Annotated in this window: 33 protein-coding genes and 1 pseudogene; 10 read left to right on the top strand and 24 right to left on the bottom strand. The window is 37.2% G+C overall.

The annotated features are described in order from the left end of the window. From LS74_RS08925 to LS74_RS08950, 6 genes and pseudogenes are all read left to right on the top strand, one after another. Positions 1-493: pseudogene (locus tag LS74_RS08925) on the top strand (bacteriophage T4 gp5 trimerisation domain-containing protein); the annotation flags it as partial. 8 nt (positions 494-501) lie between these two features. Further along, positions 502-1,152, top strand: coding sequence for a hypothetical protein (locus tag LS74_RS08930; protein WP_004087673.1), 651 nt, complete (start codon positions 502-504; stop codon positions 1,150-1,152). Positions 1,153-1,165: 13 nt separating this feature from the next. Further along, positions 1,166-2,962 carry a M23 family metallopeptidase gene (locus LS74_RS08935; protein ID WP_034588573.1) on the top strand — a complete coding sequence of 599 codons (1,797 nt, stop codon included), beginning with the start codon at positions 1,166-1,168 and terminating at the stop codon, positions 2,960-2,962. Between the two features lie 55 nt (positions 2,963-3,017). Further along, on the top strand, positions 3,018-3,224 hold the full coding sequence (locus LS74_RS08940) for a hypothetical protein (RefSeq protein WP_004087666.1): 207 nt from the start codon (positions 3,018-3,020) through the stop codon (positions 3,222-3,224). A 4-nt stretch (positions 3,225-3,228) separates the two neighbouring features. Then, positions 3,229-3,597, top strand: a complete 369-nt coding sequence (locus tag LS74_RS08945; protein WP_034588570.1) for a hypothetical protein — start codon at positions 3,229-3,231, stop codon at positions 3,595-3,597. 282 nt (positions 3,598-3,879) lie between these two features. Continuing rightward, complete coding sequence (locus LS74_RS08950) at positions 3,880-5,313, top strand: contractile injection system protein, VgrG/Pvc8 family (RefSeq protein ID WP_084584320.1); 1,434 nt, start codon at positions 3,880-3,882, stop codon at positions 5,311-5,313. 124 nt (positions 5,314-5,437) lie between these two features. Here the strand turns inward: LS74_RS08950 and LS74_RS08955 are convergent, their stop codons facing one another. Further along, positions 5,438-6,037: an outer membrane beta-barrel protein gene (locus LS74_RS08955; protein ID WP_004087660.1), complete on the bottom strand. Its 600-nt coding sequence runs from the start codon at positions 6,035-6,037 to the stop codon at positions 5,438-5,440. Between the two features lie 199 nt (positions 6,038-6,236). On the opposite strand from LS74_RS08955, the gene LS74_RS08960 reads away from it, so the two are divergent. Continuing rightward, positions 6,237-6,455, top strand: a complete 219-nt coding sequence (locus tag LS74_RS08960; RefSeq protein ID WP_034588580.1) for a hypothetical protein — start codon at positions 6,237-6,239, stop codon at positions 6,453-6,455. 307 nt (positions 6,456-6,762) lie between these two features. Here LS74_RS08960 and LS74_RS08965 read toward each other — a convergent pair whose 3' ends face one another. From LS74_RS08965 to LS74_RS11470, 23 genes are all read right to left on the bottom strand, one after another. Next, positions 6,763-8,013, bottom strand: coding sequence for a tyrosine-type recombinase/integrase (locus tag LS74_RS08965; protein WP_084584322.1), 1,251 nt, complete (start codon positions 8,011-8,013; stop codon positions 6,763-6,765). Positions 8,014-8,024: 11 nt separating this feature from the next. After that, positions 8,025-11,132: a hypothetical protein gene (locus LS74_RS11465; protein ID WP_236096895.1), complete on the bottom strand. Its 3,108-nt coding sequence runs from the start codon at positions 11,130-11,132 to the stop codon at positions 8,025-8,027. Then, positions 11,111-16,327, bottom strand: coding sequence for a hypothetical protein (locus tag LS74_RS08985; RefSeq protein WP_138129057.1), 5,217 nt, complete (start codon positions 16,325-16,327; stop codon positions 11,111-11,113). Before LS74_RS08985 ends, LS74_RS11465 begins: the two co-directional genes overlap by 22 nt. Before the next feature lie 10 nt (positions 16,328-16,337). After that, the gene (locus LS74_RS08990; RefSeq protein WP_034588210.1) at positions 16,338-16,901 is read right to left on the bottom strand and encodes a TrbC family F-type conjugative pilus assembly protein; all 564 of its coding nucleotides are present in this window, start codon (positions 16,899-16,901) and stop codon (positions 16,338-16,340) included. Further along, positions 16,895-17,932, bottom strand: coding sequence for a TraU family protein (locus LS74_RS08995; protein WP_034588207.1), 1,038 nt, complete (start codon positions 17,930-17,932; stop codon positions 16,895-16,897). The genes LS74_RS08990 and LS74_RS08995 overlap by 7 nt, the downstream gene beginning before the upstream one ends. Next, positions 17,929-18,537 carry a hypothetical protein gene (locus tag LS74_RS09000; RefSeq protein ID WP_034588205.1) on the bottom strand — a complete coding sequence of 203 codons (609 nt, stop codon included), beginning with the start codon at positions 18,535-18,537 and terminating at the stop codon, positions 17,929-17,931. The genes LS74_RS08995 and LS74_RS09000 overlap by 4 nt, the downstream gene beginning before the upstream one ends. Then, entirely contained in the window at positions 18,537-19,064 is a 528-nt protein-coding gene (locus tag LS74_RS09005; protein ID WP_034588203.1) for a hypothetical protein, read from the bottom strand. Before LS74_RS09005 ends, LS74_RS09000 begins: the two co-directional genes overlap by 1 nt. Then, the gene (locus LS74_RS09010; RefSeq protein WP_034588202.1) at positions 19,061-19,708 is read right to left on the bottom strand and encodes a hypothetical protein; all 648 of its coding nucleotides are present in this window, start codon (positions 19,706-19,708) and stop codon (positions 19,061-19,063) included. Before LS74_RS09010 ends, LS74_RS09005 begins: the two co-directional genes overlap by 4 nt. Then, complete coding sequence (locus tag LS74_RS09015) at positions 19,708-20,340, bottom strand: lysozyme family protein (RefSeq protein ID WP_034588200.1); 633 nt, start codon at positions 20,338-20,340, stop codon at positions 19,708-19,710. Before LS74_RS09015 ends, LS74_RS09010 begins: the two co-directional genes overlap by 1 nt. Further along, positions 20,341-21,012 (bottom strand): hypothetical protein, encoded by a 672-nt coding sequence (locus tag LS74_RS09020; RefSeq protein ID WP_034588197.1) that lies wholly within the window; start codon positions 21,010-21,012, stop codon positions 20,341-20,343. It lies immediately after the preceding gene. Continuing rightward, positions 21,012-22,781, bottom strand: a complete 1,770-nt coding sequence (locus LS74_RS09025; RefSeq protein ID WP_034588195.1) for a conjugal transfer protein TraH — start codon at positions 22,779-22,781, stop codon at positions 21,012-21,014. The genes LS74_RS09020 and LS74_RS09025 overlap by 1 nt, the downstream gene beginning before the upstream one ends. Next, entirely contained in the window at positions 22,778-23,950 is a 1,173-nt protein-coding gene (locus tag LS74_RS09030) for a hypothetical protein (RefSeq protein WP_138129059.1), read from the bottom strand. Before LS74_RS09030 ends, LS74_RS09025 begins: the two co-directional genes overlap by 4 nt. A gap of 2 nt (positions 23,951-23,952) precedes the next feature. Next, the gene (locus tag LS74_RS09035) at positions 23,953-25,245 is read right to left on the bottom strand and encodes an AAA family ATPase (RefSeq protein ID WP_034586281.1); all 1,293 of its coding nucleotides are present in this window, start codon (positions 25,243-25,245) and stop codon (positions 23,953-23,955) included. Then, entirely contained in the window at positions 25,246-27,036 is a 1,791-nt protein-coding gene (locus LS74_RS09040) for a type IV secretory system conjugative DNA transfer family protein (RefSeq protein WP_034586278.1), read from the bottom strand. Then, positions 27,036-30,629: a TraG/VirB4 family ATPase gene (locus LS74_RS09045; RefSeq protein WP_034586276.1), complete on the bottom strand. Its 3,594-nt coding sequence runs from the start codon at positions 30,627-30,629 to the stop codon at positions 27,036-27,038. Before LS74_RS09045 ends, LS74_RS09040 begins: the two co-directional genes overlap by 1 nt. Before the next feature lie 14 nt (positions 30,630-30,643). Beyond that, entirely contained in the window at positions 30,644-31,216 is a 573-nt protein-coding gene (locus LS74_RS09050) for a hypothetical protein (RefSeq protein WP_034586272.1), read from the bottom strand. Positions 31,217-31,226: 10 nt separating this feature from the next. Then, the gene (locus LS74_RS09055) at positions 31,227-31,727 is read right to left on the bottom strand and encodes a hypothetical protein (RefSeq protein ID WP_034586270.1); all 501 of its coding nucleotides are present in this window, start codon (positions 31,725-31,727) and stop codon (positions 31,227-31,229) included. Next, the gene (locus tag LS74_RS09060) at positions 31,712-31,966 is read right to left on the bottom strand and encodes a hypothetical protein (protein ID WP_138129061.1); all 255 of its coding nucleotides are present in this window, start codon (positions 31,964-31,966) and stop codon (positions 31,712-31,714) included. Before LS74_RS09060 ends, LS74_RS09055 begins: the two co-directional genes overlap by 16 nt. Then, positions 31,914-33,584 (bottom strand): TraB/VirB10 family protein, encoded by a 1,671-nt coding sequence (locus LS74_RS09065; protein ID WP_034586264.1) that lies wholly within the window; start codon positions 33,582-33,584, stop codon positions 31,914-31,916. Before LS74_RS09065 ends, LS74_RS09060 begins: the two co-directional genes overlap by 53 nt. Continuing rightward, positions 33,584-33,757 (bottom strand): hypothetical protein, encoded by a 174-nt coding sequence (locus LS74_RS10945; RefSeq protein ID WP_157979039.1) that lies wholly within the window; start codon positions 33,755-33,757, stop codon positions 33,584-33,586. The genes LS74_RS09065 and LS74_RS10945 overlap by 1 nt, the downstream gene beginning before the upstream one ends. 23 nt (positions 33,758-33,780) lie before the next feature. Continuing rightward, positions 33,781-35,235: a UvrD-helicase domain-containing protein gene (locus LS74_RS09070; RefSeq protein ID WP_034586262.1), complete on the bottom strand. Its 1,455-nt coding sequence runs from the start codon at positions 35,233-35,235 to the stop codon at positions 33,781-33,783. A gap of 176 nt (positions 35,236-35,411) precedes the next feature. Continuing rightward, entirely contained in the window at positions 35,412-36,407 is a 996-nt protein-coding gene (locus tag LS74_RS09075) for a hypothetical protein (RefSeq protein ID WP_034586259.1), read from the bottom strand. Further along, on the bottom strand, positions 36,401-37,060 hold the full coding sequence (locus tag LS74_RS11470) for a hypothetical protein (RefSeq protein ID WP_236096896.1): 660 nt from the start codon (positions 37,058-37,060) through the stop codon (positions 36,401-36,403). Before LS74_RS11470 ends, LS74_RS09075 begins: the two co-directional genes overlap by 7 nt. Positions 37,061-37,431: 371 nt before the next feature. Between LS74_RS11470 and LS74_RS09090 the strand changes: the two genes are divergently transcribed. The 3 genes from LS74_RS09090 to LS74_RS11475 all read left to right on the top strand — a co-directional run. Further along, positions 37,432-37,713, top strand: coding sequence for a hypothetical protein (locus tag LS74_RS09090; RefSeq protein ID WP_034586256.1), 282 nt, complete (start codon positions 37,432-37,434; stop codon positions 37,711-37,713). Further along, positions 37,710-37,985 (top strand): type II toxin-antitoxin system RelE/ParE family toxin, encoded by a 276-nt coding sequence (locus tag LS74_RS09095; protein WP_034586253.1) that lies wholly within the window; start codon positions 37,710-37,712, stop codon positions 37,983-37,985. The genes LS74_RS09090 and LS74_RS09095 overlap by 4 nt, the downstream gene beginning before the upstream one ends. Before the next feature lie 264 nt (positions 37,986-38,249). Continuing rightward, positions 38,250-40,530: conjugal transfer protein TraG N-terminal domain-containing protein (locus LS74_RS11475; protein WP_236096897.1), on the top strand; the 2,281-nt coding region annotated here is incomplete at its 3' end.

Here is a 40,530-nt window from a genome sequence, read left to right on the forward strand (position 1 = left end):
AAGCCATACTTTAAATGTAGGAGTAGATAACAAAGTAAGGATTGCAAAGAAGAGTAGCGAATATATAGGAGAGGATAAGGAGGTGGAGATAGGGGGGAAACTCAATATAAGTATAGAACAAGATGAGAGTAGGAATGTAGGGGGGAATAAGAGGGAGGTGGTGGAGGGAGATGTTGAGTTGGATTCTATAAAAGGCTTAAATTACAGAAGTCAAGAACATATTAATCTACAAGCTATCAATTATATAGATGTATTTGCAAAAGAGAGCTTCTCTACCCAAACAGATAAGCAACACACAGAAACTGCAGATTCTAAATATAGTGAGATTCAAACCAATTATAACGTTAATGCTGGTAACACTATAATTCACCAAGTAGGAGACACTTCTATTACTGCTAAGGGAGATTGTGTTATTATTAAAGCTGGTGGAGTAGAAGTAGTGATAGATTCTAAAGGATTAGTCGTTAAAGGTGGGGAGGTAAAGGCGGAGTGAGGGGTAAAATGGAGCAAAAAATAATCATATTGTTACTATGCAGCCTTATGGGTTATGCTTGGAGTATGCCAATAAAAGAAAATACAAAATCTACAACGCAAACTATTGTATCACTAGATTCTGTATTGGAAAATCTTATCAATAAAGCCACATTAGATTCTGTAAACAACTTGACACAAGAGGAATGCGAAAAGTTGCAATATACCTATAATGCAAATTCGCAAGATTCGCAGAATGATAAGGATTATAGTGAGGAGCAAAGCTGCTACTACGTCGCAATACAGAATCTTAAAACCACTACTGCGGAACTTATAGCTAAAAAACACATAGCCACTGATACAAATTCGCTAAATTCTATTCTGCATTACAAAATCATTGCTTTTTTAAGTACCACAAATTTACAAACTTTGCGTGATACACTAGGCTTTGAAGTAACTTATCATTTACAAAATGTGATAAATATTTGCCATCGTCTTGATGGTTTGGAGTTTGAAGCAAGCTGTAATTTGTATATGCAGATTTTTGATGATTTAGCACGATATGTAGCACAAAAACAGAATCTACCACAAAAAGCAATGCAAGACTATCAAAATAATTTTGAGCAAATCACACAAGACGCACTTGATAGCATAGAGCAAGAACTACCTGATATGCCGTAGTATAAGGAATACAATGCTCCTAGCAGATAATTTTAGAAATATTATTACAATGATGTTATTTGGCAACAAAAATAAGAATCAAGAAATATCCATACCAAAAGATTCGCAAGGTAAAGTATTAGGGAATGGCTATCTCTATACAGATATATTAGAATCTAAGAGAGATAATCCAACAATCAAACCATTTCAAAAAGACACTCAATATAGAATTACAAGCACTTTTGGCAGGAGAACTGATTTAAAAAATAGAGAGCCACATTCTGGTATAGATATATGCTTTTCACAAAGCTTTTCAATGGGAGAATTTACTTACAAAAAACCCCCATTATTTTCACCAATAGATGGGCAAATTATTTTTAATGAAAAATCTTCTTTAAACTCTGTGTATATCATTGATAAAGATAAAAATAAGCACGGATTGTTGCATATGGATGTTGTATTCGTGCAAAATGGACAAACAATCAAGCAAGGAGATTTGGTCGGTATTATTGGCGGAATTGGTAAATCTTTATTAAGCATAGATAATCAACAAGTTAATACTATTTATGATAATGTATTAAAACTTCAAGAAGTGAATTATTTTCAAGCATTTATTGATTTTTTAAAAAATGATTTTACGATATTAGAAAATATCACGGATAATATGCAAATGCAAAAAGCCCAAGAGTTTATTAATAAAAAGTGGCACGAAAGCATTGCAAAACAACATAAAGCATATATAGATATATTGGATAAAAATGGTATTCAAGCTATACATCTTAATACATTATTAAAGCTTATGGAACGCAAAGATTTAGAAAAAGAAAAAGAGCGAATAATAAAAAATGAAATTATTAGGCATCTAAGAAATAAATTTGCCATACATTTGCATTATCAAATACAAGATTCTAAGGATAAGTTACTCAATCCAGCAGTATTTTGGAATACTGCTTATAAGATAAAAGAAACGCATTATGACGAGCAAGATACTATTATTCAAGTAAATGATTTGCATAAAATCTATGAATATAGTTATGATAAAAACTCTAATTTATTAGAGATAAAAACACCAAAAGGCAGACGCTTTTTTCCATATTACACCTCTGAAAAATATTATACGCTCCATAATCCAAGCACAATAAAAGAAAATTTGGGCTTATATTATAATGCTAGAGATGTCGATTCTAAAGAATTTAGAATCTGTGAATATTTTTTACAAGAAAAAGAGAGGCTCAAACAACAAATTTTGTTATATAGGAGATATAAAAATGGCAAAATAGATTCTCAAAATAAAGATAAACAAGATTCACATAATAATTGGTTTCGGGTCATTTCAGGAACTTCAAATTTTAGCAAAACAGAAATAGAACTAGAACCATTTTACTATCAATGGTATAAAAGAGATGGTATATTAGGCACAGCACCAGAACAAAAAATAGAGAATCCAAATGGCACAGTAACCATTAATCTCACTCTTAGTAATCAACAAGGATTTTTGCAAAACACTCCTATTTATATTTATTCATATTTTCATCATAGACTTTATGAAAGTAAAACTGATGAATATGGGTTATTGCGTTTTTGTCTATCATTTGAAGAAAGCAATAAAAGTTTTACTCTTGCCTTGCACTGCCATAAAGAGTTTTTTAATATGGATACTTCCGATATGGTAGGAAATATAACCAAAATAACCCTTGCACCCAGCCATATACAAAATAAAGAATATATTGGATATAAAACAATACAATATATGCCCAAACAAGAATCTAAATCAAACATTAAGGTAGAAGTTATACATAATATGCCTTATCAATATTATTTTGAAAATTAAGACAAATGGTAAAAACTAAAGATTCCACATTTTTAAAGGCTTATTGGGAGAGACAATGAAATTTGTAAGAATATACAGAAAAAGCAGTAAGGACGATATAAACCTAGAGAATGTTACATCAGTATCTTATAATGACGATAAGCTTGAGATACGCATTTATTACATAGGTGGTGGCTATGAGCGTTACAAACTTGAATCTGAGGACAAGCATAACGAAATGTCTGCCACTATATCAGAGGCAATATACAAAGAAAGGGAGTAACACAATGAAAACAATAGTATTTATAACAACTCTCTTAGTTGCTATATCAATAGGAGCACTTATTGGTGGTTGTATGGAGACTAAATCTAAAATCTATTTAACAGAGGAGGAGTACATTTCATCACTAGCTGCAGAAGTACTGATAAAAGAGATGTGTGAGAGAGTAGAGTTACAACAGAAGTTGCTAGAGAGAGCTCTTAAAAAAATTGAAGCAGATGAGAAGTTTTCATACCATAGAGATATATACCTGTTAGACGTAGTCACAAATGATGCTATTTGTCAAGCGTGGAAACGAAATATAACAGAATATACTTGGAGATATAAGATTGAAAAATCTAAAATGGAAGCTTACATAAAAGGAGCTAAACAATGAAAACTAAAATTTTGACAGGATTAGCCATTATGGCTTTAGGAGCAGGACTAGCATTCGGAGATGTAATGTGTAAAGGGGATGAGCAAAGATAGACTAGAAAGTCTTTTTAACCTTAGAGAACTCAACGACATAAAAACTGACTACTATAATAGGGGGACACTCCCCTTATGTTTGTAAATATAGCGATTATGGTTACTCTGATACCCAAGCTTTCAATCAAGGGAACTTTCTATAAATGCTAGACCACTCCCCCACCCCTCCCACTTAACATAAAGGATACCAATGTCTTATCTACAACTGAGTATAGATTCCCTCTCCTTTACTATCACCAAAGCCCATATTAAAGAAAGTTTAGAATCCTTATGGAGAATTGAGTGTGAAGGATATATAGAAAGCTTAGAAGAGAATCCTTTTACTTTAGACTTTTTCAACTCTTCAAGGAAAGACCAAGGGAACACTTTTAACTCTTTCCCACATAAGGAGAGCACTTTAAACTTTCACCCCAATGCTTTAATTAACAAGCAAGCAACCTTTAGAATCAGTAATCCCTACCCTCAAACACATAATACTTCTAAGACTTTAGATTTTACAAACAATCCTGCTTTAAAGTCTTTAAAGGATAATATAAAGAGTAAAAATAAGCATAAAGAAAATAAAGATTCTATCACCTCTTTAAGTTCTTTAGAGAAAGTAAAAGAATATCAAGGGGTTCTCTCCTTTGTAGAGTATCTAGGATTAAATCCTCAAAGTAGTGCAAATGTTTTTCATAGAGGCAATCTTACTCCCTCTTTAAATCATAAGCATTTCTTTAAGCTTACTCTTTGCTCTTCTCTTTATAGAATGTCTTTAAATAAAGCAAATAGAATCTATACCGATAAAAGTGTTATAGAAGTCATACATTCTACACTCAACTTTTACACACACGATTTAATTAAACCTTTGGATTTCTCTGCTATTGCTTTAACTTATCCAAAGTTAGAACTCATTAGCCAATATCAAGAGAGTGATTTAGACTTTATAACGAGATTAGCCCATAATAATGGCATATACTTTTGTGATGTTGCAGGAAGTATTTGCTTTTATGACACAGCACAAAGACACTCTAGTAGAGAACTTACTTTTAATCCTAATGTGAATAACACTTTAAATGAACCTTGCATTTCTAGTGTCAAAAAGCTTCAATCGTTAAGAGTTCATCACTTTAGCCAAAGCAGTGAAAATGCTTTAAATCCTTTTGCACTGCAAAGTTTAAGTCTAAAGAGTGATTCCTTACAACAAGAAGTAGAGCAAGATTCTTTAATGCACTCTTTTAATGAGCATCACTATGTTGGTGAATTCTCTTTTACTCAAAAGAGTGATTTAAAAACTCCCCTTACTTTAAAAGAAAAGAGATTAAGAGTGCTAGAGCAAAGTCTTAGCGCACAGAGTAATATCTATGATTTAACTTTAAATGAATGGGTGCGTTTAAACTTCTCCTCAAATCTTAAGGAGAATAAAGAGAATTTAAAAGATTTTATTATTATAGAAATGGAGCAAGAACTTATTAATGAAGCTTTATTAGAGAATAACTTTAATTCTAATGATAATGCCATTAAAAAAGAGAATGCAAAGCATTTAAAAGAAAGTGTTACTTCTTTAATGAATACAGAGCAGATAAACAAAGGGAATGAAAGCTTTAATCCCCTCACTCAAAATACTTCTAATGCGCTTTTGTGAAGGCTTTGGCACGAATTTTGGCAAAAAGCTTGAAGAAAAATATGGCATTAGCACCACAGAAGTATGATAGGAGTGATTTAAGGGTGGAGGTAAGCCCCCCCCCCACCTAAAACTCTTTAGATTCTTAAAAGCTTAAAATATAGCGCGCTCCGACATTATAAGTATGTGAGCCTGTTTGTTTTTCGCCTGTTACCCTATGATTTTCCAATGTCGTAGAGATAAAAGGCACACGAGCTACAACTTCTATGCCGTGATGTTTGCCAAATTGACTTCTTAACCCAGCATTAAGTGCGACATTAAAGCCTGTTTTGACTTTAAAATCTACATTATCTTTGGCTGCCCAAGTATTTGCACCAACGCCAACACCCACAAATGCGCCGAGATTCACACTTTGGCTTGCCACTACATTATAAAGCATATCTGCATTTACCCCATAATTCATTATAACCTTTGGCTTTGGATCTTTCTTTGCTTCCGCATTTGAATAAGCAAAGTTGATATAATAGCGCATACCAAAAGCGGGAGTGAAAAATGATTTGTATCCAGCAATGCTTTCAAAGCTTAGTCCATCAAGCTTTGTTTTTGTGCTATCAGTTTTTATTTCGCTTTGTCCATACCCTGTGCCGATACCGATAAACAACCCACTCTCTTCAGCCACTCCCACAGAAACTACAAGAGCTAAAACCAAAGCTAAACTTGCTACGCATTTTCCTATTGTTTTCATTGAAACCACCTTTATTGTATATTTGCGTCAAACGCAACCTTAATTTTAGCCCCCCCCCCCCCGATTTTGCTTAAAAGCAAAAGATTTTTTGGGGAAAAGTTAAGTTCTATTTAAAATCGTAACATTATTAAGATGTTGCATTTTTTATATAAATGCCATTTGTGCTGCTCGTTCAAGAAGCTCTTTTGCGCCTTTATCAATGAATTTTTGTGCGAATGCTATTGTAGGATTAAGTCATACTCTTAACATAGGAGCAAGCAATAAACTAAGAGTAGCAAAGGATAGTAGTGAGTATGTAGGAGAGGATAAGGAGGTGGAGATAGGGGGGAATCTCAATACAAGTATCAAACAAGATGAGAGTAGGAATGTATGGTGGAATGTAGGACTACCACATAAACTTGGGTATTATAGCATATAAAATAGAATAAGAGAATGGCACATTTAAATTTGTTCCAAATTTGTTACCATTTATTTTTGTTCCCATTTTTTTGCTGGATTTTTTATATCACTTTGTGATGTTGGTTTTATTGTCTATGAAATTATGGAGCATATAATTAGGAGGAGATGAAAGAAAACTGGTTTTGCTGGAATCTTTTGGGCTTGAGATGGTTTCTTGTATTGCCTCTCAAATATGAGAACAAAATATACTAAAAAAAGATTATAGCAAAAATAGTGAATGATTTTTTAAGTAGAGTTTGCTGTCAAAGGAGAAAATATTCTCTCGCCTACCGCTCTTTGAGCTCATCTAAGTAATCAGCCCACCATTGCAAAAGTGGTCTCATCTGCTCTACATAATCAGCTTTATGTAGATAGGCTTGTGTAACATTATTCCCTACCCTATGATCCAACACAGCCTCTTTAATCTCAAATGGCATGTTGTGCTTGTCTTGGTGCGTATCACAAAGGCTTCTAAAAGTTCCCCTAAAAGAGTGAAGTGTTTGCTTCCTGCCTCTTTTGGCATCTGCAAACCCCATAGAACGCAAAGCTTTATTAGCACTCTCTGACACCATCGGTTTATGTATTTTATTGTGTCCGTGGAATATCCAAACACCCCAACCTGTATTTTTTTTAATTTCCTTTAGAATCTCAATAGCTTGCGTAGGTAAAGGAAGAGAAAAATCCGGGAATGATTTCTTTTTGACTTTCATCTCGCTTCTTGGAATGGTGAGTATCTTTTTCTCAAAATCAATATAACTCCATTTAAGCGTAGCAAGGTTTTCAGCTCTTAAGGGAATAATGCTAACAAACTTTAATGCCGATCGTATAATAGGAGAATGAATATATCCATCAATAGCTCTCAAAAGCTCTCCTAGCGTTGCTTCATCTGTAATTTTCTCATAGTGATTTGTTACTTTAGGTAAAAGAAGTTGTTTTGTGTCAATTTTGAATAGGCAATTTGTTTCTATATATCCGCGACCAAGGGCGAATTGCCATATATTGATACAATGGGTAAAAAGCCTTCTAGCAAGCTCTACCCTATAGTCTTGAATCTTTGCGATAATATGCGTAATATCTGAATGTGCAATATCCTCAATGTGCGTGGAACTTACAATTTTTCTATCAGAATCATATTCTGAAAAATGCGGTAAAAGGTGTAGATCCATCATTTGCCTATTTTTTTTGAGTGTGGAATAGGTAACCTGCTTTTCTTTGAATTTAAGCCATGCTTCTACCACTAGGTGAAGTTGCCCCTCTTTCATTTTTATTTTGGCTGCTTTGTCTAGCTTTTTATTTTCTTGCGGATCAGCTTCTGCTAGAATAAGTTTTTTGTATCCAATAACTTTCTCTCTTGCCTGCTCCAAGGAAACAGATGGATATTGCCCAATAGTAATAAGTTTTCTTTTATCCCCAAAAGAATATCGCATTTGAAATGTTTTTGAGCCCGCAGGAGATACCCTTAAGCGCAATCCATCCCTATCATTTAAGAAGTAGTCTTTCTCTTTTGGTTTAGCCTTTTTAATTTCCGTTTCCGTCATAAAAATCCTTTCTATTGTGATTCATCAAGCTGGAATACGCTATTAACAATACCGCTTACAGCCTCATCTATACCTATGTGAGCTCCGGACATATAGGCGTTAGTGAGTTCTTGGAACTTGTCAGCTGGGAAGCAGTTATCCTTCTCCGGTTTTTGTCCTGCCTTGCAAGATTTGAACGACACTTTGTTAAGATCATCTATACCTAGTGGGGCACAATTATCCTTTGTGGCTCTTTTGCCAAGTTGAGCCATCATACCTTCAGCAAAAATACGAGTTGTTATTTGATCGTAGCAACAATGATGTTTGCGCTTTCTCAAAACTATCTTGCCCACCTTTTCCATATCTTCACTAGAAACATGTGTGCAAAGTCCAAGCGAAATTCGTTTGTTTGTCCTGATATATTCTTGCCCTTCTGTAGGTGTTTTTTGCGCCCTTCTCTCTGCAAATTTCATATCGGTGCAAGTATCCCCATTTTCTTGAAGCTGTTTTAGAGTGTCAATAATGGCATTTGCAATAAAATTATATGGTGTAGGAAGAGCGGAAGCTATCATTTCAGCAGCCTGAACAGCAACATCTACAGGATCAATTTTGTTAGATGGGTCATTGCTATCTTCAGTTAAGCCGGGTAACTCTTCTTTAAGCTCCTCTTCTTTTGGGGATTCGCTCTCTATTGTTGGGTTTGCAAGCTTTGGATCTAAGAATCTCTTGCCATATTTATCCCTAATAATATTAACTGTCTCTGGACCACCACAAATTGTTTCTGCAGCTATCAGTGCATCCTCGCCTTTTAGAGCGTATAGGGCATAAGTCGTTTTTTGATTTGCACTGCCATATTCCTCAACATTGTATCTTGCATAAAAATACTTGTCTATATCAGCAGCAGCCCCATCTTTGTTTTCCATAACTAGTCTTAGTATGCCCAGCTCATTACCATCAATTATCATTGGCACTTTAAATGAGTAGTGAAGCTCATTTACTTCTCTTGTTCCCATTTGCCAAGCCAAAACAGCCTCATAGGTTAATCCAAAACGACCACTCATACAATTTGCATAATCCATAGCAACCTTGTCTTCCTCATCTGTTGCGCCATCAAGCTGTTCATTGGTTAAGATTCCATCAGTAGTTCCTGTTGTCCAAGCTGATTGCCTTTGTTTTTCTTTTTTATCACATATTCCCTTTATCCCCTTGGCATCACAATATTCTTGCAATGCTTTTGCTGCAACCTTGGCAACTACTTGCCAAGCAACCTGATTCATTGCCTGTTTGATAGCGCTTTCAGTAGTTTTTTTGGCTATATTGCTAGCAAATTTCTTGAACCCTGCTTTAAAGGCTGCCGCAGCTGCTTGTGTAGCTTTTGAAGCAATATTCCCAGTTCCATTTGCAAAAGCTTTCCCTCCAGCACTCATTGCATCATCCATTACCCCAGTAGAACCTGCAGAATAACCCATACTCGCATATTTTATAGCCATAGCAATCAATTCCGTTGCAGTTGGCAAAAATTGTCCCTTGTCGCAATAGCTAGCTTCTGCCCCAAAGATGTGTGTTGATGCCTCCATAAGCCCCATTTGCCCCAAAGCTTCTGTAGCCTTTGAGAAGTCGTGGTTTTGCTTATTTGTTTGGACTTTTGGGATTCCACCTAAAAGCTTTTCTAAATCTGGTGTCTCTGAAGTTTGCGTTGAATATTGCCTACAGCCTATTTGCTTATCAACAATAAGGGTGCATTTCTCAGTTACTTTTTTACTTAAATAAATAGTCTTGCCATTTACATCAGTAATAGGATTAAGTAGCTGAGAACTTAGCACTTGACATCCATTGTTGCTACTTCCGCCTTGATTTATAGTAACACAAGCATTTGTAAGTTTGCATTGAGTAGAGCAAGCCTTTTCATCACTGAAGGCATTTTTGCCAAGATCTCCCGTAATTTTATCATTGCCTTGGCACATATATCTATTACCTGTGGATTCGCTCATTATCTCAACTTCAAATTCTCCACTTACCCTGTTACCACTTATGTTCCCTGCAATCTTTTCAACGCTATATGTGACTTTGCTTAAATCTTTAGGATCTTTAACGCTACTATTAAAAACAAGAGAATCTTGTCCTACCTGAATAGTATTTTTTGTTGTTCCTTCCACGGTGAATAAATGCTCACCCTGTCCGCTTCCATTAAGTGGGATAGTGATAGTTTCTTTTTTTGTTGTTCCATCAACATTCATTGCCTCTGTCTCTAGGCTTACTTGAGAAGCATTGTAATTTACACTTGCGAGTGGCGCTAACGGAATCCAGCCTGCTTGTTCGCTTAGTTTTCCATTCTCTGCGGTAATGAGTGTGTATTGCTCATCTCCATCATCCTTTACAAATGCGCCTATTGGCTTGTATGTGCTTTGTCCAGAATTGTAAGCCTCTAGAGCTTTTTGATAAGCTTCTTCATATTGAGCTATTTGTTTTGGTGTAAGCTTTTTAATTTCATCTTGTGTCATAGGCACTTTTTTCTTGCGAGTAAGATGTTCTGCTGTATATGTGCCATTTTCAGTGTTTTTGGTAAGCTTTGAGCTTGTAATCTCAATCAACTTGCTACCATCTCCAAGATCAGTGAGTGTTAAATTGCTCCCCGACACATTAGCTTTTATGCCCTCCTTTTTTATATCGCTTTGCTTCACAGGAACAAATAGCTCTTTTACGCTTATACCATTCAAGTCACTTACTGACAGGGCTTCTACATTAGAGACAATAATTTTAATGCCTGTTACCTTCTTGATACCAGCTAGATCCTTATTTATTTTTGCTAAATCAAGCTTCTTGCCATCTGCAACTTTGGCAATAACAATGCCGTTGCTTTGAGCCCCAACAAACATACATTGCCCCTGCGAAAGGCATTGAGATTCACAAGTTTTTTCGTTTGTGAATGAAGGAATGGCTTCTAATTTGCCATTTCCATTTTTATACTCCTTATATTCCTTGCTTACAGGGCAATAATATTTCGTTGGCTGTTGTTGCTGTCCTTGCCCTTGCCCCTGTTGGTTTTGATTTGTATTTTGTGGGGACGAGTTGGTGTTTGCAGCAATAAGCCAAATAGGCAATAAGACTGATGTAATGATTAGTTGAAGTCTTGACAGCATGAGTATCTCCTTGATTCTACTGATTGCGCATATCCATAGTAAATTCTATTTATGTATGGAAGCGGATATGTTAATTTTTTAGTTGTTGTGATTTTGGTGTCCAAATCAATAATAGTTACGCTACCTATTGAATTTTTCAAGATAAAGTCTCTGTCTCTTGCAACAGGACAAACTGCCCCTGTTGTTGAATGAATACCATACATTGTGCCTCCACCAGCAGGTGAGAGATCATCTTCTGAACAACTTAACCTTTGATTTGTTTCTTGCCCATTTTCATAAAGCTTTGCCTTATCTCCAAGTCTAATGGGTGTCATTTGCCCGGGAAGATTTGTTGTCATTTTAGCAGCAGCAATAACTTCCTTGTGCATTAATCCACCCTCTGTATTAAAGAAATACACCTCATAGTTTGAAGGTGTGGGGAATAAAATAGAAAGTCCTGCTCCAGAGTTAAGGAATAGATTTACCTTGCTTATATTATGATGTCCCCAGTGAGCATTAAAATTGGACCTGTGTCCGTCACAATCGTCATAGGCATATATTTTCCACCTATATGAATGATAGTGCCATTTCCACCAGTTAGACTCAAAATATCCATCAGATGGAAAGTATCCTTCTGATAAAACATCATTAAAACTAGGCTCTTTAATATTTGGAGCACCACAAGATCGCCATCTAAGCTGGAAGTTTGGCGTTCTTAAATCTGGCAACATTTCTATTCTATTGCTTCCAACACTCGCAGATACAGCTGTGGAGCTATACTCATTTGATGAACCTAGAAGTTTGCCCGGCACTATGTCTCCAACAGCATTCCAAGTGGCGTTTGGATTGTCCTTTTGTGCCTTGTCAAAATCAGCCGTTCCTTTTTGGTATATGCCCTGTATAGTGAAACAATTATTTCCTCCAGTGGCTCCGACACCATTGCATATCTGCCCCTGCATTGCATCATTCTTTCCACCTGTTCCATACTCATAAGTCGCATCAATCCCTAGATTTTTGCTCCAGCCCCCTAAATCTTCTCCGCCATCTGTTCTTGTAATCTGCTCTGCGAATAAAATCTCTTGTGAATCTTTAAGCGTAGAGATAAAATTGAGTGTCTTTTGTCCTGAGTTGCTCGTGCAGTTTCCTTGCATCTTGCCTTGAGTCCCGTTATAAGTGCAGAACTCTACACTCTGTTGGCTTTCTTTGTTTTTGCTGATAAGTAAGCCTGTAACATTTACATCCTGTCTAAAATTAACGCTAATTGTGCCTTTTTTAGAATCTGCAGCTGTATTTGAGCGATAACAAGAAGGATCATCTTTGTAAATATCAGTCTCGCCCTTTGCCACATTAACAAATACATCCTTACACACTCTTTCTTGTTCTATATTGTTAATTTTTTCTTCCTTTACTTTTTGGATAATAGGATCGGTGCAAGTCTTAGTTGTAGTTTGCAATGAATCAAACTTACAAGTCACTTCTTGTCTTGTTCCCGGACAAGTTCCTCTAAATCCTTTTAGAGCTCCGTTTGCATCAATAACAGGATTACCTGTATTGCAATACACAACATTGCTTTTTCCAGAGAGAATTTCATCCATTGTGGCGTGTTCTGTTGGTGCATCACCTACATCAAGTCCGGGTAAAGAAGGTGTTTGCCCGCTTCCGCTATTTCCACCTGCGTTATTATTGCCTCCGCCAGCATTGCCATTGCCACCAGTGTTGCCCCCTCCAGTGCCACCGCTTCCTCCACCTGTTCCTCCTGTATTTCCTGCACTTTGACATACAGCAGGTTGCATCATCACGGTTTCCTCTTTAAGACACACTTGATTTAAGTCTATGTTCATTGTTTTAGGGCATTTATAGCCATAGGTTTTGACTTCAAGCTTGGTTTCTTTGAGCTGATTAATATCGCCTCCAGCTGCAGTTACATCATCCACTTGGACTTTTGTTTTTAAATCCCCAAACCCTATAGTATTTGTTAGGGTGCAGTTTTCTTTGACTTTTACAGGGCAGTTATCATAAAAACATTTCTTTTGGAATGGGTTTTGGAAGCAATCTTCGCCTGCGAGCATGTTATAGTAGCTAGTGCAAGTAATAGTCTGCCTTTCTTTATTGTAGATAGCATTTGCCATATGATCTACTTTAGTGCAAACACTCACGACTTTTCCTTGCATTGGCAATTTCATTTTACCCATTAACGCTCTAAAATCTGCGTTTGCAATGCTTTTATCTTTTTTCTCATCATATTCACGCTCAATTCTCCACCAAGGCAAACAAATACGCTCTGACTTCCCACTTGTAGTGTTCATTACTTTACAATCTGCTTTTGCATCGTAATCCCCAGCCCCATAACCAAACTTGAGCGATTGAGTTTTGTTTTTACTGAAATCTTTGTCTGCAAAAATTTCATAATCTGTCAGCGTAGCAGGCATAAATTGCTTAAATTCTCTTATTTCTTGAGAATCAGGCTTAAGGTTGGTGATTGAGCCTTTTGCTGGATCTGCTTTTGCATCATGCCACCAATAAAAGAGATAGCCATTTTCCCCTACATCAGGTTCTCTTGAAGATACATTTGCATAGGCAGAAAGCTGTTTTGAATTACCCACAAGATAGATTTGAATCATTTCCTCACCCATTGTGCCATCACTTTTTAAGTCAATAAGGAGATTCTTGTTGTCAATCTCTAAAAGGTTATAAATAGCGTGAGTTGGAGCAGTTGTCTTTTCTTTTGCGATAAGCTCTTCTGCAATTTCTCTATGAGTAAGCTCTTTGTCGCTTAAAAGAGCATATACAACATAGTTATTTGGTGTTTCATAGCCTTTGAGTTTTGGCTCCTTTCCATTGTTTTGAGCAATAATTTCAGCAGGAATATCCGCTTTTGTTTTTACTTGGACATATATCTCTCCAAGCATCGCCCTAAATGGATCTCTCAAAATAGGCTTACCAGTATTAGGATCTATAATAAACTCACCGCTACCAGCAGCATTCCAATATGCTCTTACTTTTGGCAAACCTTTGATTTGCTCTAAAAGGGCATAGCTGTTGTTTGTGATTTCTTCTTCTAGGAAGTATTTATTTTTCTTTACAGAACCAAGCAAATCATTGTATCGCTTAAACACTGGAGCACTATTGCCTTCTCCGCCTTCAACCCATTTCTTACCATTGAATACTTGGTATCTATTTCCATTATTTATATATTCCGCAAGATTGAAACCTTGGTGTCTATAAAAACCTTTTGCTTGCTTATTTTCATCAAGCAAGAAGTAGTGGTAGCTTCTAAAAGCGTTATCTCTTTTTTTACACTCTTCGGTTCTTTTATCATACTCAGGTGTATTTGGGACAAGATTGTCATAATTACAAGGTGGAAGCGTAATCAAGTCCTTTGAAACGCTCTCAACCCTTACCATTACATACAAGTATGCAGGCTTATCATAAAGTGTATCACTTGGTTTTACCCTTACAAAGAGTTTTTTATCTATCGCTGGTTTGCCATCAGCTGTTTTATTTGCCTCCGTTCTTATTGCATAAGAAGTTTCTCTTTTTTGATTGAGCGGTAAAGAGGCGTTATAGCTTTGGTTTTTAATCATATTGGCAAAGGCTAGAGATTTAGTTTCTTGTTGAATTTTATTATTGTAATCTCCACTTGCATCCGCCATAACTCTTGGGCGAACCGTTCCGGGAACAGCAATACCATTTTTGATGGTTTCTGTAACATTCCCTTCGCCATCATAAACCTTTTCGTTTAAAATGGGGGCATCTTGCTCTCTTGAAGTTCTGCAGCCTGTATTCGTGCAGCCCTTAGAATCTGTAAGACAGCCTTCTTGGAATCCAAAGAATTGAGCCGCATCAATGCTTGGATTTTTAAAGAGGCATTCCCCATTTGTTCTACAAGTTGCTCTACAGCCTTCTTCTGTGGAGAATGTGCCATCATCATTATCCCCAGAGCCAAATGCCTTACAAATCTCTATTGGACCTTCTGGGCTTTGGAGTAATACTCTATCAGATTTAGCACAATTCTTTCTCTTTTCATCTTTGAAGTAGAGATTTTGTGAGCTACATGCAAATCGTTTAGTTTGAGGAATGACAAGCTCTATATCTTGGATTTCTATGAGCAAGTCTTCTTGCTTTTTATATTTTTCCTCAACTTGGAAGCCTAGTTTTAAATCTTTTACCTTTTGAGTGAGAGTATAGCTTTTAGTTATTTGCTGGAGTGGCTTTTTATTGTTTTGGTTAGGCTTGCCATTTGTATTGCCTCCACTATTGCTGCCGGTGTTAGGTTTTTGGTTATTTTGATTAGGTTTGCCTGTATTGCCATTGTTGCTGTTGCCATTTTGATTTTTGTCTTCTTCCTCTCCAGTGGCTGTAATTTGTGCGCCATTTGCCATAACTCTTTTGTATCCGCTTTCATCAGTATATTCAAAGAAAAACAAAACAGGAGCATTGCTTTTTATCTTAAATGTAATGCCTTTTGCCTTTCTCAAGTCTGTAATGGTGCGTGTTACCTCAAAAGGCTTAGTATTGTCTTTATTGAATGTTACCTTACCAAGCTTTTCTATGGTGTCTTTTGAGTTAGTATCTTTAGCACTTTTTACTTCATAACATCTTCCAGCTGTATAACAATTTTTCTCACACGCTTGCTTTGCTTTTGTTGGAGAATTGCCATTATCTGGGCTCCCATAGCTTACGCCATTAAGACTGCATTGATAGTTATAAAAAGATTGCCCTCTTGCAATATAGCAGTAAGCTCTACCTGTTGTAACAGCGGTGTTTCCTATGGATTGTGTTGCTGCCTTTACAGCCTTGTCTATTACGCCACTTCTTTTGACATCTACAAATGATTGAATGCCCGGGTGCTTAATATTAGTGATTTTACCATCAACCATATTGCTAATATCCCCGGAGCTTGCTCTGTCAGCGGCTTGTCCGCCAAACATATTTTGCATAATCTCTTGCGTTTGAAATTCTCCGGGATTTTTTTGTTGCCCATAGATTTTAGATAAATCTTTTCCTGTTGAAATATTGCTTTGTGATGAATTATTGCTGTTGTTGTTTCCACTGCTTCCATTATTACCTGTGTTTGGTTTTCCATTATTGTTTCCACTAGGCTTATTTGTGTTTTGTTGTTGATTTTGATTTTGTTGTTGTGCATTATTGTTTGCATTAGAGCTTGAGAACACCAAAGCTATAACACAAAGACTTGCATATAAAATCTTTTTCACATTTCCCTCCTTAGTTTGGATCTATCATTTTGAAGTAATAATCAGTATAAGACTTATCTATGTCCCCTATACGCCTAAATACATCGCTCAGTGCCATATCGCCCTTGATGAGATATTTAATTTCGCATTCTTTAAAGGCGAAGTTTTCGCCTTCATGGCAATAACCTAGTGCATAGGCAGGAACTCTTTTTAGTTTAAATTCTCTGAATATGAGTGGATGAATCTTGATGATTGCATCTGTGTTTTTAGCCTCTTTTATGGCATCTTGCAAATAGGTTTTAAAATTATCTGGAAAACCATTAAGCACAACAAAGCCTTGCACTTGAACCTTTTTGTCAATAAGCTTTTGAAGTGAATTGCTAAAGCCAGATGCCGCCTTAGCTCCCATACTTGAGGAGGTAAGATAGAAAATAGTAAATACCTTCTTCTGAGACTTAGCTAGGAGCTCTTTTTTCTCCTTATAGACTTGTAGCTGTTTTGGTGTCATTAATTGCTCTCGTATCTCCTGTATAGTTTTTCCTTGAGCAAATCCAAAACTACAAATGCAAGCTGTGAGTAATAGGTATCTTAGCATTTTGTTGCTCCTGCACAGAAGTCTCTTTGTCTCCATATCCAAAAGAAAAAGGCATCTTTGTCCGCTGGAGTGCTTTTAAAATCGTAGTGAAAACGCATCGCTCCAAAACGCTTGGCACTTCCATAGGCAAGTTGAATATAGTATTGAGATTTTAAAAGCATTGGGAACATTTTATCTCCACACATTGTGTCTGGAAGCTCATTGCCTCCTGTGAATGTCATACTCGCATTACTTGTTTTAAACAAACGCAATGTTTCATGTTGCGAAGCAATTTGTCTTAGGGCTATCATTTCGCTGTTTTCTATGGGGTCACCTAATCTAGTCCAGCCTGTATCACTTGAACCCATATTTCCCCTACAACCATCACAAAAATACAAAGAATTAAGCGGATAACCTGCTGTTGCTGAGGTGCAGTCTGCTACACAAGCCATATCAGCCACCATATTTGTGAAAAATGCCCTAGAAGTAGGTTTGGCTGAGTTGGTTGAATTTGATAGGATTTCGTTATTGTAGAGTGGATCTACATCGCTGATATAGTTTGCTGTGATTTCACTATTCCTATCAAAACATACAATATCTGGCAAGGCAGCGGCTATCAAAGCAAGAATAGGGAAAGTTACAATATTGGCTTGGCGGAATCCAGAAGTATCCCCCTCTCCAGCATTCCCTGACATATCAGATCTGCTTGTCCCTCTTTTTGAAAGCACATCACTATCTAATTCCATACCCAAGCCTACAAGGTGCATAGGCTGGTTTGATGATGAGAAACCAAGTAATGGCTCAATAAGTGTCGCTGCGAAACCTACGGGTAATGGACCATCTCCTTTAGGACAAGTGCATACTTTAAAACTGATACTGAGCTTATCTAAGAAAAAAGACCAGTCTGCACTATTCATAAAATCAATCATAGGAGCATTTGAGCCTGTGTGATCTCCAAAGTTATTTCCGTGATCGCTCCCGTCTGTTCCAGTGCTATCTTGTGCTGCTGTCAAAAAAGAAAGGCTAAGGGCTAAAGCAAGTATATATTTCATTTTTTCTCCTTTCTTTTAAGCTTAATTTCTGTGATGTTAAGAGTGTCTTTACTGACTTTAATGATGCTGGGCGTGCATCTAATTTCAAGTTGTTTGGCTAATGTGTCGCTGATAATGTATCTTTCTTTAAAATGGGAAAGCCTCTCATCTCTCATATCTCCATTGGCGACTAAAACCATTGATGGGAGACCTTTTGTTTTTGAATGCTCTATCTCTTCTTTTGCATCAAGATTAATGATATAGTATGAAATACTTGCATTTTTTAGCTTCTTTGATACCATATCACTAGCCTTGGTTCCTTTGGGGATAAAAATATCCCCTTCTGGAATGTCAATATCATATTGTGCTATAGCACTAATGTCTTTCTCTCGTATGTTGTTCTCTTTGCAATAAGGCAAGTTCAATTCGCCTTGAAGTGAGGCTTTAACAGATTCTAAAACCTTATACCGCAGTTTATTGGTATCAATTTTAGCGGCTGCCTTATTCATCTCATCAAGCAAATCTTTTTCAACAATATCATAGGTATTGCCAAATGTTCCCAAGTCCTTATAAGCGGCTTGGGCTAAAGCACAAGAGATAAAAACACAGACAAGGATTTTTTTCATTATTGTTCCTTCCCTTGCTCTTGAGTCTGCGACTCTGTGGCATTTACTTCCTGCTGTGTGTTTTGTGAGTCGCCTGCATTTGTAGTTTCAACTTTATATTCAGGGTTTTGCGCCTGAGTAGCTTTAGCCTTATTTTGTTTGGTCTTAGGTTTTATTCCCTGTTGTTGCACTTGAGCTTGCATTTGTGCTTGTGGTTGCGGTTGAGCTTGTTGTGGTGCAACATTAGCCTGAGCGCTCATTCTAGCGAGCATTTCTTTTCTTGTTTTGATGCCCTGCATAATAATAAACAAAATAGCAATACTTACCAAAGCAACAAGAAATGTTCTTGGGTCAGGTATGCCTATAAAGAGCCCACAAGCAAAATATGTAATTCGCTCTGTAATGCCAAATGTCTTGTGCATAAAGGCTTCTAGTTTTTGCTCTTTATAAGGATCTTCAGGCTGAAATGCCTTTCTTAATATCCAAAGCTGCCATTTTAAGCTAAAGTTAGCCATCTTTTCTTGAAATGTGTTTTGAAATGGTTTCATTTTTTCTCCTTTTGTTTTGCCTCATATTTTTCTTTGTAGAACCCATTTTTGTGTATCAACAACTCCTTGGCAATTCGCTTAGAATAATCAGGGTTGTTGGCACATTTTTTCTCTGCGATTCTTAAAATTTTGAGTGCTTGCTTTTCGTTATAGGAAATATCTGCAATTCCTTCAGAAAAATACTTCGCACTCTCAACATAGCCAAAGCAATTTCCATCTTTTGCTAAGGCAGCCACATTATTGAAGTATTCAAGCTGTCCCTTAAGGTTGTAAGTATCTCCATAGTTTTTATGGACATACGCAGCCATAAAACCAGCCGCCTTGTTGCCTTCCTCTATGTAACTTTTCAAAAATGTTTTTCTCACCTTTTCAAAGTCTGGAAAGGCAACTTGCTTGCTCACCCTTTTGCCATTTTCCCTGTATGTGAATTTTTCAGGCTTGTGTTTGTCTGCGTTGTAATACAGGGATAAGGCTTCTTGATAAAGTGGTGTTTGCTGTATATTTTTGCTTGCACCATCTGGCAGAGAAGCAATATAGAAGTGCTCAAATCCATAAAGCTTTTTTGGCTTTTGTTTTTGAGGCACACTCGCAAAAAGCCCGCAAACACTTACAATAATAGCTATGGGCATTAATATTTTTTTCATCAAAGCTCCTCGTTGCTTGCAACTCTAACATTCACCTTGAATCTCAAGGTTTTTTCAGCTTTGGGTGAAACCTTGTTTTCTGCGGCGACTTGCTGTTGTTGCTGTTTTGTGTTTTGCTTTTTGGCTACATATTGCTTTAGTCTATTCTGGTAAGCCTCATTATGCTTTTTTGTGCTTGAATGATAGCTAGCCAGACTTTCCCAGCTCCAACCCTTTGTGTTTTTGATTTCAGTAAGAATTTCACACGCTTTTTGTTTGCTTTCTTCTAGCGTGAAATATACGCTGGAATCATATTGAAAAAACATTGGGTTGATTTGGAAAGGACCCAAATCAATATTAGTAACCTTAAGCTGTTTTAATTCATCATAAACAGAAATGCAATTCTCTAAGCTCGTGCAGTCTATTGTTCGCTTATCAAGGGCAAACCATCGCTCGTCTTTTTTGAGCTTATTCATATCGCTGTTTTTATTAAAACTGATGATATATGGGTAGCCAACTTCACGCTTTGGGTGCCCTTCTATGGCTGCAATAGCTGTGAGCACATCAGAGTGAATTTTGCATTTATATTGCGATGAAAAACCCAATGTTACCAAAGAGGCAAGACAAATTCCAATGAGCACTACTTTATTCATTTATTGCCTTAATGCAGCTGTTCTTTTGAGAGAATCTGAGTTCTTGCAGAAATTTACAACGCTAGGTTCTGGATTCTCGTGGAAGCAGGCTTTGCTAAGGTAGAAATTCGCCATATTTATATCCTTAAGCTTCAAGTAATTGAAAGCAAGATAAAGTTGTGAAAGAGAATTGCTAGCGACACTATCACTCATATTAAGAGCCTGAATGCTTCCTTTCATATCATCGTGCAAAAAAAGATAGATGCCTAGGATTATGCTGTTGAGCTTTGTAACCTCTTGGTATCGTATTTCTTTGTTTTGTGTGCCTGCTAAAAAGTAATCTTTAGCTTGTATGCCTCCAGCGCTATTAAGTATTTTAATAAGCTCAGGAGAAATACTTTTGGGTGCTTTTTCATAATTCCAAGCAAGCATACCTAGCTTGTATGCTGCAATGGGGTTTTTGTTTTGCTGATACAAACGAGCATGAACACTCAAAGCTCTAGGCAAATCTTGTGGTATTTCTGCAGAGCCAGTTTCAAAGGTCATAGCCTCTACAAGCTCTGCATCTCCGCCAACATTCTTACGAACATCTGAGAATATCTTTTCCATTTCATCAAGCGAGACAACCTCATCTTGCGAAAATGCTCCAAGACAAAGAATAGAGGTGAAGGCGATAGCTTTTAGGATTCTCATTATTTGCCGCCTTTTGTCTTTTTCTCTTTTGCATCCAACTTGTTGCGTAATTCTTGCAAGTGTTTGTCAGCAGCCTTAAATATGTTCTTATACTCATGATTTGTTTTCATAAGCCCCATCATTGTCTTGTCAAGCTCTTGAACATAAGCTTCAAGTATGCTCCTTATTTCTCTTGCCCTTGCGCCTCCAATGCTTTTGTTTCCAACCAAAGAAGTGCCTGTAGTGACATTGGCTACAATATAATCCAAGAAATATTTGGCTGCATAATAAGCATTTAGATTGGCTAGTAAATTTGCAAGATCATCTGCCTGTTTTTTATATTGATTTCTCTCGCTTTGCGGTAATGTATGATTTTTAGACATTGCATCAAGCGCAACAATAGTGTTTCTAAACTCCATTCCACTTGGAACAACAAGAGCCAAACTTCCATTATTGCAAGATACAGAAGGGCTGGTGTTGCTAGCATCCCTAAAACATTTTACAACATTTTTAGATTCTTCTTTTAATCCCTTCCAAGGAATAGAAACTTTTTTTTCAAAAGATGCTGTTGCAAGAAATGTATAAAGCTTTTTAGAATTTTTAGCCATAGCAGCAATAACCTGCGTAGATAAAAGTTCCACATCTTTTTGTCCCTTTCCTCCATTCAGTAGTTGGTCTAAAAGCTCTTTTGGCGATGTCGGAGATTCTGTTTGTCTAGAATCTCCTCCAAAAAGTTTCTCCAACCCATCAAATTGTCCTTCTTTCCCTTGTTTATTTTCCCAAGAAGTTTTCTTGGTATATGTCAAGAAAGCCTCATCCTCTTTTTTGTCAAGCTGACCTTTCGCTAAAAGTCTTATCATGGATTGACCAAAATTTCTGCCTTGACCATATCCTGCAGTAATAAATTCAAAAAAATCATTGCTAGGACCATCTGGAAGCCCAAAAATATTGACGGCAAAGAGATAGAGTATTTCTGCATTTGATTTGCCTTCAACTTTCAGTTTGGTGTCAAAACCATATTGCCCATCCTGCATCTTAGCTTCTTTTAAGTATTCTGGCGCAAGAATGGAAGTGAAATCATATATTCTGAAAGCTTGTCCAAAATTAACAGAAGCATCTTGTTGGTTTTTCTCTTTATTTGCCCCCCAACTATCTGGATTAGTAAGAGTGCCTTGAACAGAGTTTTCGAATTCATCCGCACCCGCATTTAGCATATTGTCAAACGCATCTATACTGCTTTGCAATCCCCATCCAGTCTTACCATGAGCTTTTTCAAAGCCCCATTTACCAACACTTTGCCCAAAATTACAAGCATTTGCCAAGAAACCTTGAATAGTTTGAAGCATTCGCTTAATTCCAGAAAATACATGTTCTATGCTAGGCATAGAATTAACAAGTGCTATAAATAGACCATACACAATGGCACCAGAAGCATTGCCTAATTGCTCTCCTATATCTTCAAGCCCAAGAGCTTTAACAAATCCACCTTCTAGTGTTATGGCATTGCAACTTGCAGATGCTTTTGGCTCTTGCATTTGCAACCAAGGCTCATAGACAGCAGAAGTTGCATCAATTTTAAACTCAATGCTTCCTCCATAAACACCGCCCTGTCCATCAGAAGAGGGGGTTGTAATATTTGAAAAATTAGCACCAGCATCCCCTTTGCTTGCAAAATCATTAAGTTGCCCCAACGGAGAATTTCCCCAACCTTTTGCAAAACCATCTCCAAACCCCGCATACAATGTGTTGCCTAAAAGACACACCGATAAGACTATAGCTACCTTTTTCATTTTTGCATTTCCTCCTCTATAAGTTTCTTCAATTCTGGAGCTCTTTGTTTTGCTTCTTCATCGTTTAAAAAGTGCCTGCTATTTATTTGTTTTAAAATACCTTCAGCAGATTGTTTTTGAGCGTGTGTTCCAGCTAATTCTTCTGGTTTAATAACACCAAACAAAATCATTGAACGAGTCATCATATTGATAATATCTTTAGGTCTGTCTCTTCCTATACCTATAACTTGATTGAAAGATTTTTGGTTGCTGACATTTCTGTATCTGAATATATACATAGGTGTCATATAAGTATCAATCTTGTCGTTCTTAAAGCTATTTGGCGAAATAACTTTATCAGTATTTGGAATGTTTCTCCACAAGTCACTTGCATCTTGTCCCAAGGCTTTTTCGTGCAAGTTATTGAATCTATTAAGAGCTTCTTGGCTTTCAAACACAAATCTTGTTTTAACGCCCATAGATTTGATTTCATCATAAACTTCTCTAAGTAGCACAATATTTTCAATATCATAGCCGTAATTTTTACCCATAAGGATTGCAACTTCCATATTTGGCGAGTGCTGCTTGAGTTTTTCTTTTACCATCTTCTTTCTTTCATCTTGTCCTTGCCCGTCTTCCATTGTAAGATGAGGTGGTGTTGCTGCAAAAGGATAACGAGTATTCTTAGCTGCGGCTTCAAGTGAGTATCCAGCATTAAACACATGGTTTAGGTATTTTGATTGCCACTTGTAATATGCAAGGGCATTTTCAACGGTAGGATTCTCAAGCCATTTTCTCATAACAGGGATTCTTGCACCATCGCCGATGATTGGCATCACAAAACAATCTTCTGATGAATTAGACAGGCATTTTTTGCCATTAACCTCAACCATTCGCGGTAAATCATGCACGACTTTCATTATCTCTAACATTTCCATCTGTATTCTATTAGCTATTTTTTGTTCTTGCAATATTGCTATGAGTAAATCTTTTTCAGTTGCTTTTGGGTTTATTTGTTGAGGTTGGTTTTGTGGTTGCTTTGATTCATCATCATATTTTAACCAACCCCTTCCATATTCTTGTTGTTGTGATTTTTGCCCTTGCTGTTGCATTTGTGTAGGCACACTTGTAGGTGCTGCATACAAAATTGCACACAGGGATAAACTCACACAAAGTATTTTTTTAGGCATAGTTAATCCTTTTCCTTTGGTGTATTGTCTGACAATTTATTATAGAGGGCTTCTTGATACGCATAGGCATCGCCATAATTCTCTACAAACTGATTAATTTTCTTTAGTCCAAAATCTATCTCTGCGAACAGCTTATCCATTAAAGACAATAAGTCTGGCGTGAAAGGAATATTTTTTACATCCCATAACAGAATATTGTTTTCAACTTGCTCTAATACTTTATTAGAGTGTTCATACAGGTTTATAATAGATTGCAAGGCATCAAAAGCTTGCTGTGCTTCTTGCTGAAAAGCAAGACAATATTGTATATTATCATTGTAAATACTATGGGAGTAAGTGATTTGAAACTGAATGAATTTAAAGCATTTCGCATCCCAACGAGAAAAAGCCTCCTTGTAGAATCGTTCAATCTCTAGCAGCCTAGCCCTTATAGCATTTTCATCTCCAAAAATTACTCTTGTTACAACTCCAAACAATCTGTTTCGCTCATTATAATCCGTCCAGCTCATGTGCTTCAGCAAAAGCAAATCAGAATAGTCCAAATATTTTCTATCATTAAGCACAGCACTTACACGCAAAGCTCTTACGATAAAATCAGGTCCAAACTTTCTGTCACTTGCCTTAATGTTATTTCTGCTGATTTCTGATTTTAATCTCAAATAGCAATCCACAATCTCTTCGCCTATTTCAACTTCTTCTGCCATTTCTTGGGCTTTTTGTATGTCAGCCATTGTGAATGTTTCGCCCATAGTCTTTGTTCTATCAAAGACACCGCGCACATAGTTTTTCATATTAGATTCTTCTTGGATACGCTGAACTTCATACCACACTAAAATTCTGTCCGAAAAAGGCTCAATCTTTTCGCCAAATGGCAATTCGTTTGATGCTGAGAACAAAGAATTAAGTGGCACAGGGATACCTTTACCCCCTATAGTCCATCTTCTTTCATTTAAAAGTGCAAGCAAGGCTACAAGCAACTCGTCTGTTGCTTTAAACATTTCATCAAAGAATATAAAAGGATGCACAAGAAGCGTTTGTTCTTTGGGGGTATCCTCTGTTCCCACAAGCTGCTTTTCTTGCGTTTCTTTTGTCATAAGAATTTCCCAGTAAGAAGCATCACTTATTGTTTTGCTGATAGTTTGAATCGCATAGGTTTTTCCAACACCGGGCTTCCCTATAAGAAACATGTGATGTCTTGCAAAGATGCAGAGCATAGTGAGGCGTATAAGCTCTTCTCTTTCAATGAGCTTACCCTCTAATACTTTGATGACATTAGCTACCTTTTCTTTAAACATTTAGAAGCCTTGCACTTGGATTTTCTTGTTAAGCTCTAGCAATCGTGCAAACATCCTTTCTGTATCTATCTCATCCATAACAATCAAGCCTTCATTTGGATCTAAATCTGGCACATAGGCAAATGAGATTTGATACCTTCTGTGCAGGTTTTTCAAAAAGCCTTCTGCTGGTCTTAGATTGGATATAGACTTGCTTGAGAGAATGCTTTGTGTGTTAGAAGAGAAGTTAATACGAGCCTCTCCCCCTCCATGCACGATATTGGTGTTGGTTACTGAAGTTTCCCCAAACATATCGTGTATCTTTCTAATAGAGTCTGTTTCGTTCATCTTAAAGACAAAATATGTGTTAAGAGAATCTTGAGACACCTTAGCTAAGGTTGTGCCTAGCCTTGCTTCTAAGTCTGCAAGAGATTGCGTATAAATAAAGAGTGTCATACCCAAACCTGCCATTTTATTAAGCACAGCTTCTATCCCTTGATACAATGAGCTTTCCCCTTCATCTAAATGCACATAGAGTCTTCTTTTGTTGATTTCACGCCCCGTAACTGAAGTTGTAGCATAGACAGATTCAAGCATCTTCATAAAGATTTTATTGACATTATCAGCTACCTTTTTAAATCTTAAAGGTGAAGGGTGTATAAGAATAGCAAACCCCCTTTCAGAGTTGGCAAGCCTTGAAAGAAGTGGGTTAATACGCACCGTGCAGAACATTGAGCCTAAGAATCCATTTGCCACATCGGACAAGAAATTCACAAGCGAAACTGAGATTTTTGAGTGATGTTCTTTTGGTATCTCAAAGACCGTCTGTAAAAGCATCATAGCTTCAGTTTTCATTAGAGATAGCTCAGGTGTTCCAGCGATCGTGCTTTCAACCGTGCCTTTAAGTGCTGAAAGGTTTTCGTGCAAACAATAATGGAGCAAGTCTTTAAAAGTAACAAGTGTGCGGTTAAACATATTTTGTTTGCCAAGCTCCACATAGGACATATCTGCTGAAAATCGTTCAGCCACATCAGGGTTAGCTATGCTATTTTCAACATCAAAGCTTAAAAGCTCTTTGCCTCGCAAGTGCTTAATCTTAATATATTTTTCTTGCTCATATCTTTCTTTTTTTGCCACACCTTCCCCTGTTGGATCCATTGCTTTTTCAAGGAAGTTCAGCGAATAGAGTATGGTTTTTAGAATAGTAAAGGTATAGCCAGAATAAAAGGCATTGTCACCCTGTGTGTTTGGATAAAGGATAGTGGCAACAAGGTTGGCAATATCATCATCACCTAGTCCATAGATAGGATTAAAATATTCTGTCGCATTAGGAAACACTGGATTTATATAAATCAAATCTGTTTCTCTGCCAGCTTCTCTTAGGAAATTCACTACTTGATTTAAAATTTCTTGATCTATACCACCTTTTGGGTCGTTAATAATAACATTATCTCCATGGAGAAGGTTCTGTCGTATGATATTAAGCATAAGCTTTGTTTTACCCATACGAGTTGTCCCATAAACAATCGCGTGGTTTATAAAGTCTCTCCAAGGCAAGACAATGGTGTGTTTATCAAATGTCTCAAGATTAATGCCTATACCCAAATACAAGCCGTCCTTGATATTCTTGTTGATAAACTTTGTTTCAAGCTCATACTTCTTGTTGAATAGAGAATTGATTTTTTTGTTAATCTTGTCCTCTTGCCACCTAGAAAGATGTCCTTTATCTTTCTTTGTGATAAGCTCTTTCCTTGCACTTTTGATTTCCTTATCGTTATTGATGATTTTTTCTTTCAGTGGTGTAAAAAACATTAGAAATTCTCCTCTTCTTGCATTTGAAATTGATAACCTTGTCCTGCAAAGTTTTCTAACATATTGTTTGGCTCATTAATAAAGCGACCTTGATAGAAGTTAAACTCAAGCTTTCTCGCTAGATTTAAAAGGCTTCTATTTTCTATATGGGCTGCAAGGATATTGATATTTAAAGCTTTGGCTATAGGCGACATAGCTTTAAGCTCCATAAGCTTATCGTTGTCATTTTGAGCCGCCATAATAAGTTCTCCATCTATTTTAAGCACCGTGGGTTCAATAGCCTTAACAAGACCGGGCGTAAAGTTGTCAAAATTCAAGTGATCTATAGCTATCATAAAACCTGCTTCTCTTGCCTTATTACAAAAATGCACAGAACGCTCTTTGTCTTCCTTGCTTTCAAAAGCAGAAGCTGGAATTTCAAGAATCACATTGTCTGCGTAATCGCCTAGAATGCTGATAAGATTTTTAAGATGTTCGTGGCTAATCTCTTCAATCATCACATTTATTGAGAATACAAAATTCTTTTTAGAGTAGAAGTCTAACGCTTTTTGGATACATTTTCTAGCAAGAAGAGGCATCATATCTTGCTCTAGTGCCACTTCTCCAAAGTCTTTAAAGCCATAAAGTTCGTTTGTCCTAGCATCTCTAATGTAAAGATGCACTTCATAAAATGCTGGTGCTCCACTATCATCAATAATCATTTGAGATTGTGGCTCTACTAAGTCTTGGTTGATAGCGTTCCTAATTTTCTCCATCCAGTATTTGACCGTGGAGCTTCTATCACCTTCCTTAAGCCTTGTAAGCATTGTTGCCTTATCAAGCCCTTCTTTATGGAAACCTAGCATTTTAGTGGCTTCTTGAGGGGTTAAACCAAACTCTTTTTGGAACTCAAGCTTGAGATTTTTGTCTTTTGGATTGGTTGTAAACATTGCCGCTTCCTGTGGGGTTGCTTTCAATAAAAGCACTTCGGAAACCTTATCGTTGTAGATATACATAACCTCAGAATAGTGCGGAGCTCTGTTTTTAACTGAAGTCATTTGTTTTTTTCTAAAATCTCCATACCCAAAGAATAAGCCATTTTCAGCAAAGTTTTGCTCAACCTTAGAAGCATTAAGCTCTAAAATAAACTTATGGGTTGTATTCACCCATACAGCCTTTGAATTGACATTATGTAAAAAGTCTGCAGGGTTTTGTGTAATGACTGTGAGCGAGCCATTATACTTTCTTACACGCCTTGCAAAGTCATCGAGGTATTTTGCAAACATAAAGTTAGCTAGAACAGGAGCAGCCTCATCAATGATAACTGATTTTCTTTGCCCTTTACCATTGCTTGCAGAATCTAAGAACATTTCCTGTGCGGCTCTCTCTAGCATACTCATAAAAACAATAAAATACAATACGCCCTTTGGAGCAAGCTCTTCTAGCTCAATCACACAAAAGTCATTTTTGACATTGATGTTATAAGCCCCATTGTAATATGTGTAAAACTTACCGCCCTCTGTAATATAAGGTTCAAGGGCAAGAATCATATCTTGGATAAGATCAACAATCCTATCGTGTCTTCTTACCTCAGCCTCTTTGGCAAATCCTTTAAGGGCTTCACCAACATCACGCATACCTGCGTCTCTACCTCTACGATAAAATGCTACTTGAATGGCTCCTTCTATAAGAGCTGCCATTTGGGCTTCAGAGCTTTCTTTGGCAACATCATCTTTCATACTTAAATCTCTACCGCACATTGCACCTACAATGATAACCATAGATGAGAAAGCATCTTCTTCTATCATTTCTACATAGCCATTTACAGCAAGCTCTGCCAAAGGGAATACCTCATAAATGGCTTGAATACTTTGTCCCTCAAATCCTTCTATATGCACTTTTTCGGTAACGATGTTTGTAAAGAAATTAAGACATTTGGCATTAGCACTCCCATCAGAATTTTCTTTGGAGAAGTGGATAAATTCACCACCTATTTCATCGCACAATGGCTTATAGCTCTTACCTATATCAAAAATCATACTTCTTACGCCTGCTTGTGCGTTAGAGGCTTGGATAGAGTTTGAAAGGAATGATTTCCCAGTTCCTGAAGGACCGATAATACAAGCATTGTAGTTAGAATCTGAAGCCCATAAATCAAGCCCAACTACTTGTCCGCTTCTGCCCAAGAAACGCAAAATAGGAGAGCCTATACCCTTAAAGCTTCCTATGAGTGGAACAATGGCTGAAATATTGCTTGAGAACATAAGGTTGTATCGGTTAAGATAATTCTTTGTTTCCAAATCAAACTGAAAAGGCATACTCCACAATAAAACCTGCAAAGCAACAATGCCATAGTCTTCTTGTGCGATTTCCCAACCTCCAAAATCAATAGAGGCGAACTTTGTTTTAATACGACCTATGGCATTATCTAGCTTTTCAGGAGAATTTTCAAAGATAGTCAGTGAATACATACCTTCATAAATTGGCTCTTTATCCTCATCAATGTATTGGATAATATTGTGGGATTCCTGCATAGTCTTTTTGATTTTTGGCATAAGCGCATAAGTACCATCAGGAATCTTTTTCTCTGCCGATACATTAGCTCTTGCTCTTTTAAGTATTTTTTCTTTTAGTCTATCAGGGTCATCAATATGCACGGTAAGTGTTGTTAAAAATCTGCAAGGAAGCGGGTTTTGAAATTCCCCTTCTAAGTCAAAGAAAGCATTTTGCACATCAAGGGGTGTGGTATGCTTTGGAAACTTGTCTGTGGTAAGCACTTTAGCATAAGTCTTTTCTCCTATGTGGATAATACTATTTTCGTTATTTACCCTTACTCTAGCCCCTTTAACAAGTTGCACATTCATTCTTTGGTGCGGATCATAATCTTTAAGTTTGAAATCCTCTTTAAAAATTTCGCCATAAAGAGATACCACAAGTTTTGGGCTTAATGGTTCTGGGCTCAAATCTGTTAAAACCCCTTGTATTTGTCCATAAATGCTTCTTATTTTGGCGATTGAAGTGTCTTTAGGGAAAATCACCGTCATAAAAGAGATGAGGTTTCTTGCCCTAAAATCAGCCCCATTATCAAGCATTGAGCTTTTCGCCCATTTTTTCATCTTTTGGATTCTATCATCACGCATCATTTTTAGGCTAGAAGCATTTAGGACATTAATGTCTTCTTGGGTATTAGCTTCAATAGCCTCAAGATATTCGCTGATATTATCAGAAGCATAGGTGCTTATTTGCACGGCAACATTTTTTATATCAATGGTTTTAAAGGCAGACTTAATAAGCTTGATTGTGCTGTCTCCTACATGTGGAGGAGGTGTAATTTTGAAGCCTATAGCCCTTCTCCCAGTGCAAAGATTATAAATTCCAAAATCATCACTTTTTTGCTCGTAAGAATGAAGGAGTATCATTTTAGACAAGGTGCTCGTGTCGTTGAGCGCCTTAATAACGCTTTTTGTTAAGCCACCTTGTTGCTCGTGCCATTCATCTGGTAAAAGCCAGTCCCAAAACTGCTTGAGATAAGGCATAATCTTTTGTAGTCGTTTTGGTTGTTTAACATAAAAGAATAAAGCAACAATAGCGACAATGAGAACTAAATAGAACATTTATCTTCCCCTTCTTACTTGATTTCGCTCTCTGGCAATCCACATTGACATTTTTTCATTTGTGCCTCTAGTTTTTTAAGTCTTTCCCAAATTTCATTCGAACCAGTGTTTCCTAAGCCACCATTTGCCATAAGAGCATTAGCCCTATCAGTGATGTCTTTTATGGATTTAAGCTCGTCTTTGACAAATTTTTGAAACTCTTCAAATTGCTTTTGATTGACATAGGTTTTTGATTTTAAATCATCATTGCCTGTAATGTTTGCATCAGGATCAAGAGCTTTGATTGCAGCTTGCAAATCAGTAATTTCACTTCTTAGCTTTTCTACTTCACTAGAAGAAACACTTTCCCCTGAAGCTGCTCCCGCATCTATGGCTGTATCTCCACCTGCACCTTCTTTATGAAACTCATTAGTAATGCCAAGCTTTTTTTCAATAAGCAAAAGCCTATCTTCTGCTCTTTTCTTATGTTTTAAAAGAATTTGTATGACTTCTTTTAAATCAGAAATAGTCGCAATGTTTTGCGGAGATGCAAAGCCTACTTGAAGGCTTAAAGCCAAAGCTATTGTGATGAGTGCTATTCTTTTCATTTAATGCTCCTTATTTTTTCTTGTTGTTTTTGGATTCTTCTTCTTCATTTTCTTTAAGAATCTTAGCCATAACGCTCCCGTCTGTATTCTTGTAGCTTTCATTGATGAATTTACCGATATTTTCATCATCGCTCAAGTCAGCCCTGTCTATCTCTTCTGGCGAGATGCTAAATGGTAGCTTGCCTAGCTGCGTAGGAATACCTCTATTGCTTCCATTAACCGTTGGCACTGAGCTTCCCGGGATAAAGTCTGGGCGTTCTAGCCATACATAAATATCGTGTCCTGCTATAAGCGTGCCATACTGATCTTTGTAGGGTGCTACCCAAATTGTTGCCACAACACCAAAGTCAATAATTGTCCTTGCGGTATTGTTTCTACTTCCTATAATGGGCTTAAAGCGTGATTGATAAGCCTGTTGATCTACAACCGCTGTTTCATAAATAATCTTGCTCCCACAGCCAGTAAAGAGCAAGATAGATGCGCTTAAGAGTATAATTAGTTGTTTTTGCATGCAATTCCTTTATAAGTTCTTTCTATGGTTTCCTCCCTATTAGAGAGAACCTCAAATGTTGGCTTACAAACACCAGCTTCTCTATAGTTACAGCCATTCTTTTCACAATACCCCTTGCTTGCACCTATAGAGCAAGCACTTAAAACAAGCATTTCAAATCCTAAAATCAAAGCCATTTTCCACATATTAAAAGTCCTCCATAAACGCATTGTTGGTTTCTTGGTAATTGTATTTATCATCACCCATTCCTTCATCATCACTAGAATCGATACCTGCTATACCTTGCCCCTTATACGGAACAAGAGCTATCTTTTCTCCGCCCTTAAACATAAGGGTAACCTCTCTCCCACCTCTTACATTGATGACTGGGTTAAGGTTTTGAAGGTATTTTTCATAAATCTGAATAAGTCTTCCTAGAGTTTGGGAAGCTGCGTTGCTACCACCCGTTCCAAATGAAGCGTTCAGGTTTTGATAGCCAGTTGGCGTTCCTGTTGTTGGGAGCACAACATTTGTAGCACTTCTTGTAATATAATCAAGTGCTGTTTGAACGGCTGCCAAAGGAAGAGAGGCTCTTAAAACCTTGCCTTCTTGTGTGATAAGCACACCTTGCACGCCAAGCTGTCCATTCTCATCTGAAGCCCAACCTTGAACTTGTCCTTCGGCGATAAATTTATCTCCTTCTTTATTAGTAAAGATACAAGAGATTTTATCAAGCCTGATTTGTGCTTTTTGCACTGTCATTTGCCCCACTGCACTTCCTAATACAAGACAATCTTTTGTGTTGGTGTATTCTCCATTAGCAATACTCATTTTACTCATAATGGAAAACATTACAGGGGCATCTTCTTGCCTTCCCATACCTAAAATACTCGCATCAACACCATTAAGCATAATAGCTCTGCTTAGTCCTAGAGCAATATCAAAAGTCAGTTCTTTTGGCTCATTTGGATCTGGATACTCATCATCTGGATCAGGTTCTTTTTGAGTAATATTGAGCTTTAATTTTTTTGTTACAAGAATCTTGTTTTCTGGGGAATCATTTTCAACCTCTTCTAAATCTTGCGTGTCTTCTCCGGGAAAGCCTACTACATCATTTCCTGTAACCTTTTTTGTAGTATCTTTTTTGTCTTTGTCACCATCTGTCTCAGTAGGCGGGGTTTCGCCCTTCTTTTTGGCTTCTTCTAAAGCTAAATCTGATTTTTTATTTGCCTCATCAAAAAGCTCCCCCTGCTTTGCTTGAAGCTCTTCAAATTTCTTTTTAGTTTCTTCGGTGTTTTTACCAAGCATACTCAAGATTTCATCTTTAAACTTTTCAAACGAGCTGTCTTGTCTAGCCACCTTTTCTTCTAAGTCCTTGCTCTTTTTTTGCGTGTATCTATCCACATTCTCAACACGCTCATCAAGAGATTTGATTCTAGAGCTCATATTATCAAGCCCTTTTTTAAGAATATTGCCTAGCTCTTTAATGCCATCTTGCTTTAAGCCTTCTATGGCATCAGAAATCTCTTGAAATTTTTGGCTGTTGGTTTCTTTCATATTTTTCATTTGTTGTTCTGTTTGTTGCTGCCATATTGCAAAGTTATCAACCTTAATATCAACGGTCTGCCTTTCTTCTTTCTTGGCATATTCTTGTTGGCTTTCGCTATAAAGTGTCATTGCTCGCATAATAACAATTATGATGAAAACCACAATGACCGCCACCACAAAGATGCCTATCTTTTTGTTTCTTATTTGTTTGTAGCGTTCCTTAATCTTGTCTCTTGAATCCATATCATCAAAAGCAGAGTTTGTTTTTGCACTTAATCTGTCCTTGATAATGGCGAAGAAACTAGGTTTTTTATTGTTTTCTTCTTGCATTACTTCTCCTTGGGTGCTACCACTGGTGCTGCTATGTTAGGCTGCTCTTGTATTGCTTGGCTTGCCTGCATATATTCTTTTTCAGTGCCTCTTGTATCAAATACTATCACAAAGATAATGCTTAATGCAAATGCCACAACTGCAATGATAAGCTGTTTTTTTAGCGTATTCATTTCTGCTCCTTTCCTCTGGTGTGTTACTCAATTAGGGATATTTTCTCTTCAATATCTCTAATTTGTTGAAAATCAAAGGCATATTGCTCTGGTAGCTCCATTTTCTTCTTGGCTCTTGTAAGGGCAACATATAAAAGATTAAGCTCTTCTCTAGAAACTTCAAATGGACAGCCTTTATGATCGTCCATAATCTTCAACAAATCAATAAAATCATTTTCTATTTGCACAAAATCCCACTCTAAACCTTTGCTTTTATGAGCTGAAGTAATAATACAATCAGCATCTTTAATGGGATAATGTTTTATGTCCCTCACAACAGCAAAGAGATTTTGTGTTTTTGCATACTTGTAGAAAATCATCAATCTTGTTTTTGCTTCCACATCAGAACATTCTTTGATATATTCCCTTAATTCTTTTGCATCTTGAAATTTTGAATAGAAGTTGTTTCTGATAAACTTTCTAGTCTCTGGATTTCTTGAATGCAACAAGGCAATATCTAGTATATCTGAAAAATTATACCCCTTGATTCCTCCGATAAAATGAAATTTTACCTCTGGATTAGATACGACATAGTCAAATACTTTCGCATTTGTCCTGCAGATTATACATTGCTTGTTTCCACTTTTTGGTAACAAATTCTCATCGAACTCCACATCTTGTCCTACAAGGGGCTTACTAGCTCCTAATAAATACAAAAATGGGTTTGCACGATCCACAATGTAGTTGGGGCAACGAAATGTTCGTGTGAGGTAAAAAATTCTTGCATCTTTATGGTCTTTTAGCATATCAAGAGCGTTGATACACTCTCTAAAACCATAGATTTTTTGATATGTGTCCCCTATATAGACCTGTTTGCTTTTTTGCGTGGATACTATATCAAACATAACCGGGTTTAAATCTTGTGCCTCATCAACAAGAATATACTCGTATTCGCTCAAATCTGGCGAATCAAGCTGATACATTTTAAGATAGAAATCATGTTCAAACGGGAGGTCATCATCTGTGAGAATGTCACTCCACAACTTAGGTAACAAAAAGGATATTTGCTTTTCATCGCTGTTGCAGCTCGCTAGGGCTTCTTCTATCGTCATGTTTGAGTTGATAAATTTCCTAAAAAGCTTCATTAGCATATTGGCAAAGATACCCTGATACTTGTTCCCCTCAAAATACGCAAAAAGATCCTTTGGAGTTAGACTACTATTAGAAAGTCTGCTCCTGTATGGATGTATCTTTTCTTTGAGAGAACGCAGAGCGAGGGAATGTATGGTTACACAATTTACATTCTCAAGAGAGCTAAACTTCTTTGTTGCTTCCTTAGCCATAGATGAATTGTATGCTAGATACAAGATTTTAGATTCTGCTCTCTTTTTGCAATACTCCACTAAGGTTGAGGTTTTGCCTGTGCCGGCATAGGCATTCACAAGCGTAATTTGGCTTTGGCTCTCAACAATCTCTTTTTGTTCCTCTGTTAAATTCACTCAATCTCCATAATATGTTCTTTTTTTTGTTGTTTAGCTTTTTGAAATACGACAAATCATGATTTTGACCGTCAAAATGGGTTCAAATGGCTTTGTGCGTGGAAGTATTTTACTTTTTTTTTGAAAAAATCACATTTCAAAAAGCTAAACCAAGCCCGTAGGCTTAGTTCACAGGCTTAGAATGGAAGCTCATCTTCTTCCTTATTTTCTGCCTGAGGGGCTGGAGATTGTTGTGGTTGTTGCATATTTTGTGTAGTTTGAGCCTGTGGATTCATCTCTCCACTTTGCTCTGCAATGCTTGGTGTTGAAAAAATATCATCTTCTAGCATATTCTCTTCAACAACTTGAGCCTGTGGTTGTGGAAGCTGTTGTGTCTGAGCTTGGGGTTGTGGTTGCAGCTCAGGTTGCATTTGTGGTTGCATACCTGCTGTATCTTGATGAGCTGGAGTCTGAGCTTGGGGTTGGGCTTGTGAGGCTGAATCATCACCAGATTGTCCTTGAGCAGCAGACATAACAGAACCTGCAAGTATATCTCTGGCTTGTTTAAGTGTAGCATATTGGCGTTGCCCATCTTCCTCTATGGCTTGAAGCAATTCACTATACAGCTTAGGATTTAACGCCTTAATTGAGCTATCTGTTCCGACATTAGCCTTAGCTTGATTGATGTTTTGATTAAGCTTGTTAATCTTAGAATCAAGAACGCTTAGTGCTTCGTCTTTAGAGAAAGCAAGCTGCCACGCATTAAGTTGTGCTCCTAATGCCTGCACGCCTTGAAGTTGCTTTTGCATCTTATCTTTTTCTGCTGCGAGGGTAGCTTCAACTTCTTGTGCAACATCCGGGTTTAAGCCAAATTTAGGAGCTATAATTAATCCGCCAACAAATCCTATGCCAAGTGAAAGAGTCATAACTATAGCGATACTTTTTATAGAGCTTGAACCTCTTTTTTTATAAGCTCTAGGCTCATCAGGATACGCAGCATTAGAAAAGCCATTGTTAAAATAGTTTTGTTGAGGTTGTTGCATTTGTTGTTGCATACCTGCATTAATTTCGTTTTGAATGGCTTGCTCGTATGACGAGGCTCCGCCTTGACCTTCAGGCATAGAACCTGCATAATGTCCATTTTGCATATCTTGCCCGTATTCTTGTTGTGTCTTGTTTTTTTTGTTTAACATTTTCTCTCCTTTTGTTTTTCGTATGTTTCAATGTTCTTTTTGAGAACACTCCTTCTTTCTGAAACCGTAGCCATAAAAATAAGGCTAATCAAAAGTATTGGGGCAATTTCCCACAATACACCCTGCATCACTTCCCCCTGAAAAGCATCTTGCTGGTATATGTGAATGTGACTCATAAAAGTATGAACCACAAAGAACAAAGCACCATATATCCAAGCCTCAAGGGCAAGCTCAAGACGAGAGACAAGCTTAATTTGTCTGCCTATCTTATTTCCAAGATTTACCCTGCTTATTCTATCGGCTTCTTTTACTTTGTTTGAATGCTCTGGGTATTTTTTTGCAAAAAATCTACCCAAGAACGATTCATGTGGAGTCAAAGAAATGGATGGCTCTTTTTGCTTTTCTTCAAGAAACAAGCGATCCATATCAACAGATTTTGTTTGTGGGGGTATTGTGCTTCCCCATCTTACCACAGATAGTTTTCTTTGTGTCAAAAACAACAATGGATGAATCCAAATGGCTACAAGTAAAACTCCAACAGAGAATGGTTCCTCCGCTAAATATGCTGCAGTAAATGCAATTATTACAAAATGGCATAGCATCAAAAAAATATTACATATCCTCAATGCTATGCCTAATGAAAGATTTTTCACTAGGCACTCCTTTTGGTATGTTTGTGATTGATAATACAAAAAGCTAAAAGTCGCAAGAACTTTGGTGGTATTATAAGAAAAAAAGCAATATAAAAGCAAACGATGGCAAATCTAAGGCTTTTTGATATTCTGAAAAATAGCTATCGCAAATTCAATATGTTGAAAAAAACATTTTTTTTTCGACATATTCCAAGGATATGGTGAAATTTTTCATTTTTTTCGACATATCACGCACTATACGAAGCACAAAACAATACACATACGAGATATGTGATTGTTAAGGCAAATCTAGAACACATCTAAATTAACAAAAATTAGCTATAATCGGGTTATATTTGGGTTTTTGACCTGTGAAAAAAAGGAGTAGAGCGATGACAAATTACAACACTTACAGCGAGAGAAAACTACAAGGGGAGCTAAATGCCACAAGGATAGCTATCTCAAAGCTTCAAAGCGAAAAGGCAAAACTAGATAAAAAAATAGAAAAGACCACACAAAAGGAAAATGCTATCAAACAAGCACTGATGCAAAGGCTTACGCCAAATGATGAAACTGCTTATGCACTAAAAAATGCGAAAAGTCTGCCAGAATACACAAGCCACGAACAACTACTCAGAGATGTGATGGCTGAAATTGAAGCGGAAAAAGAATGAGAACGATAGATGTTAAAAACACTTACAAGCAGGATTTGAAGCGGGTAATTAAGCAGGGATGGGATGGCAGCAAAATAAACAATGTCATATCTCAACTCTTAAGCGATGATATTTTAGACCCAGCATTGCGAGACCACCCGCTAACTGGCGATTATAAAGACTTTAGAGAATGCCATGTGAAAAGTGATTTAGTAGTCGTGTATAAGCGAACCGCAGAAATTCTAAGCCTTTATCGCATAGGACGCCACCAAGATATTTTCAAAGGCTACTAATCAAAGCATATCACTGAACGACTAGGATGTGCTAAAACGCTCCATCCCCACTTTTTCATTTTTCCCACTTTCCAGTTTCCTTTTTTGTGATAAGATCTAGCAAATTCTGCTACATAGCAGTTTTCCTCAAAACAATACAGAACAAAAGACCATAGGAATATATAGCATTGCAAGCGCATACTCAGATTCTATCTGTGCCTTGACAATTTTCTATATATTCTCATTAATGTTATAAAAATAAGAAAATAAACAAAGGAGTAAAGTATGCCTAAAAAGCTACTTCTAGTCATATTGTCTGCAATTCTAATGCCTGTTGTTGCTTCAGCACAGAGCTTCTTGGTTGATTATTTCCCAGTGCTTGTTTATGGAGACACAGACATTTACAAACAAGTCTTTAACGGCGTAGCTGTTATGTTTAATAACAAAACGACTGTGGGGTTTGTAACAAATGTTGTGGGGATATTAGCATTTATTATGATTGTGTGGAGACTAACCTTCAGGCACGGCTCTGCTGGTGGCGGTGAAACTGGAGCTGCACCTTGGGAGATGTTCTTTAAACAATTTGCATTTCTTTGTATTATTATGTTTGTTTTTCTCAATCCAGCATTCAAATCGACTGTGACAATTAAAGACCAAAGGGCATTTTTTGGACAGCAAACTATTGGTGGTGGGGCGACAATAGTTAAGGTTGATAATGTTCCAACGGTGCTGGCATTTGTGGCATCAGGAACATCATATTTGGGATACGCTCTCGTCAATCTTGTAGATACAGCCTTTGCAAACTCTCGGGTCAATGGAACTAGATATAGTGATGTAGGCTTTATGACAAACTTTAGATTCATTGCAAGAACTAGTGGGACAGGATTAGGAGAAGGAGATGCTAATGATCCGGGGATAAAAAAAGAAAGAAATGTTGTCTCAGATCTTAGAACTTTTGTTGAAAAATGTGCGATTCCTTATCAAACACTAACAGGAGATACATTTGATGCCCTTGATTTTGGATTTCCCACGCTAGAAGCTTGGGATCCTAAAAACTGGCTATATTATGATAATGTTAAATTCTTAGAAGCAGCCCCGGGAATGGGATGTAAAGATTTTTATGCGAAGATTATAAATGACTTCAATGGGGTCGCAAATAAGTATGAAAGGAGGTCTATAGAGGCTATGGGTATGAATCCGGGCACAGCAGGACCTGCACTTAAAGCTATGGCAGAATCTGTTTTGGCTGCCCCTAGCAATGTTGCAGGTCCAACCTCAAAAATGAATGGCTACACTCAATATCATCTTAGAGCCTCTCTAGATGGTGTTGTGGCTGCAGCTAGATATGCTGATAGCTTTGGTGTTACGGGAGCTAATGCTGAGGCTATGAATCAAAGTATGCTTTCTGCATCTGCAAAAATGACCGATGTTACTTCTCAGGCTAGATTCCTGTTTTCCGCTCAAACCTTGCCGAAAGCCTTGCATATCCTCATCGCTTTGCTTTATGCCATATTCCCCTTTATGCTTGTAGTTGTGGCAATTCGTGGTTATCCAGAGGGGCTGAAGGTATTATATTACTTTGCTGGCGGTATGCTCTCTATGGAGCTTATAAAAATGTCTTTGGCTCTAGTGCATAACCTTGTGAGTTATCTTACTGCCGTGGATGGCGCCACACTTCTTCATGCAGCTTCTGTAGCTGGAAACAATATAGATTATGACAAAGTAATTCACGGGCACAAATATTATCAATATATGGCAGAACAAGCTACACTTGCTGCTGACATAGGCACAGCTGCAATGTTTATGATTCCTATGGTTATTGCAACAGGACAAGTTAAGCTTCTTGGTTCAGCTTTAGGTGGAGCTGTATCAGCACACGCTCCAAATCAAGGCATACAGGGCTCTCAGGCTGAAATGGCAAAAGCAAATGATGCGGAAAACAGAAATATGGATAGCGTTGTGGCTGGTTATTCTACAGCCGCAGTGATGAAAGGCATAGAAGAAAATAATGCCGCCATTGCTTCTATTTCTAAAATGGATAATTACAATGATTTTAATAAGGGGCAAGTGGGACAACAAATGCAACAAATAGGCTCTACTGCAGGATATGGAAGCGAACTTAATAGCGAAAAAGATTTTCAGAATGTTCTTAGTGGTGGAAAATTCCAAGGGGTGCAATCTGTTTCTAATATGAAATCTCTAGGGCAAGAATTTGAATCAGATCAAAACTTCAAATATGCAGCAGATACAAATGGAAGGGCTTTGGCTAGAACACTTGGTAATGATGCCACAGCAAAAACCATAGGTTCAGCTAGAGGACTTATAGCCGGAGATTTTTTTGATAAAGATGGGAATCTAAGTGGTGGCAGAGAAGGTAATATCTACACCCAAGGCTTAGAGAACCAAGCCCGTATTTCAGCTAACCAAACAGCTGGTATAGGTAAGTTAGGAGAATTTACAAGAGAGCAGATGAATGCTATTCAATATGGGGCTGAAGCTGGAGCATTAGGGCAGATAGCACAGGGTAACGCACTAAGAGCTGTGCACGGCACTGGACAAGCTTTCC

Origin of the sequence: Helicobacter magdeburgensis (assembly GCF_000765825.2) — a bacterium.
Classification (GTDB): Bacteria; Campylobacterota; Campylobacteria; order Campylobacterales; family Helicobacteraceae; genus Helicobacter_C; species Helicobacter_C magdeburgensis.

Bases quoted from the DNA above. Each gene is read 5' to 3' on its own strand.
- LS74_RS08930 (WP_004087673.1), top strand. From the start codon at position 502: ATGGAGCAAAAAATAATCATATTGTTACTATGCAGCCTTATGGGTTAT.
- LS74_RS08935 (WP_034588573.1), top strand. From the start codon at position 1,166: ATGCTCCTAGCAGATAATTTTAGAAATATTATTACAATGATGTTATTT.
- LS74_RS08940 (WP_004087666.1), top strand. From the start codon at position 3,018: ATGAAATTTGTAAGAATATACAGAAAAAGCAGTAAGGACGATATAAAC.
- LS74_RS08945 (WP_034588570.1), top strand. From the start codon at position 3,229: ATGAAAACAATAGTATTTATAACAACTCTCTTAGTTGCTATATCAATA.
- LS74_RS08950 (WP_084584320.1), top strand. From the start codon at position 3,880: ATGTCTTATCTACAACTGAGTATAGATTCCCTCTCCTTTACTATCACC.
- LS74_RS08955 (WP_004087660.1), bottom strand. From the start codon at position 6,037: ATGAAAACAATAGGAAAATGCGTAGCAAGTTTAGCTTTGGTTTTAGCT.
- LS74_RS08960 (WP_034588580.1), top strand. From the start codon at position 6,237: ATGAATTTTTGTGCGAATGCTATTGTAGGATTAAGTCATACTCTTAAC.
- LS74_RS08965 (WP_084584322.1), bottom strand. From the start codon at position 8,013: ATGACGGAAACGGAAATTAAAAAGGCTAAACCAAAAGAGAAAGACTAC.
- LS74_RS11465 (WP_236096895.1), bottom strand. From the start codon at position 11,132: ATGCTGTCAAGACTTCAACTAATCATTACATCAGTCTTATTGCCTATT.
- LS74_RS08990 (WP_034588210.1), bottom strand. From the start codon at position 16,901: ATGCTAAGATACCTATTACTCACAGCTTGCATTTGTAGTTTTGGATTT.
- LS74_RS08995 (WP_034588207.1), bottom strand. From the start codon at position 17,932: ATGAAATATATACTTGCTTTAGCCCTTAGCCTTTCTTTTTTGACAGCA.
- LS74_RS09000 (WP_034588205.1), bottom strand. From the start codon at position 18,537: ATGAAAAAAATCCTTGTCTGTGTTTTTATCTCTTGTGCTTTAGCCCAA.
- LS74_RS09005 (WP_034588203.1), bottom strand. From the start codon at position 19,064: ATGAAACCATTTCAAAACACATTTCAAGAAAAGATGGCTAACTTTAGC.
- LS74_RS09010 (WP_034588202.1), bottom strand. From the start codon at position 19,708: ATGAAAAAAATATTAATGCCCATAGCTATTATTGTAAGTGTTTGCGGG.
- LS74_RS09015 (WP_034588200.1), bottom strand. From the start codon at position 20,340: ATGAATAAAGTAGTGCTCATTGGAATTTGTCTTGCCTCTTTGGTAACA.
- LS74_RS09020 (WP_034588197.1), bottom strand. From the start codon at position 21,012: ATGAGAATCCTAAAAGCTATCGCCTTCACCTCTATTCTTTGTCTTGGA.
- LS74_RS09025 (WP_034588195.1), bottom strand. From the start codon at position 22,781: ATGAAAAAGGTAGCTATAGTCTTATCGGTGTGTCTTTTAGGCAACACA.
- LS74_RS09030 (WP_138129059.1), bottom strand. From the start codon at position 23,950: ATGCCTAAAAAAATACTTTGTGTGAGTTTATCCCTGTGTGCAATTTTG.
- LS74_RS09035 (WP_034586281.1), bottom strand. From the start codon at position 25,245: ATGTTTAAAGAAAAGGTAGCTAATGTCATCAAAGTATTAGAGGGTAAG.
- LS74_RS09040 (WP_034586278.1), bottom strand. From the start codon at position 27,036: ATGTTTTTTACACCACTGAAAGAAAAAATCATCAATAACGATAAGGAA.
- LS74_RS09045 (WP_034586276.1), bottom strand. From the start codon at position 30,629: ATGTTCTATTTAGTTCTCATTGTCGCTATTGTTGCTTTATTCTTTTAT.
- LS74_RS09050 (WP_034586272.1), bottom strand. From the start codon at position 31,216: ATGAAAAGAATAGCACTCATCACAATAGCTTTGGCTTTAAGCCTTCAA.
- LS74_RS09055 (WP_034586270.1), bottom strand. From the start codon at position 31,727: ATGCAAAAACAACTAATTATACTCTTAAGCGCATCTATCTTGCTCTTT.
- LS74_RS09060 (WP_138129061.1), bottom strand. From the start codon at position 31,966: ATGATAAATACAATTACCAAGAAACCAACAATGCGTTTATGGAGGACT.
- LS74_RS09065 (WP_034586264.1), bottom strand. From the start codon at position 33,584: ATGCAAGAAGAAAACAATAAAAAACCTAGTTTCTTCGCCATTATCAAG.
- LS74_RS10945 (WP_157979039.1), bottom strand. From the start codon at position 33,757: ATGAATACGCTAAAAAAACAGCTTATCATTGCAGTTGTGGCATTTGCA.
- LS74_RS09075 (WP_034586259.1), bottom strand. From the start codon at position 36,407: ATGTTAAACAAAAAAAACAAGACACAACAAGAATACGGGCAAGATATG.
- LS74_RS09090 (WP_034586256.1), top strand. From the start codon at position 37,432: ATGACAAATTACAACACTTACAGCGAGAGAAAACTACAAGGGGAGCTA.
- LS74_RS09095 (WP_034586253.1), top strand. From the start codon at position 37,710: ATGAGAACGATAGATGTTAAAAACACTTACAAGCAGGATTTGAAGCGG.